We start from the raw sequence: 57,671 nt of genomic DNA, 5'->3' as shown, positions 1-57,671 counted from the left end.
GCCGCTGTCCCAGCCGGTCTCGTGCAGGATTGGCTTGCCCATCACCGCCAGGAGGAAGAACGAACCACCCCACACCAGGATTTGCAGCAGGCCCAGCCAGAAAATACCCAAGGGCCCGGGAAAACGTACGCCAGCATTCACGACAGCAGCCTTATCCACCAAGCGGGCCGGATGTCGGCGCACGCAGGTGGCAGTCTAAAAGAGCAGGCGTATGGCTTGCCACAACATCCCGGCATTTCAGTTATGCGCGCAGTAGACAGCTTAAAAAACGGGTGGAGTACATTTGTACGCACGCTTGTGGCCCGGTAGCAATCTGGTGGGCATTCACTGGCAGATGTCAGGGTGCAACCTCCGTAATTGCCAAAACAAATTTGATATTTGTTGCGATTCCACAGGTTCTTGCCTGCGCTTCGCCTCCCTACAATGACCCCACAACAACAAACGAGCCCAGCTCCGTGAGGCACGACCCCATGTACAGAGACCACATCGTCAAACCGCGTGCGACCGATAAACCGGCATTCATGGGTTTGGTCGCCGCTGTGATATTCGCCACCGCCCTGCTCTGTGGCGTGGGTGACGGTAGCCTCGCCCGGCTGATGGGCCCGATCGTACTCGACCTGCAGGCACCGCTGCTGCGTAACGCCGCAGTGGCCGGCACCTTGGCGGTGACCCTGGTACTGAACCTGTTCATCCTTGGCCGTTTTCCGTTACGGGCCCAGGTGATAACGGTCTGGTGTGAGCTGTTGCTGCTGTTCCTGCTGTTCTTCGACACCTTCGACCTGTCTTACAGTTTCATCGCCAGCAAGGTCGGCTTCATGATCACCCAAGGGGTGTTCACCACCGTCTACGTGTCCACCCTCTCCATCGCCATCGCCTTTGTTCTGGCGCTGCTGGGGGCTACTGCCCGGCTGTCGTCCAACGGTTTCGCCATCGCCATTGCCAGCTTCTACACCTCGTTCTTCCGCGGTGTGCCGCTACTGATCCAGATCTACCTGATCTACCTCGGCATCCCCCAGCTCGGCTATGTGGTGGGCGCCGTGCCGGCAGGCATCCTGGCGTTGTCGCTGTGCTACGGCGCTTACATGACGGAAATCTTCCGCGCCGGTATCAGCAGCATCCCGCGCGGGCAATGGGAAGCGTCGCGGGCGATCGGCCTGACGCCCTTCCAGGCCATGACCCGGGTGATCCTGCCGCAGTCGATGCGGCTGATCATTCCACCTACCGGCAACCAGTTCATCTCCATGCTCAAAGACAGCTCGCTGGTGTCAGTGATCGGTGTATGGGAGCTGATGTTCCTCGCCCGCACCCAGGGCCGTGCGGAGTTCCGCCACTTGGAAATGCTGATCACCGCTGCCGTCTTGTACTGGGTGCTGTCGATCCTGCTCGAAACCGTGCAATCGCGCCTGGAAAAACGTTTCGACCGCGCCCACCGTTGATCGAGGAACCCCCTGATGAACCAGCCTTTTACCCCCGCTGCCGGCCAGGCCGCCGTGTCAATTCGCGGCTTGCAGAAATGGTACGGCGAGTTTCATGTGCTCAAGGGCATTGACCTGGAGATCGCCAGCGGCGAAATCGTGGTGGTCTGTGGGCCTTCCGGCTCGGGCAAATCCACGTTGATCCGGTGCCTGAACCTGCTGGAAGACTTCCAGAAAGGTCAGGTGCAAATCGCCGGCAACCCACTGAACCGTGATGCGGCAAGCGTCGCCGCCATCCGTCGCCAGGTGGGCATGGTGTTCCAGCAGTTCAACCTGTTCCCGCACCTGACCGTGCTGGAAAACCTGATGCTCGGCCCGCGCCTGGTCAGCAAGCTCAGCGCGCCAGAGGCCCGCGCCCTGGCGCTGGAGTATCTGCACCGGGTGCGTATCGCCAGCCAGGCCGACAAGTTCCCCGGGCAGCTTTCCGGCGGCCAGCAACAACGTGTGGCCATTGCTCGTGCGCTGTGCATGAAGCCGCGCATCATGCTGTTCGACGAACCGACCTCGGCGTTGGACCCGGAAATGGTCAAAGAGGTGCTCGACGTAATGGGCGAGCTGGCCAAGGACGGCATCACCATGCTTTGCGTTACCCACGAAATGGGCTTCGCCCGCCGGGTGGCCGACCGCATCATCTTCATGGACCAAGGCCAGGTAATCGAACAAGGCCGGCCCGACGCGTTCTTCGACAACCCTGGCCATGCGCGCGCCAGGGAGTTTCTCTCGCAAATCCTCAGCCACTGAGCCTGTGTCTACCGCTGTGCCAATACCACAACAACAATTGCATGCCCGGAGACTTTCCGTATGAACCCAGTCGCTCGCTTGTTTGCCCTTACCGCCGTTGCCGGCTGCCTGACCTTGATGACAGGCGCCGCGTGGGCCGGCGCCACGCTCGATCGTATCCACCAGAGCAAGGTCATGAAAGTGGCCACAGCCGCCAACTGGCCACCGCAGTCATTTCTTGGCGAGGACAACACCCTCAAGGGCTTCGACATTGATGTGGCCAACGAGATTGGCAAGCGCCTGGGCGCCAAGGTGGCGTTTGTCACCCCGGAATACGGCATCATCACCGCGGGGCGCTGGGCAAGCCGCTGGGACCTGTCAGTCGGCTCGATGACCCCCACCACCGAGCGGGGGCGGGTGCTCGACTTTCCGGCCATTTACTACTACACCCCGTATGTGTTCGCGGTGCACAAGGACGCCGCCGGCGCCAGCGCGGCCGACCTCAATGGCAAGACCATCGGCGTTGAAGCTGGCACCACGTCCGAGGACTATATCAACCGTCGGCTGAAAATCGACGCCGCGGACGTGCCCGCGTTCAGCTACAGCGTGGAGCCGGGCAACGTGCAAACCTACGGCGACAGCATGGGCCCGCTGGACGACCTGCGCATAGGCAACGGCACCCGCCTGGATGCCACCCTGTCTGCACTGCCAACCATCATGGGCGCGATCAAGGCCGGTTACCCGGTTGCCCCGGTGCAGGGCAAGCCCGCCTACTACGAGCCCCTGGCCATCGCCACCGACAAGGGCGACGACGCCTTCAACGCTGAACTGGCCAAGGCCATCGACGACATGAAGGCCGACGGCACGCTGAAACAGCTGTCGGAAAAATGGTACGGCGCCGACCTTACACAAGTGCAGTAACGCCATTACCCGCAAGCCTGCGCCCTTGACTTGAAGGGCGTACGGCCCCCCCATGCCCGCAAAACCTGCAGCGCCCCGTAAAAGGATGACCCAGCCGATGGCCAGCTACAGCAACAACTACTATACCGGGACCATGCGCCCTGCCCCCCAGCGAGCCGGGTTGACCGGTGAGACCCGGGCAGATGCATGCGTGATTGGCGGCGGCCTGGCAGGCCTGAGCGTGGCCCGCGAGCTGCTGGCGCGTGGGCGCTCGGTGGTGTTGCTGGAGGCGGCACGGGTGGCATGGGGCGCCTCTGGGCGCAATGGCGGCTTTGTGTTGCAGGGGTGGTCCGAGGGGCTGTCGGCGATCGAGCGGCGTTGCGGCAAGCAGACCGCCGCCGCCTTGTTCCGGCTATCGCTGGAGGGCGTCGATATCGTCCGCGACACCATCGCCCGCCACCAGTTGCCAGGCTGCGCCGCCACCACCGGCAAGCTGAGCGTGGTGCGCTACGACGACGCCGACAACCTGCAGCGCACCCGCGACCGTATGGCCCGCGACTTCGATTTCAACCTGGAATACCTGGACACACAGGCACTGCGCAGCCGTCTGAACACCGACCGCTACTTCCAGGGGTTGCGGGACAGCCATGGTTTTCACTTCCACCCACTGAACTACTGCCTGGGCCTGGCCGAGCTGGTCGAGCTGGCCGGTGGTCGCATCCACGAACAGTCGCCGATGCTGCGGGTAGAGCGCAGAGCCGGCAGTCATCGCGTGATCACCGCCGACGGCGCGGTGACCTGTGCCGATGTGGTGTACTGCTGCGGTGGCTACGGCGGCCCGGAGTTCGGCCAGCTGCGCCGGGCGTTCCTGCCGATTGCCACTTATGTGGTGCTGACCGAACACCTGGGTGAGCGCCTGCGTGACGTAGTACGTACCACGGACGCAGTCGGCGACAACCGCCGCGCCTCCGACTACTACCGCATCGTCGAGGGTGACCGCCTGCTGTGGGGCGGCCATATCACCACGCGCAACCTGCAGGACGAACAGCGCCTGGGTCAGTTGCTGACCCGTGACATCCTCAGCGTGTATCCACAGTTGCAGGGTTTGAAAATCGCCAAGGCCTGGTCCGGGCTGATGGGTTACGCCCGCCACAAAATGCCGCACATCGGCCCCCTCGGTCCAGGGCTGTGGGCTTGTACTTCATTTGGGGGCCATGGTATGAACACCGCACCTGTGGGCGCCCGGGTTGTCAGCGAAGCAATCTGTGGCGAAACCGACCGCTACCGCCTGTTCGACGCCTATGGCCTGGAATGGAATGGCGGGCCGTTCGGACCCGCTGCGGCGCAAACGGTGTATGCCGGGCTGAAGCTGATGGACAGGTTCCAGGAAGCCCGCGCGCAGTACCACAACTAGAACAAACACCAGGAACCACCATGGACGCCCTCCCACCCGGCGCGCTGTTCAAACTGACTGAGAAGGACCGGCAATTGCTCGGGCTGCTGCAGGCCAACGCCCGTGAGCCCACCGCCTCGCTGGCGCGCAAGCTGGGCGTGTCTCGCTCGGCGGTACAGGAGCGCATCAACCGCCTGGAAAACGCCGGGGTGATCACCGGCTACAGTGTGCGCATCGACCAAGACAAGCTGCAGCAGGTGATCAACTGCTTCACCATGACCTCGTGCAGCAACAAGAGCTACACCGATGTGATGACCACCCTGCGCAAAATGGACGCGGTGCAGGCGGTGTATGCGGTGTCGGGCGAGATGGACTTCATTATCCACCTGACCACCCATACGCTGGGCGAGCTCAATGCCGAGCTGACCCGCATCAACATGATCAAGGGGGTTACGCACACGGCTTCGCACATTGTCATGGAAACCAAGTTCAGCAAGAAGCTGACCGTTTAAACGCTCCCCAGCCAGGCCGCCGATGCCCCCACAAGCTGCTCAGGTTCCTCGACGTTGCCGGCAAATATTGACTATGATCCCGCCTTGAACGTTTCAGCATGTTTCAAAAGGGATACAGATGTCAGTTCCGCAAATACCCCCTCTCCCCGGTAAAGGCACCGTCGCGAAGATGGAAGCCGCCATGGCGCTGGGCAGCTTTGCCATCGGCACCGGCGAATTCGCCATCATGGGCCTGATGCCCGACATTGCCAACAACCTGCAATTGAGTGAGCCCCAGGTGGGGCATGCCATCAGTGCCTACGCACTGGGGGTGATGGTTGGCGCCCCGACACTCGCGATTCTGGGTGCGCGGCTGCTGCGCAAGCACATGTTGCTGCTGCTGATGGCACTGTACGCCCTTGGCAACCTGGCTACCGCTTTCGCCCCTTCGTTCAGCAGCCTGGTTGCCTTCCGTTTTATCAGCGGCCTGCCCCACGGCGCCTACTTCGGCATTGCCGCAGTGGTGGCATCCAGCATGGTGGCCAAGGACCACCGAGCGGGTGCCGTTGCACGGGTGATGATGGGCCTGACCTTGGCCATGCTGCTGGGCAACCCGCTAGCCACGTATCTGGGCCAGTACTTTGGCTGGCGTTCAGCGTTCGTGCTGGTTGGCGCCATCGCGCTGTGCACCATCGCCCTGGTATGGCGCTTTGTGCCCCAGCGCCACGACGAAGTGCGCAGCGACCCACGCAAGGAACTGCAAGCCTTTACCCTCCCGCAGGTGTGGATGGCGCTGGCCATCGCGTCGATCGGCTTTGCCGGCATGTTTACGGTATTCAGCTACCTGGCGCCGACCATGCTGCAGGTGACCCAGGTATCGCCCCAGTGGATTCCGTTCGGCCTGGCGGCGTTCGGGGTGGGCGGCATCGTCGGCAACATTGCCGGCGGCAAACTGTTCGACCGCCTGCAGTTCCGCGCCGTGGGGCTGGTGCTGGTGTGGTCGATCGCCGTGCTGCTGTTCTTCACCATTGCCGCCCAGGCACTGTGGAGCCTGCTGTTGGGCATCGGCCTGGTGGGTACCATGATCGCACTGGCAGCGCCATTGCAGATCCGCCTGATGGACATTGCCCATGAAGCGCCTAGCCTGGCAGCTGCGTCGAACCATGCAGCGTTCAATCTGGCCAATGCGCTGGGGCCATGGCTGGGTGGCATGGCGATTACCGCGGGCATGGGCTGGACCAGCACTGGCTATATCGGCGCGGCGACTGCGCTGGTTGGCCTGGGTATCTATCTGGTGGCACGACGCATGAAAGGCGGCCACTGAGGCCAGCCACGTGGGGCTGCAAAGCAGCCCCAAAATCTCCAACCCACCGCAATCTACAGTGCCCCCCGAAAACGCTACCCTACCCCCTTCACACAAGCCACTGCCGAGCCCTTCATGTTCGATTGGGAAGACCTGCGTCATTTCTCTGCCTTCACCTCGGCCGGTTCGCTGTCCGCCGCCGCCAAGGCCTTGGGCGTCGACCACGCCACCGTGGCCCGGCGCATCGCTTCGCTCGAAGCCTCGCTCAAGCTCAAGCTGGTTGACCGGCGCCCCCGCGCCTATGTGCTCACCGACGAAGGCCGACGCGTTGCCGAACTTGCCGAGCAAATGACCCTGTCCTCCTTCGCCCTAGAACATTTCGCCAGCGCCGGCCAACAGGCGGTGGAAGGCGAGGTGGTGCTGTCGGCACCACCGGCACTGCTCGGCAGCATCGTCGCCCGACGCCTGGGCGAGCTGTACCAGCGCTACCCACGGTTGCGCCTGAAGCTGGTGGGCAGCAAATCAAAGGCATCTCTGGCCCGCCGCGAAGCTGACATCAGCATCACCCTGGCCAGGCCGACAGAACCGACCCTGGTGGCCAGCCTTCTGGGCCACCTGGACTACCGGTTGTACGCCTCGCCCGGCTACTTGGCCAGTGCAGCGGCACGACGCTACATCGGTTACGACGAATCCCAGGCCAACTCACCGCAACAGCAATGGCTGAACCGCCAGGCCGGCCAGCAGCCGTTCGCACTGCGCAGCAATGACCTGCGCATCCAGGCTCAGGCCTGTGCCGGCGGCATCGGCATCGCCTGCCTGCCGGCGTTCATGGCGCAGGAGCACGGCCTGAAGGACGCCGGCAGCGCCGAACAGACCATGAGCATCGAAATCTGGCAAGCAGTCCATGAAGACGTGCGCGCCACCCCACGGATCAAGGCCGTTACCGACTTCCTTCAGCAACAGGTGCGGCCACTGCTACGCTTGTGAATTTTTGCGTAATGCACGTGCACTAATGCGGAATTTTCGCGCAGGCGGGCCAGCGTTAGTCTCCCCCCATCACTAACGCCCCCCGAAGGAGAAAACGATGCAATACGTAAAGCTGGGTAACACCGGGCTGGACATTTCCAGGCTGTGTCTGGGCTGCATGACCTTCGGCGAACCCGACGCCGGCACGCATCCCTGGACCTTGGGCGAAGCCGCCAGCCGCCCCATCATTCGCCATGCCGTAGAGCAAGGCATCAACTTCTTCGACACTGCCAACAGCTATTCTGCCGGCACCTCGGAAATCATCGTCGGCAAACTGTTGAAGGCATTCACCCGCCGCGAAGAAACCGTGATCGCCACCAAGGTGTTCTTCCCGGCCAACATGTGGGAAGGCGCCAGCCGGCCCAATGAGCAAGGCTTGTCGCGCAAGGCGATCATGGCCAGCATCGACGCCAGCCTCACCCGCCTGGGTACCGACTACGTCGACCTGTACCAGATCCACCGCTGGGACTACCACACCCCCATCGAGGAGACCATGGAAGCCCTGCATGACGTGGTCAAGGCCGGCAAGGCACGCTACATCGGTGCTTCATCGATGTACGCCTGGCAGTTCGCCAAGGCACAGCAGGTGGCGGCCAGCAACGGCTGGAGCCGTTTTGTGTCGATGCAGAACTACCTCAACCTGATCTACCGCGAGGAAGAGCGCGAGATGATCCCACTGTGCCTGGACCAGGGGGTGGGGCTGATGCCCTGGAGCCCGATGGCCCGCGGGCGCCTGACCCGGCCGCACGGGCAGCAGACAGCACGCACCCGCAGCGATGTATCCGGCCAGTCGTTCTATGAAAAGACCGAGGTGGAAGACGGCCGAGTGATCGATGTCGTCGAACAGATCGCTGGCGAACGGGGTGTGCCGATGGCCCAGGTTGCGCTGGCCTGGGTACTGGGCAAGACCGGCGTTAGCGCCCCTATCGTCGGGGCCTCGAAGCCCGCCCATCTGGACGATGCACTGGGCGCGTTGTCACTGCAGCTGAGCGAGACCGAGGTGGCGCGCTTGCAGGCCCCTTACGTTCCCCACGCCGTGACCGGCTTCAAGTAGGGCGGTTTTGCGGCAGCTCGATGCGCACGCGCAGGCCGCCGCTGGTTGCGGCCAGCGCGGTAATGCTGCCGCCATGCAGGATAATGGCCCGCTGGGCAATCGCCAGGCCCAGGCCAAAACCATCGTCGCTACTGTCGGTGCCGCGGTCGAACGGCTCGAAGATACGCTTCAGACGGGCCGGGTCTACCCCCGGACCGTGGTCGCTGACACTGACCTGAAGCCATTGCCCGCCCGGCGCCAACACAGCGCTCACCAACACTTCTGTGCCGGCGGCGGTATAGCGAACAGCGTTGCGGATGATGTTCTCGAACGCCCGGTACAGCAGCTCTTCATGCCCCAGGATGAGAAACGCCCCTTGGGCTTGCAACGTTACCTGGCACCGCTTCATGCCCGCTTCAAAACGGGCGTCTTCAACGATCTGCGCCAGCAACTCTGTCACATCTACACTGGCAAAGGCGCCGTCGCCCTGCCGAGCCTGGGCGCGGGCCAGGGTCAGCAGTTGCTCGATCAGGTCGTCCATGCGCCGTGATTCGCGCTCCACCCGCTGCAGCATGTCGTGTCGGTCAGGCTGCTGACGCATCAGGCCGATGGCGGCATGCATGCGGGTCAGCGGAGAACGCAGTTCGTGGGAAATATCGTGCAGCAGGTTCTGCTGCGCCTGTACCAGGGCCTTGAGCTGGCCGGCCATGCGGTCGCAGTCCTCGGCCAGTTCGACGATCTCGTCGCGCCGTTTGCCCAACCTGGGTTTTACACGCACATCGAACCTGCCTTGGGCCACCTGGCCCATGGCTTCACGCAACCAGGCCAATGGGCGAGTCAGGTAAAGGCTGCACAGAAAGGCAAACAACGCACTCATCAGCGTGCCGGTCACCAACGGGCCCATGCCACGCGGGCGCGGCGGCTCGCCTAGCGCCGTAGCCACCGACGCACGCAACACCAACGGGCGGCCTTCTCGGTCGCTCAACGCCTGCTCGAAACGCGACACCGGCACCGCCCTGCCCGCCAGCAGCTGGCCCTGGCTGTCATATAGGCCCACTCGCACATCCGGCGGCTGCGGTGACACCTCCAGCAGTTGCCGACCGGCCTGCTCGCCGTAACGCTGCAGTAACTGCAGTTCTGTGGCCAGCAGCGAACGCAGCGCCGGGGTATCACCGCGCCAGTCATTGAGCATGAAGGCCCCCGCCCCCACCAGGAAGGTCAGGCAGTTGGCCAGCCAGAACGCCAGGAACAGCTTCCAGAACAGACGCCGACGCATCATTCGACAATCAGCATGTAGCCCATGCCACGCACGCTCTGGATCCAGCTGCTGCCATCGGCGCGCGGGCCGAGCTTTTGCCGAATGCTGCTGACGTGCACGTCGATGCGCCGGTCATAACGGGTCAACGGCCGCCCCAGGGCATTGAGGGACAGGTCCTGCTTGCTGACCAACTGACCAGCCTGGCGAGCCAACGCTTCGAGCAGGCTGAATTCCGAGCCCGTCAGCTCCAGCGTGGCTTGGCCCCAATGCGCTTCACGACGTCCTGGCCACAGCTTCAATGCGCCCGTGCGCACCTGTTCGGGCGCACTGCCCTCGCCTGTCGGTTGCGGCTGCACCCGGCGCAGTATCGCCCGCAGGCGTGCAACCAGTTCACCCGGGGAGCTGGGCTTGGGAACATAGTCATCAGCCCCAAGCTCAAGGCCGGCAATACGGTCGATATTGTCGCCACGCGCGGTCAGCAGCAGCACCGGCACCTGGCTGCGCGCACGCACGCGCCGCAGCACTTCGATGCCAGAAATACCCGGCAGCATCACGTCCAGCACCACCACCTGGAAGTGACCGGACAATGCCTGGGTCTCGCCCTCTTCACCCGTGGCCACCGCCGTGGCCTGGAAGCCTTCGCGCGCCAGGTACAAAGAGAGCATTTCAGTCAGTTCGCGGTCGTCGTCGACCAGCAGCACAGGGATCATCGGGGCCAGACATCGCAATTTCAGGGGCTGTAATGATCGCCCCGCCGGCCAGTACTGTCACCGCCGGCTGGTCGGACTTTACACATCTTTACCCTTGGCTAACCGCGCCGTACACAGCCCGCCCGTATCCTCATCGCCCGCTGCCAGCGGGTTGCCCGCGCTTGCTCCCCTTCGAATCCGCTTGTCTGGAACCCCTGATGAACTACCCGCGCCTGTTGCTCTCCATCCTGTTGCTGAAAGCCTCGCTGGCCCATGCCTGCGCTTTCAGGATCGCCGACATCCGCGTCAACGGCCTGCAGCGGGTGTCCGCTGGCAGTGTTTTCGGTGCCTTGCCGCTGAACGTCGGCGACCAGGCCGATGATCGCCGCCTGGTGGACTCGACCCGTTCCCTGTTCAAGACCGGCTTCTTTCAGGACATCCAGCTGAACCGCGATGGCAATGTGCTGATCATCAACGTGGTGGAGCGCCCGTCGGTGTCAAGCATCGAGATCGAAGGCAACAAGGCCATCAGCACCGACGACCTGATGAAGGGCCTGAAGCAATCGGGCCTGGCCGAAGGCGAGATCTTCCAGCGCGCCACCCTCGAAGGTGTGCGTAACGAGCTGCAGCGCCAGTACGTGGCCCAAGGCCGCTACTCGGCCGAGGTTGACGCCGAAGTGGTGCCGCAGCCGCGCAACCGTGTGGCACTGAAGATCAAGATCAACGAAGGCACCGTTGCTGCCATCCAGCACATCAACATCGTTGGCAACAACGTGTTCGATGATGAAACCCTGGGCCAGTTGTTCGAGCTGAAGACCACCAACTGGCTGTCGTTCTTCAAGAACGACGACAAGTATGCCCGCGAAAAACTGTCCGGTGACCTGGAGCGCCTGCGTTCCTACTACCTGGACCGCGGCTACATCAACATGGACATCGCCTCCACCCAGGTGTCCATCACGCCGGACAAGAAACACGTCTACATCACCGTCAACATCAACGAAGGCGAGAAGTACACCGTTCGCGACGTGAAGCTGTCCGGTGACCTGAAAGTGCCAGAAGACCAGGTCAAGTCGCTGTTGCTGGTGCAGCCGGGCCAGGTGTTCTCGCGCAAGGTGATGACCACCACGTCCGAGCTGATCACCCGCCGCCTGGGTAACGAAGGCTACACCTTCGCCAACGTCAACGGCGTGCCGCAGCCCAACGACCAGGACCACACGGTCGACATCATGTTCGTGGTCGACCCGGGCAAGCGTGCCTACGTCAACCGCATCAACTACCGCGGCAACACCAAGACCGAAGACGAAGTGCTGCGCCGCGAAATGCGCCAGATGGAAGGTGGCTGGGCTTCGACCTACCTGATCGACCAGTCCAAGACCCGTCTGGAGCGCCTGGGCTTCTTCAAGGAAGTCAACGTCGAGACCCCGCCAGTACCAGGTACTGACGACCAGGTCGACGTCAACTACAGCGTCGAAGAGCAAGCCTCCGGCTCGATCACCGCCAGCGTCGGTTTCGCCCAGAGCGCCGGCCTGATCCTCGGGGGTTCGATCAGCCAGAGCAACTTCCTCGGTACCGGTAACAAGGTGTCCATCGGGCTGACCCGCAGCGAGTACCAGACCAAGTACAACTTCGGTTTCGTGGACCCCTACTTCACTGCCGACGGTGTCAGCCTGGGCTACAACCTGTTCTACAACAGCACCGACTACAGCGACTACTACGACGATGGCGTTTCGTACTACGCGATCAATAGCTACGGCGCCGGGGTAAGCTTTGGCTACCCGATCAACGAAACCTCGCGCCTGACCTACGGCCTGACCCTGCAGCACGACGACATTTCGCCAGGCACCTACAGCGCCGACGAGATCTACGACTTCATCACCCGTGAGGGCAAGCGTTTCAACAACCTCAAGGCGTCGATCGGCTGGTCCGAGTCGACCCTGAACAAAGGCGTGCTGGCCACCCGTGGTCACTCCCAGAGCCTGACACTGATGGCCACCACCCCTGGCAGCGACCTGTCATTCTACAAACTGGATTACAACGGCCAGACCTTCCTGCCGGTAACCAACAACACCTCGCTGCGCCTGCACACCACCCTGGGCTACGGCAATGGCTACGGATCCACCGACGGCTTGCCGTTCTATGAGAGCTACACCGCCGGTGGCCAAGGCTCGGTGCGCGGGTTCAAGGATGGCACCCTCGGCCCGCGCAACACCCCGGCCACCGGTACCTACGCCAGCGCCGGACAGGCTTACTATTCCGACCGCGACACCGATGTGCTGGGGGGCAATATCCTGATTAGCGGCGGCGCCGAATACATCTTCCCGCTGCCGTTCGTGAAGGACCAGAGCCAGCTGCGCAGCTCGTTGTTCGTCGACGCCGGTAACGTGTATGCCGACACCTGTTACCTGTCGACCACCCAGGGCTGCGGCAGCGTCGACCTGGCGCAGATGGCCGTGTCGCTAGGGGTTGGCGTGACCTGGTACAGCCCCATGGGGCCACTGAGCTTCAGCCTGGCGGCGCCGTTGAAAAAACCGGATAACGCCGAGACCCAGATCTTCCAGTTTTCGCTGGGGCAGACGTTCTGAGCCCTTTCTTACGGTGGGAGGGCTCTTGTGGGAGCGGCCTTGTGTCGCGAAAGGGGTGCGGAGCGCCCCCAGGTTTTCAGCTTCACCGCCAACATTGCCGGGGCCGCTTCGCGGCCCTTTCGCGACACAAGGCCGCTCCCACAAACAGCCGCGCACGCCAGGGTTAAGCATTACCCGCTTTTACCCCCGCTTAACCCAAGTTGACAGTCACCTTGCCTAAGCTGGCCAACACTCGAACCCGGCCAGCAGGACACACCCATGCTTCCCTTCACCCCTTGCTTCCCCAACACGCTGCGGCACGATGAAGTACCGCTTGCACTGCTCGACCTGGTCCAGCAACGCCTGGCCACGCTGCTCGGCCCCCGCTTCACGGTGGTACTTGGCGGCAGCGGCAATGGCGCGGGGGTCAGTCATTACCACCTGGCGATCCAGCACAACCAGAGCGGCGTTTCGCTTGAGGACTACGGCGACGTCGGTGCCGGTTTCATCGAGCGCCTGTTGCGCATGGGCGCCCAGGTCAGGGACATGCTCGACTCGGCCACGTTCAGCCGTATGGCAGGGGACGCCCCGGGCCGACCGCTGGTATGGCTCAGCGAGCTGGCCAGCCACGGGGAAAGCATTACAATGCGCGCCCCAATCTGAAATATGTTTTTCTCATGAAATCACTGCTTTACGCCTTAACCTTAGTGTTTTCCTTCACCTTGCCTGCCTTGGCCAACCCCCCGGCGACGTTTACCGAGGCCAAGGTGGTAGCCAAGCAGAAGGTGTACCTGGACCAGGCCAGCAGTGCCATGGGTGACCTGTACTGCGGTTGCAAATGGACCTGGGTGGGCAAGTCGGGTGGGCGCATCGATGCCGCTTCGTGCGGTTACCAGACGCGCAAGCAGCAAAACCGTGCCGAACGCACCGAGTGGGAACACATCGTGCCCGCCTATACGTTCGGCAACCAGCGCCAGTGCTGGAAGAACGGCGGCCGCGAGCATTGCGTGGACAACGACCCAGTGTTCCGCGCCATGGAGGCCGACCTGTTCAACCTCTACCCGGCCGTGGGCGAGGTCAACGGCGACCGCAGCAACTTCAACTACGGCATGGTCGCTGGCAATGCCGGCGAGTATGGCCAGTGCACCACCAAGGTCGATTTCGTCCAGCGTGCCGCCGAACCGCGCGATGAAGTCAAAGGCCTGGTGGCTCGCACCACGTTCTACATGTTCGACCGTTACCAGCTGAGTATGTCGCGCCAGCAGCAACAACTGCTGATGGCCTGGGACAAACAGCACCCGGTGTCGGCCTGGGAGAAAGAGCGCGACCGACGCATCGCCGCCATCATGGGGCACGCCAACCCGTTCGTGAGCGGCGAGCGCAAGTGGACGGCCGACTACAAGCCGGTTGGCAGTGGCGTGGTACAGGCGGTGCCGGCGAAAGCCGCCAAGCCAGAGCCCAAGCCGAGCCTGGCCAGTGTCCAGTCAGTCGGGGCCGTGCTTGGCAACCGCAACAGCCACGTATATCACCTGTCTGTAGGCTGCCCGGGCTACAACCAGGTCGCAGCCAAGAACCAGGTGACCTTCGCTAACGAGGGTGAGGCGCAGGCAGCGGGCTATCGCAAGGCAGGTAACTGCCGATAGACCTGTATTGTACGGGGGCCGCATAGCGGCCCCTTGTTCTCACGTTCTGCACACCTCATTCACCAAATTTGCCGGCCGCTCACCGGCCAGCGCGCTCAGCAGGTTGTCTACCGCGCAACGCGCCATGGCCTGGCGGGTTTCCTCGGTCGCGGAGCCGATATGCGGTGTCGCTACCACGTTATCGAGCTGCAACAGCGGAGAGTCTACTGATAGCGGCTCCTGCACAAACACATCCAGCCCCGCGCCACGTATGCGCCTGGCCCGCAACGCTTCGACCAGCGCCTGCTCATCCACCACGCGCCCCCGTGAGATGTTCACCAGGATCGCCTCATCCTTCATCAACGCCAGCTCTCGTGCACCGATCAGGCCTTCGGTACTGACGCTCAGCGGCACGGTCAGGCAAACGAAATCTGCCTGCTGCAACAACTCATCCAGGCTGCACTGGCGTGCCGCATGGCGCGCCTCCACCTCCGGTTTGGCACGTTGGCTGTGATACAGCACACGCATGCCGAAGCCGGCTGCCGCGCGCCGGGCCAAAGCCTCGCCGATGCGGCCCATGCCGACGATGCCCAGCGTCTTGCCGTGCACATCACTGCCAAAATGCCCCGGCCCCAGGTTGGCCTGCCAATGGCCGTCACGCACCCAGTTCGCCAGTTCCACCACCCGCCTGGCGGTAGCAAGCATCAAGGCAAAGCCGGTGTCGGCAGTGGTTTCGGTCAGCACGTCAGGTGTGTTGGTCAGCATCACGCCACGCCGGCTGAGTTCGGCAACATCGTAGTTGTCCACGCCCACCGAAACGCTGGACACCACTTCCAGCTGCGGCGCCAAGTCAAGCAGGCTGGCATCCAGGCGCAGGCTGGCCCCCAACAACCCATGCGCCCCCGGCAACGCGTCGCGCAGCCGGGCCAGGCCATCTGGCTGTGTGGTGTCCACCCAGGTCACCTCAACGTGGTTTTGCAGGCGTGCCATCAAGTCGTCGGACAGGCGTTTGTAAAGGACGATTCGCTTCTTCATTTCAGGTTTCCTGAGGGTTCATGGCCAGCCTCGCGCTGTCGCGCTTGGCCCGGCCGGACGTCTGGGGGGTATTGAGTGCAGCGGTCAGCGCCACAGCTGCCAGCAGCGCGCCGCACATGAACAGGTAAGAGGCGCCGGGCCCGCCGGTAGCGCCATTGAGGTAGCCCACCAACCACGAACCGCCGAACGAGCCCAACGCGCCCATGCTGTTGATCAGCGCCATGGCCCCGCCTGCGACGTTTGCCGGCAGAATCTCCGGCACGATTGCGAAGAACGGGCCATAGGGCGCGTACATGCAGGCGCCTGCGACCACCAGCAACGCGTACGACAGCCAGAAATGTTCGCTGCCCAACGCGTACGAGCCATAGAACGCCACAGCGGCAACCAGCAGCGGCGGCCAGACGAAGCGCTTGCGCTTTTGCAGGCGGTCGGACGCCCAGGACACGCCCACCATCGCCAGTACCGCCGCCAGGTAAGGCACCGAGGCCAGCCAGCCGGCCTGCACGATATCGACGTTGGCCGCCTGCTTCAGAATCGACGGCAGCCACAGCACGAAGCCGTACACGCCAATGCTCCAGCAGAAGTACTGCAGCGCCAGAATGATCACCTGTCGCGAGCGGAACGCCTCGCGATAGTTCTTTACCGGCTTGATGCCCTGTTGCTCAGCGGCCAGGGCCTGCGCCAGGTCGGCCTTTTCCTGAGCGCTCAGCCACTTCACCTGGGCTGGGCGGTCATCCACCAGGCGCCACCAGAAGAATGCCCAGATCACCGCAGGCAGGCCTTCGATGATGAACATCCAGCGCCAGTCGTAATGCTTGATCAGGTATCCCGACACCACCGACATCCACAGGATGGTCACCGGGTTGCCGAGCATCAGGAAGGTGTTGGCGCGCGAGCGCTCGGCGCGGGTGAACCAATGGCACAGGTACACCAGCATTGCCGGCATGACGGCGGCCTCCACCACCCCGAGCAGAAAACGGATACCGATCAGCATGTAGACGTTGCTGACCATGCCGGTGAGCGTGGCAAGGCCGCCCCACAGGATCAGGCAGACGAAGATCAGCTTCTTCACGCTGCGCTTTTCGGCGTAAATGGCGCCGGGTACCTGGAAGAAGAAGTAACCGAGAAAGAACAGCGCGCCCAGCAGGGAAGACAATACGGGTGTGATGTGCAGGTCTTCGGCCATGCCAGAGGCAGCGGCGAAGCCATAATTGGCGCGGTCCAGGTACGCCAGGCTGTAGGTGACGAACACGATCGGGATGATATACCACCAGCGGCGAGGTGCCAGGCTTTGGCTTTGCATGGTTTTGTTTCTCCTGAGCTTGTTGTTTTTGTCGCAACAGGTCTTTCGGGGCGGCTCACGCGCTTCTGCGCAGGTCGTGGGCCTCCAGTTCATGGCGCTGCGGCAGCCCTTCCATGTCGCCGCGTGACTGCACGGCACGGCTGCCGCACCAGTTGCCGCGCGCGACCGCCTCTTCCACCGCACGTCCCTCAAGCAACGCGCTGAGCACGCCGACAGCAAAGGCATCACCCGCACCGACGGTGTCCAGCACACGGCTGACCGCCACCGGTGCTACCTGCCCTTCGCCCTTGGCGCTGCGGTAGTAGGCGCCGGCGTCGCCCAGCTTGATCACCACCAGTTCCACCCCTTGGTCGAGGTAGAACCCAGCGATGTCCGCCGGGGTGTGCTGGCCAGTCAGCAACCGCCCCTCCTCCAGGCCCGGTAAAACCCAATCGGCCTTGGCGGCCAGGGCATTGATTTCGCGCACCATGCTGCTTTGATCGGGCCAAAGCGAGGGACGCAAGTTAGGGTCGAACGAGATGCTGCGCCCGGCTGCGCGCATGGCATCCAGCAGCGCGTGGGAAAGCGCCCGGCAGCCTTCCGACAGCGCCGGCGGGATGCCGGTGGCGTGCAGATGGCGTGCCTGCAGCAAGCCCGGGCCTAGCGATGTGGGCGACAGCTTGCTGGCTGCCGAACCACGGCGAAAGTACTCCACTGCCGGGTCGCTGCCATCATCGCAGCGGGCCTTGAGCTGAAAACCCGTCGGGTAGCAGGCATCCACCTCGACACCGGAACAGTCCAGGCCTTCGCTGCGCAAGCTGTCGAGCACAAAACGGCCCAGTGAATCGTTACCGACGCGGCTCAGCCAGCGCACCTTGAAACCCAGCCTCGCCAAGCCGATGGCCACGTTACTGTCTGCACCTGCTATGCGTTTGCCGAACTGGCCGACACTGGCCAGGTCGCCTGTCTGCTCGGCAACGAACATGGCCATGGTTTCGCCGAAGCACAGCACATCATGCTCATGCATGGGCCACCTCCTCGCCGGCGCTCAATGCAGCCAGGCTACGCACTTGGGCCCGGGTGAGCGCCAACAGGTCTTCACCAACCAGAGGGTACTCGACGGCGCGCACCACGCCGGGCGCGAACTCGGCCATCAGCGCTGCCCACGCCTGTAGGTCCGCCGCTTCGGGCGGTGTGGCAACCAGACGGCCATCGGCCCGGCGCTGCACAGCCTTGCAATGTACATAGCGCACCCAACGGCCGAGTTGCCGAGCGGCTTGCCGCGCAGGCTCGTCCTGCCACTGCCAGTTGCCGATGTCGAAAGTCATGCCCAGGCGCAGCCCTAGCGTGTCGGCCCGCAGAAAGAACTGCAGCAGCGGCTCGATCCTGCCACCCTGTGCAGTCTGATCGTTTTCCACCAGCAGCAGCGGCCCATGAGCAGGCAGCAGCGCCGCCAGAGCCATTACATCGCAGTGCTCATCGAAATGCCCCAGCGATACCTTCAGCGCCACCGCGCCAAGCGCCCGAGCGGTCTCCAGCTTCTGCACCAGTCGCGGATCGGGCACGCCTTGCGCGGTCCACAATTCAAGGGGGCTCGAGTACAAGCATTCCAGGCCCAGTGTGGCAACGACTGCACCGAGTGCGGTCGCGTCCGGTGCGCTGGCAAACAATTCTTCGCGCAACTCCACTCGGCTGACGCCAGCGGCTGCCAGCATGTCCAGGAACTGCTCCTGGCCACGTTGCCGCACAAAGTCGGCGCCGTAGCTTGAGAGGCTGATGGAAACGGGGTTCGGGTGCATTGTTTTTATCCTTATGAAACCGGTTTCATTTTTAGTCGGCAGCCGCAGGCGCAAGCCTGCCGTTGCTTACTGGGGTTGGGTTGAGCCGCGGATGATCAGGTTGGCCTTGAAGTCGATGCGGCGGGCGGCGCCGCTGTCGCCGCGCAAGCGATCGAGCAGGCTTTCGAATGCCGCCACACCAATACTCTCGGTGGGTTGGACCAGTGCCGTGATGCCTTTGCCGACCAAGGGGTACCAGTCGAGGTCGTCGAGGGCAATCAGCCCGACGTCGGCAAACAGATTGCACCCAGCCTCCTGCAGGGCGCGGGTCACTGCCAAGGTGGCAACGCCGTTGAAGGTGAACACTGCTTGCGGGCCATGGCCACGGCCGGCAAGAAACGCAGCCAGTTGGTCCGGCAACCCGGCGTTGATTTCCAGCACCTGCTGACGCATGCCGGGCCGGCGACTGACCGACGCCCCGAATGCCTGCACCCGCTCCAGGCGCGAGCTGGTGCCATCGAGGGGTTCGCTGACCGCCAGGATATCGCGGTAACCTTGGGCCTGCAGGTGGTCGAGGGCCTGCTCGACCGCGTCGGCATTGTCCAGGCCCACCAGGTCGACATTCAGCTCAGGCAATTGGCGGTCGACCAGCACCATGGGGATGTCACGCTGCAGGTTGAGCAATTCGCCGGGGTGATGGCCGAGCGTGTTCACGATCAACCCTTCGACGTTGTAGCTCTGCAGGGCCACCAGGTGGTGACGCTCCTGCTCGTCGTCGCGGTTGGTGTTGCACACCACCAGGCTGTAACCGTGCTGACGGCAGGCGGTTTCCACGCCATGCATCACGGCCACTGAATAGGGGTTGAGAATATCCGCCACCAGCATGCCGATCAGTCGCGTCTGACCGCGCTTCAGGCCGCGGGCCATCTGGTTGGGGCGGTAACCAAGACGTTCGATGACCTCTTCCAGGCGCTTGGCCGTGGCTTCGGCCAGCAATTGGCGATCGCCACCGATGTAACGGGAGACGGTGGCTTTGGAAACACCAGCGACACGCGCCACTTCGCTGATGGTGACCCGTTCGCGGGCATGGGCAGGCGCGTCGGTCATGGGCTGTCCTTATGATTATTGTGATAGCGATGAAACCGGTTTCAATACAGCAAAACTACGGCAGTTCGTCAACCTGCCGTTGGTCAGGAACCGTCTGATTATCTTGAGTTATTATCTGAACAATATCTTATAGGTTCCTGATAAATATGGACTAGATGATAGCTCTGTGGGCGCGGGCATGCCCTCGAAAAATCCAACGCGGTGGCTGGCACGGGCTTCGCCCGTGTTCGCGGGACAAGCCCGCTCCCACAGTGATCGCATCGAGCTTTGAGATATTGAGCAAGGCAGGGGCTCCCACAGAGCGCCTGCCAACGCAATCAGCCGTTTACAGCTCTGTGAGGACGCAGTCAGCGAAGCGACTTCACATCACGGGCCGTAACAGCGCTACCCTGATTACCCCAACTGCTGCGGATGAAGTTCACCACCTCTGCAACCTCCTGGTCGCTGAGGCGCCAGCCGAATGCCGGCATGGTGAAGTTCGAGGGCGCGGTGTGCGTCGCGGGCACCGTCCCCCCCGCCAGCACCACGTGAATCAGCGACGTGGCATCTGCAGTCTGTACCACCGGGTTGCCAGCCAACGCGGGGAACACGCGGGTGTAGCCTTGGCCATCGGTACGGTGGCAGGCCGCGCAGTTGTCGATGTACACCGCCGCCCCGGGTTTGCTGTCGTCGCCCTTCCACAGCGCATCCGCCACCTGCTTGTCGTAGACGTGCGGCTGGTCATTCGGGTTACTCGGCGGCAGGGTCTTCAGGTAGCGGGCGATTGCGGTAAGGTCGGCGTCACTCATATGCTGCATGCTGTGCTCAACCACATCGCTCATGCCGCCGAACACGGCGCTGCGATCACTGCGCCCAGTCTTCAGAAACTGCACCAGTTGCGCCTCGCTCCAGCTGCCCAGGCCATCCTTGTGGTCGCCACGCAGATTTTTCGCAACCCAGCCTTCCAGCGGTGCGCTGCCGGCCAGGAACTGATCGCCATCTGCAGGGCTCAGCGCCTTTTCCTGCATGGTCAGCGCACGTGGGGTATGGCAGGCGCCACAATGCCCAAGGCCTTCGACCAGGTAGGCTCCACGGTTCACCACAGGGTCAGCTGCTGCCGATGCCTGCCAAGGCTTGGCCTCTGGCGCGAACAGGCCGCGCCAGATTGCCAGTGGCCAACGCATGCTCAGCGGCCAGGGAATGTCAGTGGCCTTGTTCGTTTGTTCGACCGGCTCCACGCCTTTCATGAAGTAGGCGTACAGCGCCTGCATGTCCTGCTCGCTGACCCGTGCGTACGACGGATAAGGCATGGCCGGGTACAAGGTGCTGCCATCCTTGCCGATACCCTTGCGCACAGCCTGGTCGAAGTCGTCGAAACTGTACTGGCCAATGCCGCTGGCCGCCGGGGTAATGTTGGTGGAGTACACCGTGCCTATGGGTGTTTCCATCGGCAGGCCTCCGGCAAAGGGCTTTCCGCCCTTGGCGGTGTGGCAGGCCACGCAGTCACCGGCGCGGGCCAGGTACTCGCCCTGGCGCACCTGTGCATCGTCATTAGCCAAGGCCTGCGCGGCCGCGGAGGCACCCAGCAACAGGGTTGCGATCAACATTGTCTTCATGCTCATCGCTCCTCAAGCCTGGACCAGCGGGCCAGGGTTTTTCAGGTACTGCTCGCGAATGGCACGTGCAGACCAATAGGTCAGCGCGGCCACCAGCCCGGTCGGGTTGTAACCCAGGCCCTGCGGGAACGCCGAAGCCCCCGGTACGAACACGTTATGCACGTCCCAGCTTTGCAGATACCGGTTCAGGGCGCTGGTTTTGGGGTCGGTGCCCATGATCGCACCGCCGTTCAGGTGGGTGGTCTGGTAACTGGCGGTGTTGAAGTGATCCTTGACCTGCTTGCCCAGCACCGCAATGGCCTTGGGGTTCATCGCCTGAGCGATCGTGCTCAGTTTGTCGACCATGAACTGGTTCATCTTGATGTCGTTTTCCTGCCAGTCGAAGGTCATGCGCAACAGCGGCTGGCCGTAGGCGTCGCGGTAGGTGGGGTCCAGGTCCAGGTAATTGGCACGGTAGGACTGGTGCGCACCGTGGGCGTCCATCGACACCTGGTGGGTGTAGTAGTCGGCTGTGGCCTTCTTCCAGGCACTGCCCCAGGCAGGCGTGCCCGGCGGGTTGGAAGTGCCGGCAATCGGCCGGCTGCCAGCCTGGTTCACCCACATCGGCGAGCCGCCGACAAAGCCGTGGGGGCCATGGTCGAAGTTGTCGGCATTGAAATCGTCAATGGCAATGCCGTTGCCACCCGCGCCGATGAAGTTGTTGGTGTAGGTGTTTTTGTCGAAGAACGCCTTGACCGTGCCCATGTTCTGGTAGGCAAAGTTACGCCCGACCACACCTTCGTTCTTGACGGGGTCATAAGGCTTGCCGATGCCGGAAAGCAGCATCAGGCGCACGTTGTTGAACTGGAACGCCGCCAGGATCACCAGCTCCGCCGGTTGCTCCACCTCGCGCCCCTGGGCATCGATGTAGGTCACCCCGGTGGCTTTGCGCTTGCTGTCGTCCAGGTTTACCCGCAGCACATGGGCATTGGGCCGCAGCTCGAAGTTGGGCACCTGGCGCAGCGCCGGCAGAATGTTCACGTTGGGCGAGGCCTTGGAGTACATGTAGCACACGTAACCGCTGCAGAAACCACAGAAGTTGCATGGCCCCATCTGTGCCCCGTATGGGTTGGTGTAAGGCCCGGAGGTGTTTGCCGATGGCAGGTTGTAGGGTTTGTAGCCCAAGCTGGTGGCAGCTTTTTCGAACAGCCTGGCCGACACCACGTTCTTCTGCGCGGGCAGCGGGAAGGGGTTGGAGCGGTCCGGCGCATAGGGGTTACCACCCTTCCCTTCACCGACCACCTGGCCGTTGACGGTCCACGCCTGGCCTGAAGTGCCGAAGACCTTTTCGGCGAAGTCGAAATACGGTTCCAGCTCTTCGTAACTGACGCCGAAGTCCTGGATGGTCATGCCCTCAGGGATGAACTTGCGCCCGTAGCGCTCTTCGTAGTGGCTGCGCAAGCGCAACTCCACCGGGTCGACCCGGAAGTGCACGCCCGACCAGTGCAGGCCCGCGCCGCCCACGCCCTTGCCCGGCAGGAAAGCACCGAGCTGGCGATTGGGCAGCGCGACGTCATTCACGTTGTGGCGGACAGTGACGGTTTCTTTCGACACATCCACGAACAGCTTCTTGCGCACGCTGTAGGTCAGCTCATCGATCACTTGCGGGTAGCTGCCTTCCGGGTAGGTATCCTGCATCGGCCCCCGCTCCAGGGCCACCACGTGCAACCCGGCCTCGGTCAGTTCCTTGGCCATGATCGCGCCAGCCCAGCCAAAGCCAACGATGACCGCATCCACTTTGTTCAACACAGTCGCCATGCCTCAGGCCCTCTCGCCACGGATCGATACAGCCGGGAACGGGTAAGGCTCGTTGCGTTCGACCCAGTCCATGAAATCGGCGCGGGCGCCGGGGAAGCCGATCTGGGTCCAGCCGACCATGCCTTTGTTGCCACCATGGATCGGGTCGCAAAAGAACCCTTCACGGGTGTTCTGCACCAGCAGGCTGAAAAACACCTTGGCCGGGACCGTGTCGAATACCAGCTCTCCTGCCTCGACTTTCCCAAGAATACGGTCGCGGGTAGCGCTGTCTTGTTCAGCAAAAACCTGCCCACCATTAGCTTTGCACCAGCCGTCCACGGCAGCAATGCCCAGACGGTAGATTTGTTGCGGGCTGAGCTGTAGTTGATAGCCCAGTTCGGGCGCAGCGTCGGCGTTGAACGGGCCTTGCATGTACCACTGCGCGCCAGTGGCGTAGGGGGTGTTCATCTGCCGGTCGATAAACTCGGCGGCGCCGGCTTCGAGTGCGCCGGGGCCAAGCTCATCGGCCGGGATGATGCGCGACACCGCAGCTTGTACAAAGGCCCATTCTTCGGCGCTGAAGAACGTCGGTTGATAGTGGCCCGCAGGCGGCGTGGCCGGCACTTGTGGTGGCTGATGCGGTTGCGGGGCCGCAAGCAGCTGGCTGGCGCCCACGCCAAGCCCTGTGCTGGCCACGGTCACGACTGGGATCAGGGTCAAGGTCTTGCGCAGAAAATCCCTGCGCGGGTTGTCTGGGGCATGCTCAGGCATTGCGAATCCTCATCGGCTGTGCGGCGGCCTTGATTAGCGCCATCTGCTTTTCTGTGGGAGGTGATCTTGATAGGCCATCAAGAAGACAGCCGAATAATCTAGCGCGTTCAGAAATATTATGAAACCGGTTTCATACTTGACATATCATCACGTTAGCCACCCGCATGGCTGAAGGGTCAAGGCTTTTTTCACATCTGTCTCACCCTCTACCGACATCCCGCTACCTACAGTGCCGACGCTCTCTTATGGAGCGAGCTGACTGGAGTGGCAAATATGCTGCAAAGTGTTATCGACCCATCACCCGCCTCACGCCATGCGCAGGTACACCGATTGCCTTGGGGCAAGGCGTTATTCGCAGTCTTGTGCGTACTGTCAATTCTGGGTGTTGCAGCAGCCTGGGCGCATACCCGCACGGCCATCGCTGACCTCGGCACCGCCCATCACCTGCAGCACAGCGGGCTCGAAGCCGCCTGGGCGAAAGGCTCGGTGATCGTGGTGCTGCGCCATGCCGAACGCTGCGACCGCTCCAGCAGTGCTTGCCTGGGTGACCCCAGCGGTATCACGGTCGCGGGCAGCCATGTTGCCGCCGATGTAGGCCACGGCCTGCAGCATCTTGGTCTGGGCGCAGCCGATGTGTGGGCCAGCCCGGAGGTGCGGACCCGGCAGACCGCACAGGCCATGTTTGGTAAGACCATTGCCACGAAAGGCTGGCTTAATCAATGTGACGGCCACTTCGCCGAAAACGCCCTTGCCCTCAAGCGAAACGGCCACAACCTCGTGCTGGTCAGCCACAGCGGCTGCATGGAACGGCTGGAGCAGGCGCTCGAAGTACCTGCCAGCACGACCTCGAACAGCTATGCCAGTGCCCTGTTCATCACCCAGGGCAACGATGGCAAGGCGAAACTGCTGGGCCAGATAGCAGCCAGTGAATGGCGCAAACTCGTTGATGCCAAGGAGCTCTGAACATGCCACCCTCTCGCACCACTTTTTACCGCAATAACCTGCTGCTGCCGCTGTTGCTGGCTGCCATCGTGTTCATTGCATTCGACCTCACAGAGCTCGATCGCTGGATCAGCAACCTGCTGCTCGACCCGACCACCGGCCAGTTCCCGCTGCTGCACAACCAGTGGTTCGAGAAAGCCACCCACAAATGGCCGCGCATCCTGCCGGACTGGACCGGTGAGCTCGCCGTCATCGGCAGCGTGCTGTCGTTCATCTGGCCGCGTCTGGCCAACCGACCTCAACTGGGCCTGACCCGGATGCTGGAAAAGGCCCGTATCGCACCGGTGCTGCGCTTTACCACCCAACATCGCCGCGACCTGCTATTCGTGGTGGTGGCATTCGCACTGAGCACCACCGTGATTCATTACCTTAAAAGCCATACCAGCGTGTATTGCCCTGTGGAAACCACCCTGTATGGCGGCCCGCAGGCCCGGGTCGAGTGGTTCGAAAACTTCTCGTTATGGAGCAAGGCCGGTGATGGCCGCTGCTGGCCGGGGGGCCATGCCTCCAGCGGGTTTACTTTGTTGGCGCTATATTTCGTGGCCCTGCGCCACCGCTGGGCGCATGCGCGCAAGTTGCTGGTGGCAATTCTGCTGATCGGGTTCGTGTACGGAACTACCCGCGTGCTGCAGGGCTGGCACTATATGTCTCATACGTTCTGGGCCGGGATCTTTGTCTGGCTTACAACTTGGGCAACGGCATTGTTCTTCTACGGGCGCGTCGCGTTGCAGACGCCTGAAAACAGCCCTGCCACACGTGTCACTGCTGCGCCGCAGCCCGCTTAGCAGAGGCTTACAAGCCCCCAAAATTAACAGTAACTTATACAAACTTGTCGACCCATTCTCTGCTGATAATAATTTCAAAACAACTTGAAGCGAAGCTTCCTACAGCTATTTAGGAAGTTTCAATCTCCCATAGAAATTGATTCCTCGTTAGTCTTCAGGCTTTCGCGAATTGCTTGCGCCCGGTCACAGGGAAGTTCGCAGGCATTGCGTGAATTGACCTGCTAATTGACGAGGATTAAGGATGTCCAGACGGTCCGATTGCACTGAAAACCCGGTGCCGCTCAAGAAAAAGCCAGTCCTGCTTGAGGATATGGAGCAAAGCCAAGAGCCCCGTCCCGGCGCTGATCCTCAAGTCGCAATGGCGCTCCCCGGCTACCCCGCCGACCCGGAGTTCCAGCTGCGTGGCGGCTTCGAAAACCTGATGCTCGACGCGGCGAGCCCGCTGTTCGGTCTGGTCATTCGCCTGCGTACGCTGGATGACCTGCCCAACATCGCCTATGTGCACAAGACCGTGCAAAACCAGGTCAGCAACATCCGCGAAGAAATCCAGCAGCACGGCTACCCCATCGTGCACCAGGAAGTCTATTCCTATGCCCTGTGCCTGTATCTGGACGAGGCCGTGATGAGCCGCCCCTGGGGCAACAATTCGTGCTGGAGCCACGAGCCGCTGCTCAGCATCTTCCACGACGAAACCCAGGGCGGCGAAAAGATCTTCGTGCTGCTCGAACGGGTCATGCAGGCGCCCAAGGAATTCCAGGATGTACTGGAGTTCCTGTACTACTGCTTCTGCCTGGGCCTGCGGGGCAAGCACGCCCTCGACCCCAAGTGCGAAGACATCATCAACGCCTTGATCTCGCGCATGCACACGGTCATCCGCGAACTGCGTGGCCCCATGCCGCAAGAGGTGTGCGACCCCTACACCAACGTCGTTCATTGCCCCCACCGCCCGCGACGCTGGGAGTGGCCCTGGTGGAGCCCGCTGGTGATCTCGGCCGTCGCCATGGTCTGCGCTTACAGCTACTACAGCTACCGCCTCGACCTGCTCACCGCCGAAGTCCTGGAATCGCTCGACGCGATTCTGCAGCAGTAGCAGGGGACGCCACATGCCTAGCCAATCCGATTTGCGCTTTACCTTCCAGCCGCTGGTGGGCCGGAGTGAATTCGAAGTGGTGTCGTTCGAGCTGGACGAAGCCATCAGCACGCCGTTCCAGCTGAAGCTGGAACTGGTCAGTTTTGAAGACGATGTCGACTTCGGTCAGTTGCTCGACAAGCCGGTGCTGTTCACGATCTGGCACGGCGAGCGCCCGCTGCGCTACGTGCACGGCCTGGTCAGCACCTTCAGCCAGGGTGAAACGGGCTTCCATCGCACCCGTTATCGCGCCCTGGTCGAACCCGTGCTGGCCCGCGCCGGGCTGCGCTCGAACTGGCGCATCTTCCAGCAGAAAACCGTGCCGCAGATTCTCGAGATCATGCTCAAGCGCCAGGGTATCACCGGCTACGAGCTGAGAAGCATCGACAAGCACGAGGTGCGCGAGTTCTGCGTGCAGGCCGGTGAAACCGACCTCGACTTCATCGCCCGCCTGGCCGCCGAAGAGGGTTTCATCTACCGCTTCGAGCACACGCCAAAACTGCACAAGCTGCTCATCACCGACCGGCTGCTGGGGCTGGGGCAGCTCAGCCAGGGCGCCATCAAGCCCGATGACGATGACGAGGACGAAGGCTTTTTCGAGCCGGACGACACCGACCCCAACCAGGTGCTGTACCACGCCAACAGCGGCGGCGATCAGGCCAGGCCGTGCCTGCGCCGCCTGCGTTACAGCGAGCAGGTACGTACCGCGCGCCAGGTGCAGCGCGACTACACCTTCACCCACCCGGCCTACCGCCAGGAGCAGCGTGCCGAGGGCAGCGACCTCAGGCACCAGTCCACCACGTACGAGCGCTTCGACTACCCCGGTCGCTACAAGCGCGAGGCCGTCGGCGCCCCCTTCACCGCCACCCGCATCACAGCCTGGCGCCATGACGCCCACCTGGCCGAGGTCGAAGGCGACGATGTGCGCCTGCAACCGGGGCTGAGCTTCACCCTGATCGGGCACCCGCGCGAAGACCTGAACAGGCATTGGCGGGTAAGCCGCGTGCACCACGAAGGCACCCAGTTCACCAGCCTTCAGGAGGAAGCTGCAGGTGCCCGGCAAGGTACCCGCTACTGCCAGAAGGCTGTGCTGGTGCCCGGCAGAACCGAATGGCGCCCGGCGCCGTTGCCCAAGCCGCGCATCGACGGCCCGCAGATGGCAACGGTGGTGGGGCCCAGGGGCGAGGAGATCTACTGCGACCCATGGGGCCGGGTGAAGGTCAGCTTCCCCTGGGACCGGGAAAGCCAGGACAACGAGTTCAGTTCCTGCTGGGTACGCGTGTCGCAAGGCTGGGCCGGCGGCAGCTGGGGTTCGATGGCCATTCCGCGCATTGGCCAGGACGTGATCATCCAGTACGTCGACGCCGACCCGGACCAGCCGATGATCACCGGGCGCACCTACTGTGGCAATCAGCTGCCGCCGTATGACCTGCCCAAGCACAAGACGCGGATGACCATCAAGAGCCAGACCCATAAGGGCGATGGTTTTAACGAACTGCGTTTCGAGGATGAACTGGGCAAGGAGGAAGTGTTCATCCATGCCCAGCGAGACCAGAACAACATCGTCAAGCACGACGAAACCACGCGGGTGGGCAACGACCGCACGGAACGCGTGGAACGGGACGAGACAATCTCTATTGGGCAGGACCGTCGCGAAGAAGTAGCCCGTGACGAGTCCGTCGGCATTGGCCAGAACCGGGTACATGAAATCGCCAACGACGACAGCCTGAGCATTGGTCGCACCCACACGATCACCACAGGCAAGGATCGAATCGAACAGGTAGGCAACCACCGCCAGGACATCACCAAGGCCAACCACACGGTAGAAATCGGCGGCCATCTGGAACAGGTCGTGGCCGGTCACCACAACCTGAAAACGGGTGAAGCTATCCGGCACACCACCAAGGTCTATGACATTCAGGTCAGCGAAAGCCTGACGATCAGGAGCCCGGCGGGCCTGCTTCGAATCGATGGCGCCGGTATCACGCTGGACGGCCTTGCGCTGTCCTTCAAAGGGCCGGTCAACCAGCAAGCTACGGGTAGCAATCGCATCACTTCAACTTCTGGTGTACCTGAGCCCGGCGAACCTATTTGCCTCAGCTGCCTGCTGAAAGCGATCGCCGACGGCCACAACATGATTCGCATGGAAGGAGCAAGCTGATGCCCAGCCCATTTGTCAGAGCGATGGTCGAGGTGCTGCGAGTATCCGACCGTTACCGCCTGAGCGCCATCGTGGAAATGGCCAATCTGGCTCCCGAGGTGCAGGAAAGACTGACCGGGTACTACGCCGACCGCTGCTGGCCACTGCTGCAGCAAGCCCAGTTCACCAACCTGCGCACAGCAGGCCCCTGGTTGTTTGGTTCGCGCCCGGGCTCGGATGTCTCGGCCCAGTATGATTTTCAATGGCAACTCGAGCAGGGTGCAGCGGGCGCAGTATGCGGCTGGATAGTCAGCGCCCTACCCCCCGACCGGCTTGCGCGGCATTTAAGCCGCGCCAACATCGTCACGGGTGCTGACGGCCATTCGTACCTCCTGCGCTTTCACACCGCTGCAGCCTTGCAAGTGCTGGATACGCACCGTGAACTGCCCGGTGTAAGCGAATGGCTGGCGCCCATCCACCACTGGTGGTCGCCCGTCGCGCACCCGAACAAGCGGGTGTGGCTGCAGATATCCGGTGGTGATCAGCCCCAATCCACGCACTTCCCGCCCATCACGCTGAACGAAGCGTGTTGGGCCGAATTGGCAGGTGACCCACTGAGCTATCAGCTTGCCGAGTTGCTCAAAGGCGAGCCGTCCTGCACTGCCCTGGCTGCCGCTTGCCACGGCACGCGGGTTGGCTTGATCCAGCACTACCTGGATCAGGCACGCGAGCAAGGCCTGGACCGTGAGGACGATCTGATCAGCTATGTGCTCATGTTGGCTCGCGGTGGGGAACAACTCAGTAACTCACCGGCCTGGCAGGAGGCGATTGCCGCCACCCGCGAGCAACAGACATCCCTGATGGACAATGTGCAGCGATGCCTGCGCACCAAGGACTGAGGCAAATAACCATGGACTCTCTGAGCGAAACCCTCGAGCTGTGCAGGCGTATCACCACCGGCTACCGCCCCGCCCTGCGCAACAGCCCGGTCGCCAACTGCACCCGCCGCTTCGAACTGTTACCCCTGCGCTACGCCGCCATCGGCGGCAACCCGGCACAACGTGCCCGCCTGCCGAAACTACCGGGCTATCTCAGCCCCTTTCAGGACGTCGGCGAGTTGACCCACTCCAGCTACGCCATCCGCCCCCTGCGCGAGGGCTTTCTCTACCTGCTGATCAAACGCCACAGCGCCCCTGTCTACGAGTGGCACAGCCAGTACCGCGTCGCGCCAAATGGCTCACTGCTGTACATCAGCGCCGACTCACCGTGGGAGCCCGCCCCCCTCACTGGCAATCTGGATGACATCATCCGCAGCTTCGGCTGGACCATCACCCTGTACGACCTCGACGACATCCAGGAGCTGCGCCCATTGTTCAGCCCCTCCCCGCTGACCCCGCGCATGCTCGACAATTACCGCCTGCTTGACGACGAATACCGCAGCAGCCTGCCTGCGATCGATATCGCCCGTTTCATCCAGCCCTCCGACGCCCCACCCCAGCCCCACGTGCTCAAGCATGACCAGCTGAATTGGGTGGCTGACTTCAAGGCACAGCACGATACAGACCTGCAGGCGCTGCTGGACCTGCAGCCGTTCAACAATGACCAGATCGTCTCGCCGCACGCCTCACGGCAAGCGCTGGCGCCGCTAATGAACCAGAGCAAACCCCGGGGCGCCGCCATCGTCATCGAAGACGCCCTCGGCATTACCCAGGAGCTCAACGCCTGGCGCAACGCCGCTGTCGAGGATGTGAAGACCAAGTGGCTGGAACGCACCGTGGAACCCGGCGTGGACAACGAGCGCAAGCTGCTGGTCGCGCAGTCGTTCCTGGAGATCGAAAAGCTCTACCCGCAGATGATGGCCGAGCAGATCGTCAAGCGCGAAGTCATGGCTGAAAACATACGCAACCAACCCTACGTGCACGCGGAGATCTACGCGTTTTCCGAACGGGCCAGGCAGCAGGCCGATGCCCATGATGAACGCATGAAGCCTCACCTGGCGCAGTTCGAGCGCGACGTCCGTGCCAAGGTCCAGGCCCGTCAGGAGGCTGGCGAGTTCAGCAAGAAGTTCGACCAGAAATACGGCCACCTGGTCGACCGTCAGGCCATGCACGATCAGCTCGAAGCCTTTGAGCAGGCCATGCAACAAGCCCAGCAAGCGGCAGAAGACCGCGCCAAGGACCATGCCCGCTGGGTAGTCAGCGAACGTTTGCTGCAAGCGCTGGACCGTTACGATAACGCCGACCTGATCAACGGCCTGGCCTTTGCCGAGCAGACCGGCCAGTGCGTGATCGGCATGGAGTTGAGTGAATGGGGCACCAAGGTGCTGGACCACTGGTGGCGCAGCGACGTGGCCGACCGGGGCAACCTGGCGATACGCGGCATCAGCTATAACCAGGACGACCTCCGAGAGGTGCTTGCGGCGCTGCTGGAAACAGCCAAGGCCGAACCACCCGCAGAATCCAACTTCACGCTGGCCGAAGGCCTTGCCAAACGCGCCCATGCCGCAGCGAATGCCTTTGCACGCATCAACACGCTGTATGAAGAACTGCAGAAGCGGAACAGCAGCGTCAGCATCGGCCTGTATGGATGGTACGTCGCGCTGGGGCGACAGGTACTGAGAACCGGGGCACCGAGCAGCCCAGACCGAGCGATGCACCATGGCCTGCGCCTGGCGTTGTTTGCTTCGGTACATGAAACGGCTGTCGAAATACGCGTGAGTGAAGCTGCACGAAGTGGGCAGCCAATCAATCCGCAACGCACCGGTGGCCAGATTGCACGGTACTTGGATCAAGCCTGGGCCGAAGGGCTAATGCAGGCTGATAACAAGCAAAGTGATTTCTATAAAGTTCGTGCTGCGGGCCTGATATGCCTCATCGAAGGCATGCTGATGGCCTTCAAAGCCCGCGAGCTGCCTGACAGTGATGCGCGGGTGAAGACCGAACTCTTGGCGGCCGCGATGACCACGGCTGCTGCGGGTTTTGAAATTGGGGCCAGCTATGTAGACCAAGTGGTCACCCGATACGGCGCTAACAGTGTGACTGGGAAAGGGGCGGCCGCAACATTGGGAAGGTTGAAGCTATGGGGGGCGGGATTGGCTGGTATCGGAGGTTCACTACTGGCGTGGTGGGATTTCACAGATTCGGTTGAGCACTTCAAAAGCAGCCAGAGTGGCGCTACCAAGCAGGCTCAAAAAAACTCTAGACTCTTGGCTGCTACGTATTTTGTAAGAGGAATGGCGACAATAACCCTTTCGCTAGCAGAGTTAGGAACAGCAGTCGCGATTGCAAAGCCTCTCTTCGAATACCTTTCTCATAATGCCAAAACCAAGCTGGCTAGGATGGTATCCACGTCCTTGAGAGAGCTTGCAAAAAAGCTCGGAACGCAAGCCGCTCGGCTATTACTTGCCCGCCTCATTCTTGGCGCTTTCTGGATCGGCCTGGTCCTGACAGTGATAATTTACATATTTGAAGACGACGCTTTGGAAAAGTGGTGCAAACGCAGCAGTTTCCGCCTTGCAAAGAACTTAAAACCGTTTGAAGAACAGGAAGAACTAAAGACCCTGCACACCGCATTCAGCGAGGTATTGTGATGTATCTGATCGAATGGGGTTTTTGGCAAATGGCTACTGAATCCGAAGCTGCGCGAAAAGCATATGAAGCAGAACTGACACCGAATGAGAAGCGTCAAGATTTGTATGAGGGCGAGCTGGATGAAGAAATGCACTTTCAGCCCGTTAGTGAAAACCCACGCGCAAGAGGCCCTGTATTCGCTTTTAACGACATCTTCTTAGACATTCGCTGTGGTGGCTCAGAAGAAAAGCGCGGCCTTATTACGCTCGCAACGCTCGGAGCCATCGCCCCGGCCGTTGCTGTGGGACTTTACATCACCACCGGGTTTATTTGGATGGACATCACAGACCCTGAGGGTCGCTCTGTAATCACTATTCTTACAACGCTTATAATGCTCTCAGTCACCTCGACCTTAGTGTATCTTTATTCAAAGTATGGAATTCACTTAACCCGACTAGAAATGCTGACTAGCCGTCACCTACTCATTCGCTTCAATCGAGCAACCCAACAAGTTCACCTACATCGACCGAAATACTGCGGCGGCATCGTCACTTTCCCCTGGAAAACAACCGGAAGCACAGCCATCGACCCAGAAGATGACTCACTCAGCTTGGGCATGCGACTAGGGCTAGTCTGGCACCCCAGCCGCACCGGCCTTCCCCACATGGAAATGGCCCTACTCGGCAAGCAAGGCCAAGGCGGCAGCGAACTGCGTGACGAGTGGGAATTCATCCGCCGCTACATGGAAGAAGGCCCACACGCCGTCCCCCGCCCCCGCCTGAGCACACAACTCCCCTCACCCATCCAGGCATTCAGCGCCCAGTTCGAGGGGCTCGGGCGTTTCTTCCGCAAAAGCAGCTGGTTGTTCAAAGTTATCCTGCTGTTCGTGTGGCCCGCTTTCGTCATCGTTGGCACCGGCCACTGGCTCAGCCTGCTGCTGTGCTGGCGACCGCGCTGGCCGAAAGTAATCCGCGAGGCCGGCTTGCCCGGCAAGCCCGTACCACCCGTGACCACCCTGAGCGACTACCCACCCGCAATCCAGGAGCGCCTGCTCGCCAATGCCTACCGCTGGCAGCTCAAACCCGGCAAACGGCCTGAGAAAAAGCCACGTAAACCACGCAAGTCCAAAGCGGGAGAGAAACCGGCCAACCCCACAGAGTGATTGCGTCAGAACTCGAACGTGTACCCCACAATCACCCGGTTCTCATCCGCTGCATCGGCAAAATTCGAGCGCATGCTCGCATTGCGCCAACGCAGCGACACATTCCGGAGCGCCCCCGATTGCACCACGTAGGTGACGTCCGTGGTCCGCTCCCACTCCCGCCCTTCTCCGTCGCCAGCCGCCAGCGCCCTGCCCTTGACGCTGGCAATGCGCTGCGGGTCGACCTGGTCGCCCTTCACATAACGCACGTTGAACGTGAGCCCAGGGATGCCCACTGCAGCAAAGTTGTAGTCATAGCGCAGCATCCACGCCCGTTCGTTGGCCAGGGCAAAGGTGCTGACCTGCTGTTCGCTGAACAGGTAAGTATCGGTGCCACCCACGTAGGCGTATGCCGTATCGCCACGCACTTTCTGATACCCCCCGCTGAATGTATGGCACGCTGTACCCGAAGTTGGTACTGAGGGTCTGGTTGTCGACTTCGCCCAGCAACGCCCGGCCCTGCTCCTGTGCATTGAACCAGCGCCACTCGGTGAACACATCCCCCGACCCGAGACGGGTCTTGAACTTGAACCCGGCAAAATCCCGCCGGAACAGGTCTTCGAGCGCGCTGGTGTGAACGCTCAGGGTCAGGTTGTCCAGCGGCTGGTAATCGACACCGGCGTAGCGCAGACGATCACTGGTGACCGTCGACGAATAGGCCCCTTGCTGCGCCATGGCGGTCAGGTCCTCGTAGTCGGTGGAGTCACGCAGTTTGGTGGCATCCACCTGCAGCAAGGTGAGCGTAAACCGGTTCAAGTCCTTGCTCACCAGTTGCGCACCGTTGAACCACTGGGGGAACAAGCGGCTGTTGTTGGACGCCAGCAACGGCAGTTGTGGGCTCAGGCCACCCACTTTCAACTCACTCTGCGCCAGCCTTGCCTTGAAGGTAGCCACAGCCTTTGTGTAGTCGTCCGCGGCGCGTTTGTCGCTACCCCGCGGCAACAGGCCGGAACCACTACGGTCGGGGGTAGAGTCCAGCTTGAGGCCCAGCATGCCGGCTGCGTCCAGACCAAAGCCGACCTGGCCGTCGGTGTAGCCAGACTGCAAGCGCAGCATGAACCCCTGGGCCCATTCACCGCGTCGCGATTGCGCGGCGCTGTCACCGTGAAAGTCGCGGTCGAAATAAAAATTACGCAGTTCCAGGCTACCGCTGGCGCCATCGATGAAGCCGGCCTGCGCGTTTTGACAGGCGCAGCAAAGCTGCCCCGAGCATCAGCGATACTCGCCGGGAAGTAATGATCATGGGTGTGCCTTGTTCTTGTTGTTGTTCGAAGACTCAGCGCCAATCAGGTTCGGGGGTTGCGCACGTAGCGCATTACCACCAGGCAGGCGATCAGGATCAGCGGGGCGATGGACAACATGCCCATGGAGTTGCTACCAGTGAGATCATTGATCTTGCCCACCATCACCGGTGCGACGATGCCGCTTAGCTGCCCGACCGAGTTGATTGCAGCAGTGCCGGTGGCAATTGCCAAGCCCGAGAAGGTCGATTGGGGGATGGTCCAGAAGATCGGGATGGCGATGAAGGTACCCGCGGTGGCCAGCACCAGCGCGGCCATCATCGCCAGCGACGAGTCGGCGTACAGGCACGCCAGCAAGTAACCGATAGCTGCCGCCAGCAGGCAGTACACCAGGTAGCGCTTGCGCTCGCCGGTACGGTCAGAGCGACGGGTCAGCAACACCATGCCCATGCAGGCCACCGCGTAAGGCAATGCCGACAGCACACCGACCCACAGCATGTCCTGCACACCTGACGACTTGATCAGGTGCGGCATCCAGAAGTTAAGGCCATAGGACGCAGTTTTGATCACGTAATAGATGAACGCCATGATCGCCACTTCGCGGGTCAGCAATACTCGCCAGATCGAGCCGAGGATGGGTTTTGCGGCGCGTTTGTCCTGGGCCAGGTTCTCCGCCAGCAGGTCCTTCTCCTCGCGGCTCAGCCATTTCGCTGCCTCAATGTCACGGTCCAGCTTCCACAGCACCAGCAGGCCCAGCAGCACACACGGCAGCCCGGACATCAGGAACAACCAGTGCCATCCCGCGAGCCCCAGCACGCCGTCCATGGTCCCCAGCAAAAAGCCCGCCGCCGGGCCGCCCACCGCACCGGCCAGCGGCACCGCCAAAAACCACAGGCCATTCATCTTCGCCAGGTGCTTGCGGGGGAACCAGCATGCCAGGTAGAACAGGATCGCCGGGCCGAAACCGGCCTCCATCACGCCGATCAGAAAGCGCAGGAAATACAAAGTGTACTGGGTATAGGCAAACACCAGCGCCGCCGTTGCCAGGCCCCACGACACCATGATCCGGCAGATCCACGCCGGTGCCCCGTAGCGCTTAAGGCCAAGACTGCTGGGCACTTCGAACAGCACATAGCCGACGAAGAACATGCTAGCGGCCAGGCCATAGGCGGCATCGCTGAGGCCCAGCTCTTGCTGCATCTGGGCCTTGGCGAAACTGATGTTGATGCGGTCGAAGTACGAGAACAGGAAGCAGATGATGGCCAGCGGCATGATGCGCCAGGCCACACGGCGGTACAGCAGCAGTTCATTGATGTGACTGTCGTTGCGCTCGCGCGCCAGTTCGCCGGTCATGGCAACCATGGTGGATCTCCATTCTTGTAATTATTGGAGAGCAGCGACGCATCGAGGGGCGCCGCCAGCAGGTGTTTCAGCGGATGCGGATCAGTTTCTCCTTGAAGCTCTGGCCTTTTTCGACGTACTCGGCGGCGTTGCGCTGCATGCTGGCGATGGCCTCGGCCGACAGCTCGCGCACCACCTTGGCAGGTGCACCCAGGATCAGCGAGTTATCGGGGAATACCTTGCCCTCGGTGACAATGGCACCGGCACCGACCAGGCAGTTGTTGCCGATGACCGCACCATTGAGCACCACCGCCTGGATGCCGATCAGGGCACCATCGCCAATGGTGCAGCCATGCAACATCGCCTGATGGCCGATGGTCACGCCCTGCCCCACCGTCAACGCAAAGCCGGGGTCGGCATGCAGCACCGCACCTTCCTGCACGTTGCTGCGCTGGCCGATACGGATCGGTTCGTTGTCGCCCCGCAGTACGGCCTGCGGCCATACGCTGACGCCTTGCTCGAGGGTTACGTCGCCGATCACGGTGGCGTCCTCGGCAACAAAAGTTTCCGGGTGCAGGTTGGGCGCCAGGGTGTCGTATTGGTAAATCGCCATCTCAAACCCTCCTCAAGCTGCGTCGTCGGTTTTTAGCACGCCGGCCGCGCACAGCTCGGCAATGTGCTCATCGCTGTAACCCAGTTCGCGCATCACCTGGCGGGTGTGCTCGCCAATCCGCGCTATCGCCCGGCGTGGCTGCAGGCGCTGGCCGTCCAGCGACAGCGGTAGCAACGGCATCGGTGTGTGGCTGCCGTCTTCAAGTTGCAGCTCTGCCATACCGCCGCTCTGTTGCAGGTGCGGGTCGTCGAATAATTCTTCCGGGCGGCGGATGGGCGCAAAGGGTATGCCGTTGGCCTCCAGTTGCAGGGCCAATTGCCCGGCGTCGAGTGACGCGAACACCTCGGCCAGGTGCGCCAGCAGCCGTGGCCGTTGCAACACACGGTCGTTGTTACTGGCCAGTGTCGGGTCATCAAGCAAGGTGGTCTGCCCCAGCATCTGGCACAGCGCGTGCCATTGCCCTTCACCGGTGGCGGCAACGAACATCTGCTCGCCACCGGCGAAGGTGAACACGTCATAGATGGCCCAGGCACTGATGCGATTGGGCATCGGCGCTGCTGCCTCGCCGGTGACCACGTACTGCTGCATGTGCTGGGCTGCCAGCAGCACGCAGTTCTCGTAGAGGGCACTTTGCACCTCTCGGCCGCTGCCGGTGGTGTGGCGCTCGTTGAGGGCCGCCAGCACGCCAATGGCGCCGAACATGCCGCCCATGATGTCGTTCACCGAGCTGCCCGCGCGCAATGGGCGGCCCACTGGCCCTGTCATGTAGGCCAGGCCGGCCATCATCTGCACCACCTCGTCCAGCGCCAGGCGGTTGTCATAGGGCCCGCTGAGAAAGCCTTTGTGCGAGGCGTAGATCAGCCGTGGGTTGCGCTGGCGCAGCGCGGGGTAGTCCAGGCCCAGCGTGTGCATGCGACCGGGTTTGAAGTTTTCGATGAACACGTCGGCCGTATCGATCAGTTGCAGGACGGCCTCGCGGCCCTCGGGGGTTTCGACATTCACGGCGATGCATTGCTTGTTGCGGTTGAAGGTGCGAAAGAAACCCGCCCCCGCGCCCAGCAGACGGCGCGTGCCGTCGCCGCGCACGGGTTCGATCTTGATCACTTCGGCGCCAAGGTCACCGAGGATCATGCCGCAGGTCGGGCCCATGACCATATGCGAAATTTCGACGACGCGGATGCCGTCCAAGGGAAGTCTGGACATCGTGGTATTCCTCGTTCAGGCGGGTCAGGCGGGGTCGGTGGCGTCAGCAAAGTTCAGCGGTAGCCCGGCGCGGGCGATGCAGCCGTAAAGGGGCTCGCCCGGCAGCGCCTCGCTCAGCACATGGCGCGACTCGATCAGTGCAGGCAAATTGATCCCGGTGTCGTAGCCCATGCTCTGCAGCATGAACACCAGGTCTTCGGTGACGGTATTGCCGGAAGCACCAGGGGCGAACGGGCAGCCCCCCAAACCTGCCAGGGAGGCGTCAAGCTCGCGGATGCCCTGCTGCACCGCGACGAGGCTGTTGGCCAGGGCCAGGCCACGGGTGTCATGAAAATGCGCGGCCTTGAGGCGCTCACCGGCAATCGCCCGCACGGCCTGAAGCACCACCGCCACCTGGCCCGGGTTGGCGTAGCCAGTGGTGTCACCCAGCGAGACAAGGTCGCAACCGGCTTCGATCACATGGTGAGTCAGTGCACACAGGTCGGCCAGCGGGACATCGCCCTGACGCGTGCAGCCAAAGGCAACCGACATGCCGGCAATGATCTGCACATCATGCAGGGCCATTTCAGTACGCAGCTGGCACATGCGCCCCAGTTCTTCGACCATTTGCATGGGCGTGCGGCGCACGTTGGCCAGGCTGTGCGCCATGCTGACCGATACCGGCGCGACGATGCGATGGGCGCCAGACTCAAGTGCGTCCCTGGCGCCGCGCAGGTTCGGGGCCAACACCGTCACCTGCAGGTCGGGGTATGTGAGGGCGTGGGCCACCACTTCGCGGGCATCGGCCATTTGCGGCAGCAAGCGTGCCGGTACGAAGGAAGCGACCTCCATGTGGCGCACGCCGGCGGCGTACGCGGCGTCGACCCAGCGGCGTTTGGCGGCCGTTGGCATGGTCGTCTGCAGGCTCTGCAGGCCATCGCGCAGGCCGACTTCGTTGATTGTTATTGTTGTCATCTCGGTCTCTCTGGCTGAAGCGTTGCGCCAGACTAAGAGCTGGATGACGAGCAGAAAAGACGTGTTTCACGGGCTGATCCATCGTCAGCCACGATGGATCAGCCCGCCACCTGCCAGGGCGGTGCCCGCAGCAGCAGGTGGTCAAGCAGGCGCCGTGCCGACAGCGAGAGCGTGTGACGGGCGCGCATGCAAATGACGAATTCGCCAAGCGCCCAGTCGTCAGTCAGCGGAATGACCCGCAGGTCGAACAACGCCGCATAGCGGGCCACGGCTTCTTGCGGGAACACCGCCAGGCCAAGGCCGAACTGCACCAGCCGGTAGGCCGCGTCGAACGACGATACATACGAACGAAAGCACAACTCTTTGCCCGCCTGTGCGGCGCTTTTACGCATGAAGGCGTTCAAGGTAGCGAAGGCCGAAAGACCCAGGTGGTCGTAACTCAGGGTTTCCTCGAAGGCAATCTGGCTGCGGCCGGCCAACGGGTGATCAGCAGCAACGATCACGGCCAGGTGATCCTGCCGGTACGGTACGAACTCCAGGTCACCCGCCGCCATGGATTTGCGGCAGATGCCGAGGTCTGCATTGCCCTCGGCCACGCCACGAACGACATCGGGGCTGAAGCGCTCTTCGATATCGGCCTGGATCAGTGGGTTTTGCAGCATGAACGCCGACAGTTCCTCGGGCAGAAAACCCATGATCGACGATACATTGGCCAGCACCCGCACATGGCCGCGCGCGCCGTCGGCGTACTCGCTCAGCTCGCTGTCCAGGCGCTCCATGGCGCGGGTCATTTCCCGCGCATGGCGCAGCAGCGCCAGCCCCGCCGGGGTAGGCTCAACGCCGCGCTTGCTGCGTTTGAGCAAGATAGTGCCAAAACGTACCTCGATGTCAGAAATACGTTTGCTGACGGCGGAGGGCGCCATGAATGCACGCTCGCCAGCGCGGGCGATGGTGCCTTCTTCGCAGACGACGATGAACAGGCTCAGGGAAAGGTGGTCGAGGGGTTGCATCGCTTGACTCGGCAGGGGAAAGGGACCGCCGGTGCAATGTAGCAAAAACCACATTTGCTGCGAAAACTGGGTTTGAATCACTTGCCCCAATCCCCAACCTTGGGGCAACGCAGCCCATTGCCAGCCGCCTCCAGAATACGTCACGAAAAGGCTCGCCCCCTTGCTCCACAAGGCCCGCACCGCAAAATTCAAGTATTGGCACAGCTCTTGCCGATCTCCTCCCAGACGCCCCAAGTCCATGGGCCCGTTTGCAGGAGGAATTGACTCATGCACCGACCGATACCCCACCCGCTGGCAGTGGCGATTTTCGCCGGCATGCTCCAGCTCCCGGCGCAGGCTGCCTTGAATGCTGTCGATCCAGGCGCATACGTTCCCGCCAACGGCGGCTTCCCCGCCTGGTACCAGGACAGCCACGGTCGTACCCTCGACCTGTGCCTGACCAAGGCGGTCAGCTCCAGGGTTGCCGGCGCGCCCGGCGCACCGTCGTACATGTGCACGCTGCTGCCCACACCCGGCGTGTTCGACGATACCCAACCCATCGCCTTCCCCACCAACTTCCCTGACGAAGCATTCTGGTTCACCGCCGACGCTGCCATCGTCGACGCCGCCCGTGGCATCGACCTCAGCTACGGCACGGCGATCGAAGCGGCATTTGCCGCCGAAGAACCGGTTGAGGGTGACCAGGTCAGCTTCGCCCGGGTGCGCATCCGGGTCGATGTACCCACCGCCGGCACCTACGTGGTCACCCACCCCTACGGCGTGGAAGTGTTCGATGTGCCTGCCGCCGGCCGCCGGGCGATCAACATGACCCGCGACATCGGCATCGCCGGCGCAGGCGACTTCACCGGCGCGCTGAAGGGCGACGTCGGGCCTTTCCTGCGCAGTGTCAACGGCCCCTACACCGAAGGAAATGAACGCTTCATCGGTGACCCGAACCTTGAGGAACGGGTAACCGGCAGCCCGTTCAACACCAACTTCGTGCGCATCGAAGGCCCTGGCGGCATCGACCTGCGCACTGAACTGTTCGCCATTTCGGGCAAGCTTTCAGAAGTGGCCCTGCCAACCCCACTGATGCCACAGCGCAGCACCTACTCCCGGCACACCGAAAACGGCGACTTGCGCGCCCAGCAAGACATCTTCGTGATGGCCCCGCCGCCGCCAGCCAGCGTCACCCTGACCAGCCAAACGCCCAACCTGAACCTCACCGAGGCCAACGGCACTGGCGCCTGGTACGCCCAGTCGGCCCTGAACCCGGCGGCCGGCACCCTCGTGACACTGACCGCCGACAACAGCGTGTCGATCCCCACCAGCAGCCTGACCACCACCAACATGCCGCTGACCGACCTGGTCACCATCACTCAGGCCCAGTACCGCCTGTCCACCGGCGAGCTGACCCTGGTGGCCAGCACCAGCGACGAAACCACCCCGCCCGTGCTCACCGCACAAACCGGCAACGGCACGTTGATCGGCAACCTGGGCGGCACCGGCGCCGTGAAGACGTTGAGCATGACCCTGTCGCCCATCCCACCGGCCAAGGTGCAAGTCACCAGTGCCAATGGGGGTAGCGACACCGAAGACGTGGTGCTGGTGCCATGAACAGACAAAGGCTCAGCCTTCAAGGAGGCCGCATGAACACTTGGTCGCGCCGTGCGCTGTTCGCCGCCGGTTTTTCCCTCACCGTTACCAGCGCCGCCTTTGCCGCGTTGTCTGATGTCGACCCGGGGCCCTACACCTTCGCCACTGGCGGCTACCCGATGTGGTACAAGGACAGCCTCAACCAGTCCCTGGAACTGTGCCAGTCACGCGCGACCAGTACCCGGGTGCCCGGCACACCGGCCGCACCGTCCTACATGTGCACCCTGCTACCAGAGCCCGGCATCTACGACGATGCATTGCCGCTGGTGTTCCCCGACAACTGGCCGCCAGAAATGTTCTGGTTCCTGGCCGAAGCCACCATCCCTGCCGTTGGTAACAGCGGCTACGAACTGGATGCCTACGTTGCCGGCCTGGAAGCAGCCTTTGCTGCCGAGAACCCGGTAGACGGCGACCAGCAGAGCTTCGCCCGTATCCGTATCCGTGTGTCTGTACCCCGTGCCGGTGTATACACCATCACACACCCCTACGGTGTCGAGACCGTGAACGTCACCACGCCCGGTCGTCGAGCGATCAACATCACCCGCGACATCGGCATCGGGGCACCGGGCAACTTCACAGGGGCGCTCAATGGCGCTCTCGGGCCATGGCTGCGCGGGGTGGGCGGGCCTTACACCGAAGTCAATCCGGACACCGGCGCCACCGAAACCTTCATCGGCGACCCTAACCGGCCGGAAGCCGTGGCCGGCAGCCCGTTCAACACCAACTTCATCCGCATCGACGGCCCGCCCGGTCGCATCGAGACCGCGCTGTTCACGGTCTCGGGCAAGGTGCTGGACCCACGCGCGCAAACCCCGGTCACCCTGGAGCGCGCCACCTACTCACGCAATGGCAGCGGTACCCGTGTGGAAGTGTTCGCCAAAGCGCCGAAAGAGGCCAGCCTGTGCATGCGCAATGGCCTGGCACTGGTCGGCACGCCGCCATCGCCCTGCCAGTTCACCCTGACGGCAGACAACAACGGCCTGTTCTTCCACCAACAGCTTGGCCAGACTGCACCGCCTGCGGTGGTAGTGGTCACGGCCAGCAACAGTGCCGGCGGCACCCAGCCGACCGCGTTGTCGAGCAAGCTGACCGACGTGGTCAAGGTCAGTACCGCGCGATATGACTGGGCCAACAAGCGCCTGCTGATCGAGGCCAGGTCCAGTGATGAGGTAGCGATCCCCGACATGCTCGCCCAGGGTTACGGCCGCCTGTCGAAATCGGGCACGCTGCAAAGCATCACGATCAACGACGTGGCGCAACCGCCAGCCACCGTGACAGTCAAATCTGCCCATGGTGGTGCTGACGTAGAACCGGTGCTCGTGGTCGGCAACGCCCCCGTCGAGGCGGCCAACCAGCCACCGCTGGCCCAGGCTGACATCGGAAGCACCAGTGTCGGTATCCCGCTTACCCTCAACCTGCTGCTGAACGACAGCGATCCGGACGGCAACGTGCCACTGACCATCAGTGACCTCACCCAACCCGGTACCGGCCTTGGCGGCGTCGTGCTCAACGGTACCACCTCGGTTACCTACACCCCGCCAGCCGGGGCTACGCAACCGCTGGTGGCCACCTTCAGCTACCGGGCGGTGGATTCCAAAGGCCTGAAGTCGGAACCGGCCACGGTCACGATCAACGTTGCGCCTAACCGGGCACCGACCGCCAACCCGGAAACCGTCGCCACCCTGGGCGTGCCATTGACCATCAACGTGCTGGCCAACGACACCGATCCAGAGGGCAACGTGCCGCTGGCCGTTGCTGCCGTCACCCAACCGGCCGCCGGCCGGGGCACGGTCAGCACCGACGGCACCACCGTCACCTACACCCCACCGGCCACGGTCACTGCAGCCTTCACCGCCACCTTCACCTACCAGGCACGTGACTCGCTGGGGGCGCTATCCACCCCGGGTACGGTCACCGTCAACGTGTCGCCACGGCCTGCCGCCGAAACCTTCGCAGTCACGGCAGCCACCGTCACGGCGCGCTCCAACAACCGGTACAACTGGGACATCAGCGGTACCTCATCGGTAACCACGGGCAACGTTGTCACCGTCCGGGTCACCACTACCACCGGCGTGCAAACGCTGGGTACCACCACGGTACCCGTGACCGGCCGCTGGCGACTGGCAGTGAGCAACAGCACCACGATCATCCCGACCGCCGCGCCGACGGCAACCATCACCACCAGCCCGGGTACCACCCGCACCGTCAACGTGGTTGTGCAGTAAAGGCGGGGAAACGCCATGAAGCGCCTGTATCCACTGCTGTTCAGCCTGGCCCTGGCGGGCCAGGCCAGCTGGGCCGATGACCTGATGGACAACGCCGACCTTGCACCCGGCAATGACCTCGGTGAACCGGTGATCATCCGCCTGCTACCGGTCGGCGCCGGTCAGGCTGCAGTGATCGAGCAGCAAGGGTCAGGCAACCGCGCCGCCCTCGACCAGAACGGTCAGGCCCTGCTGGGCCGCATCGTCCAGGCCGGCGGTGCGCAGGAAGCGTACATCTTGCAGGAAGGCAGTGACCTGATGGCAACCATCAGCCAACAGGGAAAGGGCAACAGTGCGTCGATCCGACAGAGCGGCAGCAGCAACAGCGCAGCCATCGAGCAGATCGGCAACGACAACAGCGCCAGCATCGTGCAGTCCGGTTCGGGCCTCAGCAGCTCCGTGAGCCAGACCGGCAATGGCCAACATGTGCAGATCACACAATACCGATAGACCTGGAGGCACCACCATGTACAAGCTCGCCCCTTTAAGTGCCGCTATCGTCCTGGCCCTCGCAGGTCAGGCCATGGCTGCTGACAGCACCTCATCGCAGACTCAGGACGGCAAGGACAACATCGCCGAGGTCAGCCAGACCCAGGCATCCTTCGCTTCGGCCACGCAGAACCAGACCGGTAAAGGTCACAACCACCTGGCGGTGCAAACCGAGAGCACCAGCGATATCCAGCAGAGCGCCACCGGCCAGTACAACGCCGGCTACGCCGAGCAACTGTTCGAGAACGGCAGCCAGATTACCCAAACTGCCGGGGGCAGCTACAACGATGCCTTCGCTAGCCAGTCGGTAGGGATGAACAACGAATCGCTGCAAACCCAGCAAGGCGTCGGTAACAAATCCACCGTGTGGCAGGACACCCAGGAAGGCAGCAAAGCCGCCAGCTGGCAATCCGGCCAGCGCAACGAGGCCTTCCTTGAGCAGACCTTCGGTGGCAGCAACAACCGCAGTACCGTCAACCAGACCGGCCAGGACAACTATGCAGCCGCCGAGCACCTGAACCATGTCGATGGCGACATCCAGGTCTACCAGGATGGCCACGACAACTGGGCCTACGGCGACCAGCGTGAGGGCACCGGTGGCACCATTGGCATTGGCCAGTACGGTGGCGGCAACTCGGTGGAAGTGTGGCAGGACACCCAGGTCGGTAGCCAGGCTTCCGTGGTCCAGACCGGGCAGACGAACGAGGGCTATATCGACCAGAGCTTCGGCACCGGCAACAAGGTCAGCCTGACGCAGCAAGGCAATGCCAACGCCAGTTGGTCGGACCAGTTCGAAACCAATAACGCGACCGCCACCATCACCCAGACCGGCAACAACAACCTGCATTTCACCTACCAGAATGGTGAAAACCTCAACCTGACCATCAACACCAAAGGCAATGGCAACAGCATCACCGCCAGCAACTGGAAAGGCGCCAAGATGGGTGGCCAGTTCGGCACCAACCAAAGTGCCACCATCAACCAGACCGGCAACGGCAACGGCGTCAACCTGACCCAAAAAGGCGCTGACCAGGTGGCCACGCTGACCCAGACGGGCAAAGGCAACCAGATGCAGACCAAGCAGGACGACGTCAACAATGAGCTGTATTTCGAGCAGAACGGCACCGACAACATCCTGATCGCCGACCAGCGCGGTACCGACAACTATGCCTACGGCAACAGCCAGGGCACCGGCAACACCATTACCCTGGACCAATCCGGCTACAGCAACCAGAGCTACACCAACCAGCTGTACGGCAGCGGCAACGAAGCCACCATCAAACAGACTGACAGCATCAACGTCGCCTACGTGACCCAGGGAGGCCAGGGCAACAAGGCGTTCGTCGACCAGAGTGGTATCGCCCAAACCGCCACCATCACTCAGCTGGGCAGTGCAAACCTGGCCACCGTGACCCAAAAGTAACCCGCTCCCCCTTGAACCGCGGTGCTCCTCTCCCTGGTGCCGCGGTTCCTTTTTCGCTCACACCCTCTGCCCGGTATATGCATTCCCTGCAGGATCAGCCTTGTGCTGCGAAAGGGCCTGCAGGACTGGCACATCGTTGGGAGGCATACCGGCCTCTTCGCCGCACAAGGATGCTCCTGCGGGGATTGCAATTGCAGGGATACAATATCCACTCCCTCGAACCTGTGCGGTGCCATGATCCAGTCCGACCTAGACCTGTTCGGCCCCCAGCCACAACGCCTGGCCAGCCATACCGTGCTTTTGCCCGGCTTTGCCCTGGCCGAAACCGAGCCGCTGCTCGATGCGCTGCGCCCGGTGCTGCGTGCAGCGCCCTTCCGGCACATGCACACGCCCGGTGGCCTACGCATGGCTGTAGGCCTGACCAACTGCGGCACGCTGGGTTGGGTGAGTGACGAACAGGGTTACCGCTATAGCCCCAACGATCCGCTCAGTGGCAAGCCGTGGCCTGCACTGCCCCCGGTTCTGCTCGCGCTCGCCGCCCGCGCTGCGGCGCTGGCCGGCTTCGAGGGCTTCGTGCCGGATGCCTGCCTGGTCAACCATTACCTGCCAGGCACACGCTTGAGCCTGCACCAGGACCGCGACGAACGGGACTTCGGGCAGCCGATCGTGTCTGTGTCGCTGGGCCTACCGGCAGTGTTCCTGTTCGGCGGCCTGCAGCGCGCCGACAAGCCCCGTCGCATCCCCCTGAGCCACGGCGATGTGTTGGTCTGGGGCGGCGAGGACCGCTTGCGCTTTCACGGCGTGCTGCCCATCAAACCCGGCGTGCATCCGCGCATGGGCGAGCGGCGGATCAACCTGACATTGCGCAAGGCGGGGCCCTGAACAGGCCCCGCTTCTACCACCCGGCGCAAAACAAGATGAATTCACATGAAACATGTTGAACATCCAGGCCAGGCAAGCTTCAAATATCAAGCCGCCTTCCTTGCCTGGAGCCTGCCATGTCGAACCCACTTAGCCCCTCAAACCGTTGCCACGGAGCCACTTACCGATGAAGATGCCTGGCCGTGCCCCCAACGCCTCGCTGCAGCTCGATTACGTACGCGACACCCTTTTCGGCCCAGTGGCGCAGAGCGTGGAATGCCAGTGCCAGCTGGCCGATCTCAACCTTCAAGGTCGAGCGGGGCTGCGTCTGCATATCTGCCCGCCGCTGCCTGACAAGGTCGACCGTGCCCACAGTGTGGCCTTCGTCTGGGATGGGCGCAGTTATCATGGGGTGGTTCGCGACAAAGGCAAGTGCGGCGATGGCGGCCTCAACCTGCTGCTCGAGCTACAGTAAGCCGATCAACGGCAGCTAAACCAGCTGAACCGGCCGACCGCGGCGTCTCTCCATAGCAAAAGGGCCTCTGCCCGCCGGAGAATGCCATGAACAGTCCATTGCTCAAGCTCTTCACCCACCCCGCCGACGCCTGGCTGGATATTCGTCGGGCCGAAGAAGACCACCCACAGCAATACCTGCCGCGGCTGCTGGCCTTGGCACTGATACCCGCCGTGTGCCTGTTCATTGGCACGACCACCTTCGGCTGGAGCCTGGCGGCCGAGGAGCGGGTACGCCTTGGCATGGGTAGCGCCGCGCAACTGGCGGGGCTGCTGTATGCCACCACCGTTGTGGGCGTGATGCTGATGGGGGTGATGATCCGCTGGATGTCACGAGGGTTCGACGCACATCCAAGCCTGAGCCAGTGCATCGGTTTTGCCGCCTACTGCGCCACGCCGTGGTTCTTCGCCGGGGTAGTCGGGCTGCTGCCGATTCGCTGGTTGGCCTTCGTCGCGCTAATGGCCGCTTCGGCCTATGCAAGCGTCTTGCTGTATGGCGGTTTGCAGACATTCCTGCGGCTTAAAAAGGAACAGGCAATGCTGTTCGCGACATGCGTGTGGGGCGTGGGGCTTCTGGTTTTGGTAACCCTGCTCGTGGCGATGGTTCTGTTCTGGTTCAACGGCCTGATGCCAGAATACGTGCGCCCGGCCAACCTGGGCTGACCGGGGCAAACCAGGTGCACTCAAGCATGCGACCTGAGTGGCGCCGGGTGGCTGTTGCGCAGCGCATGCAACTGCCCCACGAGGTGGACCAGGTCACGGCAACTGTTAAGGTTGTGCAACGGAACCCCACTGAGGGTCACGCTCTTTTCGAGACTCTGGCCCTGACCCAGGCGGATGGTCAGGTTGGCGCCGTCCGGGCAGCTGACTTCACAGCGGTCGGGCAGGCATGCCTGCTCGATCATCTGCCGCATCTCCAGCATCGAAACTCCAATCAACGACGTGGTACGACCCTCTCTGTGCGATGGCCTGTTGTGAGTGAGTACGCCTTTATCGGGCGGGGCGCCAATTGATATTGCCCATGCCCTGGCAGGCGTCCATGCGCCGGGGCAATGATGATGCGGGGAATCCCTTAGCACCTTAGTGGAAGATTGCGCTCGCGGGCCGAGGGTTCGAATGCAAAGCCTGACTTAACGACGAGCGGTGCCGGTATCACCAGCCACGGTTCAATGGCCGGCCCCTTCCCGTTCATCCTGCATCTGCCCAAACCGCCCGGCATGGAAATCGTCGAACGACTCGGCAATCTCCGCCTGGCTGTTCATCACGAATGGACCGTAACCGACGATCGGCTCGTCAATCGGCTCGCCGCTGAGCACCAGCACACTGGTGCCCTCCAGAGCCTGCACGGTGACATCCTCCCCGTCCCGGTCCAGCAGTACCAGGCTGGACGGGCCAGCGTCGCGCTCGCCATTGATGCGCACGTTACCGCGTAACACCACCAGCGCCGCGTTGCGACCGACAGCAACCGGCAGCTGCAAGGCCGTGCCGGCATTGAGCCGCAGGTCCCACACATCCATCGCGGTAAAGGTCCGCGCCGGCCCTGGGTGCCCCTTGTAGTCGCCGGCAATCACCCGCAAGCTACCGGCGTCGCCCTCCAGCGCTACCACCGGGATGTCGCTGGCCAGCAGCGTCTGGTAGCCGGCCGCTGCACGTTTGTCACGCGCGGGCAGGTTGACCCACAACTGGACCATTTCCAGGGTACCGCCACTGCGGGCAAAGCCCGGGGAATGGAACTCCTCATGGATGATGCCATTGGCGGCGGTCATCCACTGCACATCACCTGGTCCGATCAGGCCGCCAGCACCCGTGGAGTCACGGTGTTCCAGCTCGCCCTGATAGACGATGGTCACGGTCTCGAAGCCGCGGTGCGGGTGCTGGCCAACGCCGCGCCGCGCCGTGGTCGGGGTGAAGTCATGGGGGCCAGCGTAGTCCAGCAGCAGGAACGGGCTGATCCGGCTGGCCAGGTTTTCGTAAGTGAACAGGCTGCGCACGGGAAAACCATCACCTACCCAATGGGCGTGTGGGCTGCGGTGGATACCCAGAATGTTTTTCATGAGAAGGCTCCTCTCTTGGCTGGGATAACCTTATCAATGATACGAATCAGGCGGTAGACGGGTTATTCGGCATACATCGTTCTACCTATGGAACAGTCAGCCCGGCAAGAAAGCGAGTACCTGCTCGGCCGCCATGGCCGGGTCTTCCTGCATGAAACAGTGCCCACCGGCAACTTGCCGGGCGGTTACATGCCGGTTGAGCGTGGCCAGGCGGTTCACCGAATGTGGCACGAAGGGATACGTCTGTTCGCCATACAGAATCCGTGTCGGCGCGCTGATCGCTGCAAGGCGCGCCCACATGCGTTTGGGGAATGAACTGAAGATTTCCACTTCCCGGCTGGGCCGGCACTTGAGCACCACTGCATCGCCACAATCGCCGATGGCGTGTTCGACATAAGCCTGCAGCGCTGCATGGGTCCAGCCCTTGAAGATGCCCCGCCCTTGCAGCAAGGCTAGCGCTGCCTCGCGATCAGGCCAGTGGCTGCGGCGGCTGGCGGCCTTGCGTGCCAATGCATGACGCTGGTGCAGGCCAACCAGTGCTGCTGCGCCCATCACACCCAGCATGCGACGACTGAACAACACGGGGTCTAGCAACACCGCACGCTCGAACAGCTCAGGTTCAGCGGCCAGGATCAGGCCCGTAAGCACGCCGCCAAAGCTGTGCCCCACGGCAAACCGCGGCACATCGCCGTACCCGCCACGCCCGGCCTGAAAGGCTTCCACTGCCAGCTCGGCAGTACGGTTCCACCCCCGAAACACCCCACCATGGTCACTGTCGCCATGCCCCTGAACGTCGCAAAGCCACAGGTCGAAATGTTCGCCCAGACGCATCAGCAACGGTTGGTAGGCCAGGCAACAGAAGCCATTGCCGTGCAAAAAATGCAGCAACGGCTTGCCACTGACAGGTGTTCGCCAGCCACGCAGGGTGAAACCTTCGGCGCATTCGTGGGACCAGGGTATCAACTGCATCGGCTTGCTTCACTCGCGGGGCTAAGAAAACGCCGATTCTACAAACAGCAGCGGGTAGAGTGAAATCACCAGCAACAAGGCCATCAGGACATTGAACAGCATCAGCCAGCGCGGGTTCTGCAATACGTTGCGCAGGGCGCTGCCGAACATTACCCACACACCGACGCTAGGCAGGTTGACCAAGGCAAACAAGGCGGCGATGACAATCACGTTGGTCACATAGCCTTGCGCCGGTGTGTAGGTGGTAATCGCACCCACCGCCATGACCCAGGCCTTGGGGTTGACCCACTGGAACGCCGCTGCGCCCCAGAACCCCAGCGGCTTGCGGGCGCTCGAGGAGGCCGTGCCGACTGGCCCGGAAGTGGCTATTTTCCAGGCCAGATACAGCAGGTAGGCGGCGCCGGTATAGCGCAGCGCCGTGTACAGCGGCGGCCAGGCCTTGAATACTTCACCCAGGCCCAAGCCCACGGCCAGCACCATGACCATGAAACCGATGCTGATACCCAGGGCATGAGGGACCGAACGACGCACGCCGAAGTTCACCCCCGAGGCCAGTAACATGGTGTTGTTGGGGCCGGGAGTGATGGACGATACAAAGGCAAACAGCACGAAAGCGATCAACAGGTCGGCAGAGGCAAGCATGGCGGGCATTCCACTTTCGTTATAGGTGCTGTCACACTAACGGAGTCGCCCTCTCTGGCGACCGATACAGTTATATTAAATTATTCAGATACACATCACTGTACCGCTAACCCGGATCAAGGAAGCCGTCACCATGAGCCTCACCATTCGCCCAGCCGTTCGCACCGATGCCGAGCAGATCCTGGCCTTCATTACTGAGCTGGCCGAGTATGAACGTGCCCGCCACGAGGTGGTCGCCACCCTGGCCGACATCGAGCACAGCCTGTTCGACGAGGGCAGCACAGTGCGTAGCCTGATGTGCGAACGCGATGGCCGGGCAGTCGGTTTTGCGGTGTACTTCTACAGCTACTCGACCTGGCTCGGGCGCAACGGTATTTATCTGGAAGACCTGTATGTCACGCCTGAACAGCGTGGCGACGGTGCTGGCCGGCAACTGCTGCGACATATTGCCCGCGAGGCGGTGGCGAACAATTGCGGGCGCCTGGAATGGAGCGTGCTGGACTGGAACGAGCCGGCGATCGGCTTCTATCAGAAGCTGGGGGCCGAGGCGCAGGATGAGTGGGTCCGCTACCGGCTGGATGGCGAGAAGCTGGCGGCATTCGCCCGCGGGTGACACGCTTGCTGATGCGGCCCTATCGCCGGCAAGCCAGCTCCCACAGGTACTGTATAACCCTTTAGGGCACTGCTAATCCTGTGGGAGCTGGCTTGCCGGCGATAGGGCCCGGGCAGGTAAAGTTACTGCCGCCGCCACACTGCCCCGGCAATGTCGACCCGCTTGGGCAGTACCTTGTTGTCGAAGAACAACTGTGCCGTGCGCTGCTGCGCCGCCACGATCTCATCACTCACCGGCAGCACGGGTGACGCCGGCCGGTGGCTGAAACTGTGCTGCACCACCGCTTCTGGCAAACCCATGAACTGTGCCAGCACGTGGATGCTCCCAGCCTCGTCGCTGCGGGTAAGTGCCTCGGCCCGGCTGATTTCGTCCAGCAATTGCCCGACAAAGGCGCCATTGGCTTCGACATAGGTGCGTGAACCCAGCATGAACGGCCCAATCAGCCCCAACCCTTGGCCGTCGGCCAGCAGACGCGCCTTACCCTCCAGGTCGATGGCGGAGTAGAACGGGTCCCAGATTGCCCAGGCATCCACGCTGCCCCGCTCGAATGCCGCCCGGGCATCGGCAGGCGCCAGCCACACTGGCTGAACATCACCAATGCTCAGCCCGGCCTTGGCCAAGGCACGCAATAGCAGGTTGTGGGCGCTGGAACCCTTCTGCAGGGCAATACGCTTGCCCTTGAGCTCCCCTACTGCCCTGATCGGGCTGTCTTTCGGCACCAGGATCACTTCAGCCTGCGGCTTGGGCGGCTCGGCCCCCAGGTACAACAGGTCGGCGCCGGCGGCCTGGGCGAAGATCGGCGGAATATCACCGGTAGAGCCAATATCAAGGCTGCCGATGTTCAACGCTTCAAGCATCTGCGGGCCCGCGGGAAACTCGATCCATTGCACGCGGGTGCTGGCAAAGCGTTGCTCCAGCAGCCGATGCTGCTTTGCCAGCACCAGGCTGATCGAGCCCTTCTGATAGCCAATACGCAAGGTGGCCGGGTCTGCGGCCTGGGCCGCGCCGGCCAAGGCCAGCATCAGCAGCATGGCAAAGCGTAGTAAGCGCATGGGTCATTCCTTCCAGTCGGTCGAGGGTTTTTCCCACAAGTTGATCCCGCCTTCCACAGCGTACTGGTCGATGGCGGCCAGTTCTTCGGCCGTGAAGGCCAGGTTGTCGAGCGCGGCCACGTTCTCGGTGATCTGCTCGGGCCGGCTGGCACCAATCAGCGCAGAGCTCACCCTTGGGTCGCGCAGTGTCCAGGCAAGTGCCAGTTGGGCCAGGCTCTGGCCACGCTGGCGGGCAATGTCGTTCAGGGCGCGTGCGCGGGCGATGTTGGCTTGCGACAAGTGCTGGGGCAACAGCGAGCCACCACCCGCACGGTTCACCCGGGCGTCGGTCGGGATGCCGTTGAGGTATTTGTCGCTGAGCAGGCCCTGGGCCAGGGCAGTGAATACAATCACCCCGGCACCCAAGGCATCGGTGGTGTCGAGCAGGTCCCGTTCGATCCAGCGGTTGAACAGGTTGTACGACGGCTGGTGGATCAGCAGTGGTACCTTCAGGGCTTGCAGCAACGCCGCAATTTCAGCGGTCTTTCCGGCCGAGTAGGACGAAATGCCAATGTACAGCGCCTTGCCCTGGCGCACGATATCGGCCAGTGCGATGGCCGTTTCTTCCAGCGGGGTATCGGCGTCGAAACGGTGCGAATAGAAGATGTCAACGTAATCCAGGCCCAGGCGCGCCAGGCTCTGGTCCAGGCTGGCGATCAGGTATTTGCGCGAGCTGCCGCCCTGCCCGTACGGTCCCGGCCACATGTCCCAGCCGGCCTTGCTGGAAATGATCAGCTCGTCACGGTAGCTGCGCAGGTCCTCGCGCAGCAGCCGGCCGAAGTTGGTCTCGGCACTGCCATAGGGCGGGCCGTAGTTGTTGGCCAGGTCGAAATGGTTGATACCGGCATCGAACGCCGTGTGCAGCAAGGCGCGCTGGGTGGTGATGGGCGTGGCATCGCCAAAGTTGTGCCACAGGCCCAGGGACAGGGCCGGCAGCACCAGGCCGCTGCGACCGACACGACGGTAAGGCATGCGCGCATAGCGCTCGGGGTTGGCGGTGTAGCTCATGGTTGGCCTCGTTCGGCAAAGTAAGGGTTGGCTGGGCGCTGCAGGCCCAGGTGCTCGCGCAGGGTGTGGCCCTGGTACTGACGGCGGAACAGGCCGCGCCGCTGCAACTCGGGCACCACCTGCACAGCGAAGTCTTCCAGGCCCAGGGGCAGGTGCGGCACCAGCACGTTGAAGCCATCGGCGCCGCCGCCTTCGAACCAGGCTTGCAGCTCATCGGCGATCTGCGTCGGGGTGCCGACCAGGCTGTAGTGCCCTCGCCCACCGGCGATGCGCCGGCCCAGCTGGGCCAGGGTCAGCTGTTCGTTACCGGCCAGTTCGGTCAGCAGTTGCTGGCGGCTGCGCTGGCCATCCTCGGTAGGCGGCAACGCTGGCAGCGGGCTGTCCAGCGGGTAGCCGGAGAGGTCGAAGTTACCGAGCATGCGCCCGAGCAGGCCAACGCCGACCCGCGGGTCGACCAGCGCCTGGAACTGTTCGTACTTGTCCTCGGCCTGCGCCTGGCTTTGCCCCACCACCACGAACACGCCGGGCATGATCTTCAGCGATTGCTCATCCCGCCCATGACGCGCCAGCCGGCCCTTGAGGTCGGCGTAAAAAGCTTGTGCCCGGGCCAGGCTCGGCTGGGCGGTGAACACCACCTCGGCGCTTTGTGCAGCCAGCTCGCGGCCGGTTTCGGACGAGCCAGCCTGCACCAGCACAGGTCGCCCCTGTGGGGAGCGGGCCACATTGAGTGGGCCTTTGACGCGAAAGTGCTCGCCCACATGGTCAAGGGTACGCACCGCCTGCGGGTGGTGGAACAGGCCACTGGCCTTGTCGCGCACGAACGCATCATCGGCCCAGCTGTCCCAAAGCCCTTGCACCACCTGCTGGAATTCGCGGGCACGGGCGTAACGCTCGGCATGTGGGATGTGCGTCTGGCGGCCAAAGTTGCCGGCTTCGGCGGCAGCGTCGGAGGTGACCAGGTTCCAGCCGGCACGGCCTGCGGACAGGTGATCCAGCGAGGCGAACTTGCGTGCCACATGGTACGGCTCGTTGTAACTGGTGGTGGCTGTGGCGATCAGGCCGATGCGTTCGGTGACTGCACTCAGCGCCGACAACAGGGTCAGTGGTTCGAAGTACACCGAGCGGGCACTGTGGCTGGCCAGCGGGTCGCTGGGCGCGGCGACGCTGTCGGCGACGAACAAGGCATCGAAGCACGCGGCTTCGGCGATTTGTGCGGTGCGCTTGTAGGTGGCGAAATCCAGCGGGTCGGCCGGTACGTCCGGGTGGCGCCAGGCGGCCACGTGGTGACCGGTAGCCATGAGGAAGGCGCCCAGATTCATTTGGCGGGGCATGTTGTTCTCCTTGAAATCACGATTGGGGCCGCTTTGCGGCCCATCGCCGGCAAGCCGGCTCCCAAAGGGAGCACGCAATTCATTCAGGCTGCGCTGTACCTGTGGGCGCTGGCTTGCCGGCGATGAGGCCGGTACAGGCCACCGGCCGCCACTCAGAAATCCTTGCGCAGTTGCACACCGAAGTAGCGCCCGTCATCCCGCGGTACTGAGCGGTAGATGTAGTCGCCGCCACTGGCCAGCATCTGCGCATACGATTTGTCGCCCAGGTTCTTGCCCAACAGGGCTACGCGCCAGCCGTCGTTGTAATCGGCCAGGGCAATGCTGGCGTTCCAGATGCCATAGGCGCCCTGCACGGTGTCCGGGTTCTGGTCGAGGCTGAACTGCACGGCGTCCTGCCAGCTGTAATCGCTGCTCAGCTCCACATCCAGGCCGTTGTCCAGCGGGATCACGTAATCGGCGCGCAGGTAGGTCTTCCAGTCGGGCGTGAACGGCAGGCGACCGCCATCGATGTTGCAGTTGGCCGCCGCACCCGCCGGGCAATTGAAGTGGTCGACACGGGCCTTGGTGTAGGCCACGGCTGTCGACAGCTTCAGCCGCGAGGTGGCCTGGAAGCTGGCATCCAGCTCCACACCCTGGGTCTTGACCTTGCCGGCGTTGACCAGGCGGGTTACCACCTGGTTGGCCACGGTGTCGAAGAAGTTGGCCTGGTAGTTGTCGTAGTCGGTGTGGAATACGGCCAGGTTGGCGGTCAGGCGATTATCCAGCGCCGTGCTTTTCAAGCCGATTTCGTACGCATCCGACGTTTCGGGCTTGAGTGCCTCGGTGTCGCGCGGCTGCATGTTGAAGAACACGTTATAGGCCGGCCCTTTGTAGCCGCGCGAGTACGTGACATAACCGGTCAGGTTGTCATTGAAATCATATTGCAGGCCGGTCCTTCCGCTCCAGCCGTCCTCGTCCACCGAGCCAGCGCTTGCGGTCGAAGGCTGGATACCGGTCACTGCGCTGGCCGAGGTGGAGACGCGGCGATGATCGTACTCAAGGTCGTCGTGGGTCCAGCGCAGGCCGAAAATGGCACGCAGGTCATCGGTGAAGTTGAAGGTGTTTTCACCGAACAGCGCGACACTGTCGTTGGTGGTGGAATAGTCGGCGCGGCCACGGTTGGCCACGCCGCCATTGACCGACAGGCGCTGGTAGGTCTCGTTGGACGTGCCATGCATGTAGAAGGCGCCCAGCACATATTCGTTGAACTGCCCTTTGGGCGAGGTCAGGCGAAACTCCTGGCTGTACTGGTCATAGTCCACCGTGCCCTTGTCATGGGACGCCGTAACCGGCAGCAAGGCACGCCGGTCGCCGTCCTGGTACTGGGTGTTGTCCCAGCCCCGCCAGGCGCTGATCGACGTCAGGGTGTAGTCGCCCAGCTGCCAGTCCAGTTGCGCCGAAAGCCCCTGGTTCTCGTCCTCGACGTGGGTCTTGAAGTCGCTGTTGATGTCGCGGTTGTGGGCACTTGGCGTCACCGGGCGCAACTGGCTGGCAAATGCGGCACTGGCGCTGGTGATGACGCCGCTGGGCAATGTGTCCTCGCCCTTCATGTAGTCGGCGATCAGGGTCAGGCGCACGTCTTCGTTGGGCTCGAACTCCAGCTTGCCGCGGGCGCCTTTGCGTGCATAGCCATTGACGTCGTGGCCATTGGCAACGTTCTCGACATTGCCATCGTAGTCGCCCCACAAGGTGCTCAACGAACCCTTGAACTGCTCGCTCAGACGCCCGCCAATCCCAAAACGCAGGCGGTTCTCGTCGCCAGCGCCAAAGTGCGAATAGTCCACATAGCCCTGGGTCTGTTCGGGGACGGCCTTACTGACCACGTTGAGTACACCCGCCGAGGCGTTCTTGCCAAACAGGGTGCCCTGTGGCCCGCGCAATACCTCGATGCGTTCGAGGTCGAGCAGGTCGAGGGTCGACTGCCCCGGGCGGCCGAACACCACGCCATCGACCACCGTCGCCACGGTGGGCTCGACGCCGGGCGAGGTAGAAATGGTGCCCACGCCACGGATGAACAGCGAGGTGTCCTTGTTCGAGGCGCCGGCGCGGTAATTGAGGGTAGGCACCTGCTGGACGATGCTGGCAACGTTGTTGCGGTTGTCGCGCTCCAGCTGTTCGCCATCGATAACCGACACCGCCACCGGCACTTCCTGCAGCGTGGCTTCGCGGCGCGTGGCGGTGACGGTGACCGCGCCTAATGCAGCGGCCTGCGAAACTCCCGCTTCGGCCGGTTCGGCTGCTTGGGCACCTTGGCCAAAAGCGGCCAGCAAGATGGCTGCGGCCAATGGCCGACGTTGCGTAGCGGGGAACGGTGTACGGCTTTTGTGCATGGTGCTCACTGCCTCGGGAAACCAGACCAGGCCCCATCTGACGGGGCCGACACGAAGTTGCTGTGGTTGTCTGGTCTCGCTCGTGCGAGTGGCAGGCGGTTGCCAACAGCTGCGCTTGTTAGCGCTAACATTGGCAAGTATCAGAGGGCGTTGCTTAGCACGTCAAATACTTAAAAGTCAGATTGATATGCAATAAAGCTATTTGCCAACCCACTTCCCGTTAGCGCTACCATCGCGCCATTTCCCCAGGAGGCAGCCCGGTGAGCCAGGCCAAGGATCCCCCCCGCAAGCGCCGTGGCGCAGGCCGTGTCACCCTCGCCGAGGTGGCACGGGCCGCTGAGGTTTCGGCCATCAGCGTGTCGCGCTACTTCAACCAGCCAGACCAGGTTTCGCCGCCTTTACGCGA

The 57,671-nt window shown here is 62.6% G+C and carries 51 protein-coding genes and 1 pseudogene (2 of these 52 cut by a window edge); 27 read left to right on the top strand and 25 right to left on the bottom strand.

Annotated features, from left to right (window positions below):
- Positions 1-90, bottom strand: partial view of an MFS transporter gene (locus OZ911_RS13970; RefSeq protein ID WP_042914534.1) — the beginning only. 1,035 nt of this gene lie to the left of the window's left edge; only the first 90 of its 1,125 coding nucleotides appear in the window; its start codon is at positions 88-90; its stop codon lies beyond the left edge, outside the window.
- A 380-nt stretch (positions 91-470) separates the two neighbouring features.
- Between OZ911_RS13970 and OZ911_RS13965 the strand changes: the two genes are divergently transcribed.
- The 8 genes from OZ911_RS13965 (at position 471) to OZ911_RS13930 (ending at position 8,362) form a co-directional block, all read left to right on the top strand.
- Entirely contained in the window at positions 471-1,436 is a 966-nt protein-coding gene (locus OZ911_RS13965; RefSeq protein ID WP_016486791.1) for an amino acid ABC transporter permease, read from the top strand.
- 15 nt (positions 1,437-1,451) lie between these two features.
- A complete protein-coding gene (locus tag OZ911_RS13960; RefSeq protein ID WP_016486790.1) occupies positions 1,452-2,216 on the top strand; it encodes an amino acid ABC transporter ATP-binding protein in 765 nt (254 codons plus the stop codon).
- Between the two features lie 60 nt (positions 2,217-2,276).
- Entirely contained in the window at positions 2,277-3,116 is an 840-nt protein-coding gene (locus OZ911_RS13955) for an ABC transporter substrate-binding protein (RefSeq protein ID WP_016486789.1), read from the top strand.
- A gap of 97 nt (positions 3,117-3,213) precedes the next feature.
- Entirely contained in the window at positions 3,214-4,509 is a 1,296-nt protein-coding gene (locus OZ911_RS13950; protein WP_016486788.1) for an NAD(P)/FAD-dependent oxidoreductase, read from the top strand.
- Positions 4,510-4,529: 20 nt separating this feature from the next.
- Positions 4,530-5,000, top strand: coding sequence for an Lrp/AsnC family transcriptional regulator (locus tag OZ911_RS13945; RefSeq protein ID WP_016486787.1), 471 nt, complete (start codon positions 4,530-4,532; stop codon positions 4,998-5,000).
- 118 nt (positions 5,001-5,118) lie between these two features.
- On the top strand, positions 5,119-6,303 hold the full coding sequence (locus tag OZ911_RS13940) for an MFS transporter (protein ID WP_016486786.1): 1,185 nt from the start codon (positions 5,119-5,121) through the stop codon (positions 6,301-6,303).
- A 114-nt stretch (positions 6,304-6,417) separates the two neighbouring features.
- Positions 6,418-7,269, top strand: a complete 852-nt coding sequence (locus OZ911_RS13935) for a LysR family transcriptional regulator (protein WP_016486785.1) — start codon at positions 6,418-6,420, stop codon at positions 7,267-7,269.
- Positions 7,270-7,366: 97 nt separating this feature from the next.
- The gene (locus OZ911_RS13930) at positions 7,367-8,362 is read left to right on the top strand and encodes an aldo/keto reductase (RefSeq protein ID WP_016486784.1); all 996 of its coding nucleotides are present in this window, start codon (positions 7,367-7,369) and stop codon (positions 8,360-8,362) included.
- Here the strand turns inward: OZ911_RS13930 and OZ911_RS13925 are convergent.
- Together OZ911_RS13925 and OZ911_RS13920 are read right to left on the bottom strand one after the other, a co-directional pair.
- Positions 8,355-9,620 carry a sensor histidine kinase gene (locus OZ911_RS13925; protein WP_023047887.1) on the bottom strand — a complete coding sequence of 422 codons (1,266 nt, stop codon included), beginning with the start codon at positions 9,618-9,620 and terminating at the stop codon, positions 8,355-8,357. The genes OZ911_RS13930 and OZ911_RS13925 overlap by 8 nt on opposite strands.
- A complete protein-coding gene (locus tag OZ911_RS13920; RefSeq protein ID WP_016486782.1) occupies positions 9,617-10,309 on the bottom strand; it encodes a response regulator transcription factor in 693 nt (230 codons plus the stop codon). Before OZ911_RS13920 ends, OZ911_RS13925 begins: the two co-directional genes overlap by 4 nt.
- Before the next feature lie 197 nt (positions 10,310-10,506).
- Between OZ911_RS13920 and bamA the strand changes: the two genes are divergently transcribed.
- From bamA to OZ911_RS13905, 3 genes are all read left to right on the top strand, one after another.
- Entirely contained in the window at positions 10,507-12,870 is a 2,364-nt protein-coding gene (bamA, locus tag OZ911_RS13915; protein ID WP_023047888.1) for an outer membrane protein assembly factor BamA, read from the top strand.
- 258 nt (positions 12,871-13,128) lie between these two features.
- Positions 13,129-13,512: a hypothetical protein gene (locus tag OZ911_RS13910; protein ID WP_016486780.1), complete on the top strand. Its 384-nt coding sequence runs from the start codon at positions 13,129-13,131 to the stop codon at positions 13,510-13,512.
- A gap of 14 nt (positions 13,513-13,526) precedes the next feature.
- Positions 13,527-14,492: an endonuclease gene (locus OZ911_RS13905; RefSeq protein ID WP_016486779.1), complete on the top strand. Its 966-nt coding sequence runs from the start codon at positions 13,527-13,529 to the stop codon at positions 14,490-14,492.
- Positions 14,493-14,531: 39 nt separating this feature from the next.
- Here the strand turns inward: OZ911_RS13905 and OZ911_RS13900 are convergent, their stop codons facing one another.
- From OZ911_RS13900 to OZ911_RS13865, 8 genes are all read right to left on the bottom strand, one after another.
- Positions 14,532-15,506, bottom strand: coding sequence for a 2-hydroxyacid dehydrogenase (locus OZ911_RS13900; protein ID WP_070086930.1), 975 nt, complete (start codon positions 15,504-15,506; stop codon positions 14,532-14,534).
- Between the two features lies 1 nt (position 15,507).
- Entirely contained in the window at positions 15,508-16,809 is a 1,302-nt protein-coding gene (locus OZ911_RS13895; RefSeq protein ID WP_016486777.1) for an MFS transporter, read from the bottom strand.
- Between the two features lie 55 nt (positions 16,810-16,864).
- Entirely contained in the window at positions 16,865-17,815 is a 951-nt protein-coding gene (locus OZ911_RS13890) for a sugar kinase (protein ID WP_023047889.1), read from the bottom strand.
- Complete coding sequence (locus OZ911_RS13885) at positions 17,808-18,587, bottom strand: sugar phosphate isomerase/epimerase family protein (RefSeq protein WP_060516311.1); 780 nt, start codon at positions 18,585-18,587, stop codon at positions 17,808-17,810. The genes OZ911_RS13890 and OZ911_RS13885 overlap by 8 nt, the downstream gene beginning before the upstream one ends.
- 66 nt (positions 18,588-18,653) lie before the next feature.
- Complete coding sequence (gene ptxS / locus OZ911_RS13880) at positions 18,654-19,673, bottom strand: transcriptional regulator PtxS (RefSeq protein ID WP_023047890.1); 1,020 nt, start codon at positions 19,671-19,673, stop codon at positions 18,654-18,656.
- 347 nt (positions 19,674-20,020) lie between these two features.
- Positions 20,021-21,268, bottom strand: coding sequence for a cytochrome c (locus tag OZ911_RS13875; protein ID WP_023047891.1), 1,248 nt, complete (start codon positions 21,266-21,268; stop codon positions 20,021-20,023).
- A gap of 12 nt (positions 21,269-21,280) precedes the next feature.
- Positions 21,281-23,065: a GMC family oxidoreductase gene (locus OZ911_RS13870; protein ID WP_023047892.1), complete on the bottom strand. Its 1,785-nt coding sequence runs from the start codon at positions 23,063-23,065 to the stop codon at positions 21,281-21,283.
- A gap of 3 nt (positions 23,066-23,068) precedes the next feature.
- Complete coding sequence (locus tag OZ911_RS13865) at positions 23,069-23,815, bottom strand: gluconate 2-dehydrogenase subunit 3 family protein (protein WP_016486771.1); 747 nt, start codon at positions 23,813-23,815, stop codon at positions 23,069-23,071.
- Positions 23,816-24,088: 273 nt separating this feature from the next.
- Here OZ911_RS13865 and pmrG point away from each other — a divergent pair, with 273 nt between their 5' ends.
- The 7 genes from pmrG to OZ911_RS13830 all read left to right on the top strand — a co-directional run bounded on the left by pmrG (position 24,089) and on the right by OZ911_RS13830 (position 33,602).
- The gene (gene pmrG / locus OZ911_RS13860) at positions 24,089-24,778 is read left to right on the top strand and encodes a lipopolysaccharide core heptose(II)-phosphate phosphatase PmrG (RefSeq protein WP_016486770.1); all 690 of its coding nucleotides are present in this window, start codon (positions 24,089-24,091) and stop codon (positions 24,776-24,778) included.
- 2 nt (positions 24,779-24,780) lie between these two features.
- Positions 24,781-25,602, top strand: coding sequence for a phosphatase PAP2 family protein (locus OZ911_RS13855; protein ID WP_023047893.1), 822 nt, complete (start codon positions 24,781-24,783; stop codon positions 25,600-25,602).
- 241 nt (positions 25,603-25,843) lie between these two features.
- Positions 25,844-26,692 (top strand): type IVB secretion system protein IcmH/DotU, encoded by an 849-nt coding sequence (icmH, locus tag OZ911_RS13850; RefSeq protein WP_268968681.1) that lies wholly within the window; start codon positions 25,844-25,846, stop codon positions 26,690-26,692.
- Positions 26,693-26,705: 13 nt separating this feature from the next.
- A complete protein-coding gene (locus tag OZ911_RS13845) occupies positions 26,706-28,892 on the top strand; it encodes a type VI secretion system Vgr family protein (protein ID WP_268968680.1) in 2,187 nt (728 codons plus the stop codon).
- The gene (locus OZ911_RS13840; protein ID WP_016486765.1) at positions 28,892-29,770 is read left to right on the top strand and encodes a DUF4123 domain-containing protein; all 879 of its coding nucleotides are present in this window, start codon (positions 28,892-28,894) and stop codon (positions 29,768-29,770) included. Before OZ911_RS13845 ends, OZ911_RS13840 begins: the two co-directional genes overlap by 1 nt.
- An 11-nt stretch (positions 29,771-29,781) precedes the next feature.
- Positions 29,782-32,460 carry a T6SS effector BTH_I2691 family protein gene (locus OZ911_RS13835; RefSeq protein WP_070086610.1) on the top strand — a complete coding sequence of 893 codons (2,679 nt, stop codon included), beginning with the start codon at positions 29,782-29,784 and terminating at the stop codon, positions 32,458-32,460.
- Positions 32,460-33,602, top strand: coding sequence for a DUF6708 domain-containing protein (locus OZ911_RS13830; RefSeq protein ID WP_031311976.1), 1,143 nt, complete (start codon positions 32,460-32,462; stop codon positions 33,600-33,602). Before OZ911_RS13835 ends, OZ911_RS13830 begins: the two co-directional genes overlap by 1 nt.
- A gap of 5 nt (positions 33,603-33,607) precedes the next feature.
- On the opposite strand, the pseudogene OZ911_RS13825 reads toward OZ911_RS13830, so the two are convergent.
- The 6 genes and pseudogenes from OZ911_RS13825 to OZ911_RS13800 all read right to left on the bottom strand — a co-directional run bounded on the left by OZ911_RS13825 (position 33,608) and on the right by OZ911_RS13800 (position 40,003).
- Positions 33,608-34,884, bottom strand: a pseudogene (locus OZ911_RS13825) (OprD family porin).
- Positions 34,885-34,927: 43 nt separating this feature from the next.
- The gene (locus OZ911_RS13820; protein ID WP_016486761.1) at positions 34,928-36,244 is read right to left on the bottom strand and encodes an MFS transporter; all 1,317 of its coding nucleotides are present in this window, start codon (positions 36,242-36,244) and stop codon (positions 34,928-34,930) included.
- Positions 36,245-36,311: 67 nt separating this feature from the next.
- Entirely contained in the window at positions 36,312-36,836 is a 525-nt protein-coding gene (locus OZ911_RS13815; protein ID WP_016486760.1) for a gamma carbonic anhydrase family protein, read from the bottom strand.
- Positions 36,837-36,848: 12 nt separating this feature from the next.
- On the bottom strand, positions 36,849-38,039 hold the full coding sequence (locus OZ911_RS13810) for a CaiB/BaiF CoA transferase family protein (protein WP_031311977.1): 1,191 nt from the start codon (positions 38,037-38,039) through the stop codon (positions 36,849-36,851).
- A 24-nt stretch (positions 38,040-38,063) separates the two neighbouring features.
- Complete coding sequence (locus OZ911_RS13805; protein WP_016486758.1) at positions 38,064-38,993, bottom strand: hydroxymethylglutaryl-CoA lyase; 930 nt, start codon at positions 38,991-38,993, stop codon at positions 38,064-38,066.
- Positions 38,994-39,091: 98 nt separating this feature from the next.
- Entirely contained in the window at positions 39,092-40,003 is a 912-nt protein-coding gene (locus OZ911_RS13800) for a LysR family transcriptional regulator (protein ID WP_023047902.1), read from the bottom strand.
- A 267-nt stretch (positions 40,004-40,270) separates the two neighbouring features.
- Here OZ911_RS13800 and OZ911_RS13795 point away from each other — a divergent pair, with 267 nt between their 5' ends.
- The 7 genes from OZ911_RS13795 (at position 40,271) to OZ911_RS13765 (ending at position 47,851) form a co-directional block, all read left to right on the top strand.
- A complete protein-coding gene (locus tag OZ911_RS13795) occupies positions 40,271-41,599 on the top strand; it encodes a hypothetical protein (protein WP_070086609.1) in 1,329 nt (442 codons plus the stop codon).
- 32 nt (positions 41,600-41,631) lie between these two features.
- Positions 41,632-43,863 carry an Ig-like domain-containing protein gene (locus tag OZ911_RS13790; RefSeq protein WP_023047903.1) on the top strand — a complete coding sequence of 744 codons (2,232 nt, stop codon included), beginning with the start codon at positions 41,632-41,634 and terminating at the stop codon, positions 43,861-43,863.
- Between the two features lie 15 nt (positions 43,864-43,878).
- Complete coding sequence (locus OZ911_RS13785; RefSeq protein ID WP_016486754.1) at positions 43,879-44,352, top strand: curlin; 474 nt, start codon at positions 43,879-43,881, stop codon at positions 44,350-44,352.
- 16 nt (positions 44,353-44,368) lie between these two features.
- Entirely contained in the window at positions 44,369-45,814 is a 1,446-nt protein-coding gene (locus tag OZ911_RS13780; RefSeq protein ID WP_023047904.1) for a curlin, read from the top strand.
- Between the two features lie 234 nt (positions 45,815-46,048).
- Positions 46,049-46,696, top strand: coding sequence for a DNA oxidative demethylase AlkB (gene alkB, locus OZ911_RS13775; protein WP_016486752.1), 648 nt, complete (start codon positions 46,049-46,051; stop codon positions 46,694-46,696).
- 166 nt (positions 46,697-46,862) lie between these two features.
- The gene (locus OZ911_RS13770; RefSeq protein WP_016486751.1) at positions 46,863-47,150 is read left to right on the top strand and encodes a hypothetical protein; all 288 of its coding nucleotides are present in this window, start codon (positions 46,863-46,865) and stop codon (positions 47,148-47,150) included.
- 86 nt (positions 47,151-47,236) lie between these two features.
- On the top strand, positions 47,237-47,851 hold the full coding sequence (locus OZ911_RS13765) for a Yip1 family protein (RefSeq protein ID WP_016486750.1): 615 nt from the start codon (positions 47,237-47,239) through the stop codon (positions 47,849-47,851).
- Positions 47,852-47,871: 20 nt separating this feature from the next.
- Here the strand turns inward: OZ911_RS13765 and OZ911_RS13760 are convergent, their stop codons facing one another.
- The 4 genes from OZ911_RS13760 to OZ911_RS13745 all read right to left on the bottom strand — a co-directional run bounded on the left by OZ911_RS13760 (position 47,872) and on the right by OZ911_RS13745 (position 50,862).
- Positions 47,872-48,102: a DUF1652 domain-containing protein gene (locus tag OZ911_RS13760; protein WP_268968690.1), complete on the bottom strand. Its 231-nt coding sequence runs from the start codon at positions 48,100-48,102 to the stop codon at positions 47,872-47,874.
- Positions 48,103-48,354: 252 nt separating this feature from the next.
- Positions 48,355-49,242, bottom strand: coding sequence for a pirin family protein (locus tag OZ911_RS13755; protein ID WP_023047906.1), 888 nt, complete (start codon positions 49,240-49,242; stop codon positions 48,355-48,357).
- Positions 49,243-49,338: 96 nt separating this feature from the next.
- Positions 49,339-50,211: an alpha/beta fold hydrolase gene (locus OZ911_RS13750; protein WP_023047907.1), complete on the bottom strand. Its 873-nt coding sequence runs from the start codon at positions 50,209-50,211 to the stop codon at positions 49,339-49,341.
- 21 nt (positions 50,212-50,232) lie between these two features.
- Entirely contained in the window at positions 50,233-50,862 is a 630-nt protein-coding gene (locus tag OZ911_RS13745) for a LysE family translocator (RefSeq protein WP_016486746.1), read from the bottom strand.
- A 124-nt stretch (positions 50,863-50,986) separates the two neighbouring features.
- Between OZ911_RS13745 and OZ911_RS13740 the strand changes: the two genes are divergently transcribed.
- Positions 50,987-51,466 (top strand): GNAT family N-acetyltransferase, encoded by a 480-nt coding sequence (locus tag OZ911_RS13740; protein WP_016486745.1) that lies wholly within the window; start codon positions 50,987-50,989, stop codon positions 51,464-51,466.
- 122 nt (positions 51,467-51,588) lie between these two features.
- On the opposite strand, the gene OZ911_RS13735 is transcribed toward OZ911_RS13740, so the two are convergent.
- From OZ911_RS13735 to OZ911_RS13720, 4 genes are all read right to left on the bottom strand, one after another.
- Positions 51,589-52,518: an aliphatic sulfonate ABC transporter substrate-binding protein gene (locus OZ911_RS13735; RefSeq protein WP_023047908.1), complete on the bottom strand. Its 930-nt coding sequence runs from the start codon at positions 52,516-52,518 to the stop codon at positions 51,589-51,591.
- A 3-nt stretch (positions 52,519-52,521) separates the two neighbouring features.
- Positions 52,522-53,565, bottom strand: coding sequence for an L-glyceraldehyde 3-phosphate reductase (gene mgrA / locus OZ911_RS13730; RefSeq protein WP_016486743.1), 1,044 nt, complete (start codon positions 53,563-53,565; stop codon positions 52,522-52,524).
- On the bottom strand, positions 53,562-54,896 hold the full coding sequence (locus OZ911_RS13725) for an LLM class flavin-dependent oxidoreductase (protein WP_023047909.1): 1,335 nt from the start codon (positions 54,894-54,896) through the stop codon (positions 53,562-53,564). Before OZ911_RS13725 ends, mgrA begins: the two co-directional genes overlap by 4 nt.
- Before the next feature lie 152 nt (positions 54,897-55,048).
- Positions 55,049-57,265: a TonB-dependent receptor gene (locus tag OZ911_RS13720; RefSeq protein ID WP_031311979.1), complete on the bottom strand. Its 2,217-nt coding sequence runs from the start codon at positions 57,263-57,265 to the stop codon at positions 55,049-55,051.
- A 260-nt stretch (positions 57,266-57,525) separates the two neighbouring features.
- On the opposite strand from OZ911_RS13720, the gene OZ911_RS13715 reads away from it, so the two are divergent.
- Positions 57,526-57,671, top strand: the 5' portion of a protein-coding gene (locus OZ911_RS13715; protein WP_016486740.1) for a LacI family DNA-binding transcriptional regulator. It continues 901 nt past the right edge of the window; the window shows 146 of its 1,047 coding nt (coding positions 1-146); it begins with the start codon at positions 57,526-57,528; the stop codon falls past the right edge of the window.

Origin of the sequence: Pseudomonas fortuita, from assembly GCF_026898135.2 — a bacterium.
Lineage (GTDB): Bacteria > Pseudomonadota > Gammaproteobacteria > Pseudomonadales > Pseudomonadaceae > Aquipseudomonas > Aquipseudomonas fortuita.
Note: the sequence above shows the minus strand (reverse complement) of the source record. Positions and strands in the feature narration are given on the sequence as shown.

Bases quoted from the DNA above. Each gene is read 5' to 3' on its own strand.
- OZ911_RS13965 (WP_016486791.1), top strand. From the start codon at position 471: ATGTACAGAGACCACATCGTCAAACCGCGTGCGACCGATAAACCGGCA.
- OZ911_RS13790 (WP_023047903.1), top strand. From the start codon at position 41,632: ATGAACACTTGGTCGCGCCGTGCGCTGTTCGCCGCCGGTTTTTCCCTC.
- OZ911_RS13870 (WP_023047892.1), bottom strand. From the start codon at position 23,065: ATGGCGACTGTGTTGAACAAAGTGGATGCGGTCATCGTTGGCTTTGGC.
- OZ911_RS13925 (WP_023047887.1), bottom strand. From the start codon at position 9,620: ATGATGCGTCGGCGTCTGTTCTGGAAGCTGTTCCTGGCGTTCTGGCTG.
- OZ911_RS13785 (WP_016486754.1), top strand. From the start codon at position 43,879: ATGAAGCGCCTGTATCCACTGCTGTTCAGCCTGGCCCTGGCGGGCCAG.
- OZ911_RS13770 (WP_016486751.1), top strand. From the start codon at position 46,863: ATGAAGATGCCTGGCCGTGCCCCCAACGCCTCGCTGCAGCTCGATTAC.
- OZ911_RS13920 (WP_016486782.1), bottom strand. From the start codon at position 10,309: ATGATCCCTGTGCTGCTGGTCGACGACGACCGCGAACTGACTGAAATG.
- OZ911_RS13745 (WP_016486746.1), bottom strand. From the start codon at position 50,862: ATGCCCGCCATGCTTGCCTCTGCCGACCTGTTGATCGCTTTCGTGCTG.
- OZ911_RS13895 (WP_016486777.1), bottom strand. From the start codon at position 16,809: ATGCAAAGCCAAAGCCTGGCACCTCGCCGCTGGTGGTATATCATCCCG.
- OZ911_RS13900 (WP_070086930.1), bottom strand. From the start codon at position 15,506: ATGAAGAAGCGAATCGTCCTTTACAAACGCCTGTCCGACGACTTGATG.
- OZ911_RS13940 (WP_016486786.1), top strand. From the start codon at position 5,119: ATGTCAGTTCCGCAAATACCCCCTCTCCCCGGTAAAGGCACCGTCGCG.
- OZ911_RS13875 (WP_023047891.1), bottom strand. From the start codon at position 21,268: ATGAAGACAATGTTGATCGCAACCCTGTTGCTGGGTGCCTCCGCGGCC.
- OZ911_RS13935 (WP_016486785.1), top strand. From the start codon at position 6,418: ATGTTCGATTGGGAAGACCTGCGTCATTTCTCTGCCTTCACCTCGGCC.
- OZ911_RS13960 (WP_016486790.1), top strand. From the start codon at position 1,452: ATGAACCAGCCTTTTACCCCCGCTGCCGGCCAGGCCGCCGTGTCAATT.
- OZ911_RS13740 (WP_016486745.1), top strand. From the start codon at position 50,987: ATGAGCCTCACCATTCGCCCAGCCGTTCGCACCGATGCCGAGCAGATC.
- OZ911_RS13805 (WP_016486758.1), bottom strand. From the start codon at position 38,993: ATGACAACAATAACAATCAACGAAGTCGGCCTGCGCGATGGCCTGCAG.
- bamA (WP_023047888.1), top strand. From the start codon at position 10,507: ATGAACTACCCGCGCCTGTTGCTCTCCATCCTGTTGCTGAAAGCCTCG.
- OZ911_RS13780 (WP_023047904.1), top strand. From the start codon at position 44,369: ATGTACAAGCTCGCCCCTTTAAGTGCCGCTATCGTCCTGGCCCTCGCA.
- OZ911_RS13755 (WP_023047906.1), bottom strand. From the start codon at position 49,242: ATGAAAAACATTCTGGGTATCCACCGCAGCCCACACGCCCATTGGGTA.
- OZ911_RS13950 (WP_016486788.1), top strand. From the start codon at position 3,214: ATGGCCAGCTACAGCAACAACTACTATACCGGGACCATGCGCCCTGCC.
- OZ911_RS13855 (WP_023047893.1), top strand. From the start codon at position 24,781: ATGCCACCCTCTCGCACCACTTTTTACCGCAATAACCTGCTGCTGCCG.
- ptxS (WP_023047890.1), bottom strand. From the start codon at position 19,673: ATGACCGACGCGCCTGCCCATGCCCGCGAACGGGTCACCATCAGCGAA.
- OZ911_RS13815 (WP_016486760.1), bottom strand. From the start codon at position 36,836: ATGGCGATTTACCAATACGACACCCTGGCGCCCAACCTGCACCCGGAA.
- OZ911_RS13735 (WP_023047908.1), bottom strand. From the start codon at position 52,518: ATGCGCTTACTACGCTTTGCCATGCTGCTGATGCTGGCCTTGGCCGGC.
- alkB (WP_016486752.1), top strand. From the start codon at position 46,049: ATGATCCAGTCCGACCTAGACCTGTTCGGCCCCCAGCCACAACGCCTG.
- OZ911_RS13765 (WP_016486750.1), top strand. From the start codon at position 47,237: ATGAACAGTCCATTGCTCAAGCTCTTCACCCACCCCGCCGACGCCTGG.
- OZ911_RS13885 (WP_060516311.1), bottom strand. From the start codon at position 18,587: ATGCACCCGAACCCCGTTTCCATCAGCCTCTCAAGCTACGGCGCCGAC.
- OZ911_RS13810 (WP_031311977.1), bottom strand. From the start codon at position 38,039: ATGTCCAGACTTCCCTTGGACGGCATCCGCGTCGTCGAAATTTCGCAT.
- icmH (WP_268968681.1), top strand. From the start codon at position 25,844: ATGTCCAGACGGTCCGATTGCACTGAAAACCCGGTGCCGCTCAAGAAA.
- OZ911_RS13720 (WP_031311979.1), bottom strand. From the start codon at position 57,265: ATGCACAAAAGCCGTACACCGTTCCCCGCTACGCAACGTCGGCCATTG.
- OZ911_RS13840 (WP_016486765.1), top strand. From the start codon at position 28,892: ATGCCCAGCCCATTTGTCAGAGCGATGGTCGAGGTGCTGCGAGTATCC.
- OZ911_RS13865 (WP_016486771.1), bottom strand. From the start codon at position 23,815: ATGCCTGAGCATGCCCCAGACAACCCGCGCAGGGATTTTCTGCGCAAG.
- mgrA (WP_016486743.1), bottom strand. From the start codon at position 53,565: ATGAGCTACACCGCCAACCCCGAGCGCTATGCGCGCATGCCTTACCGT.
- OZ911_RS13820 (WP_016486761.1), bottom strand. From the start codon at position 36,244: ATGGTTGCCATGACCGGCGAACTGGCGCGCGAGCGCAACGACAGTCAC.
- OZ911_RS13890 (WP_023047889.1), bottom strand. From the start codon at position 17,815: ATGCATGAGCATGATGTGCTGTGCTTCGGCGAAACCATGGCCATGTTC.
- OZ911_RS13905 (WP_016486779.1), top strand. From the start codon at position 13,527: ATGAAATCACTGCTTTACGCCTTAACCTTAGTGTTTTCCTTCACCTTG.
- OZ911_RS13930 (WP_016486784.1), top strand. From the start codon at position 7,367: ATGCAATACGTAAAGCTGGGTAACACCGGGCTGGACATTTCCAGGCTG.
- OZ911_RS13750 (WP_023047907.1), bottom strand. From the start codon at position 50,211: ATGCAGTTGATACCCTGGTCCCACGAATGCGCCGAAGGTTTCACCCTG.
- OZ911_RS13955 (WP_016486789.1), top strand. From the start codon at position 2,277: ATGAACCCAGTCGCTCGCTTGTTTGCCCTTACCGCCGTTGCCGGCTGC.
- OZ911_RS13800 (WP_023047902.1), bottom strand. From the start codon at position 40,003: ATGCAACCCCTCGACCACCTTTCCCTGAGCCTGTTCATCGTCGTCTGC.
- OZ911_RS13795 (WP_070086609.1), top strand. From the start codon at position 40,271: ATGCACCGACCGATACCCCACCCGCTGGCAGTGGCGATTTTCGCCGGC.
- OZ911_RS13945 (WP_016486787.1), top strand. From the start codon at position 4,530: ATGGACGCCCTCCCACCCGGCGCGCTGTTCAAACTGACTGAGAAGGAC.
- OZ911_RS13910 (WP_016486780.1), top strand. From the start codon at position 13,129: ATGCTTCCCTTCACCCCTTGCTTCCCCAACACGCTGCGGCACGATGAA.
- OZ911_RS13845 (WP_268968680.1), top strand. From the start codon at position 26,706: ATGCCTAGCCAATCCGATTTGCGCTTTACCTTCCAGCCGCTGGTGGGC.
- OZ911_RS13725 (WP_023047909.1), bottom strand. From the start codon at position 54,896: ATGCCCCGCCAAATGAATCTGGGCGCCTTCCTCATGGCTACCGGTCAC.
- OZ911_RS13760 (WP_268968690.1), bottom strand. From the start codon at position 48,102: ATGCGGCAGATGATCGAGCAGGCATGCCTGCCCGACCGCTGTGAAGTC.
- OZ911_RS13830 (WP_031311976.1), top strand. From the start codon at position 32,460: ATGTATCTGATCGAATGGGGTTTTTGGCAAATGGCTACTGAATCCGAA.
- OZ911_RS13835 (WP_070086610.1), top strand. From the start codon at position 29,782: ATGGACTCTCTGAGCGAAACCCTCGAGCTGTGCAGGCGTATCACCACC.
- pmrG (WP_016486770.1), top strand. From the start codon at position 24,089: ATGCTGCAAAGTGTTATCGACCCATCACCCGCCTCACGCCATGCGCAG.